Origin of the sequence: Vibrio sp. 1641 (assembly GCF_033339995.1) — a bacterium.
GTDB classification, from domain to species: Bacteria; Pseudomonadota; Gammaproteobacteria; order Enterobacterales; family Vibrionaceae; genus Vibrio; species Vibrio alginolyticus.
The window spans coordinates 401,085-442,812 of record NZ_JAWOVP010000001.1 but is presented as its reverse complement, the minus strand read 5'-3'; the positions used below and the strand labels follow the sequence as shown (position 1 = coordinate 442,812).

The window sequence follows — 41,728 nt, the reverse complement described above, 5'->3', positions numbered from 1 at the left end:
CAACAGCAACAGCAACAGCAACAGCAACAGCAACAGCAACAGCAACAGCAACAGCAACAGCAACAGCAACAGCAACAGCAACAAAAGTCTCAAAACGAAGGGAAAGAAGCGCAAGGACAACAGTCACAAAATCAGCAAGATTCTGAAAATAAAGAAGAAAAACAAAAAACGGAACAACATCAACCGCAACGAGATGACAAGCAAGTGAAGGATCAAGGTGAACCAATACAGGCTAAAGCGCATCCCGAAAAAATGCATCAGGATGATCCTGAGTTCCGTCGACTAGAAGCAGTAGAAAGTGCTCGCGACCCAAGCTTTTTGATCCGTGCGCAAATGCAACTTCAAGCGCAACAAAAACAACCTCCACAACAATCTCAAAAGGAGTGGTAAGCCTGTGATGAACAAAGGCGTAAAACTGGTCTTTATTTTTGTGGCCAGCCTAATATCCAGTTTCTCGGTGATGGCACAGACACTTCAAGCTAGTGTGAATAAAACACAAGTAGCCAAGAATGAAGTGATTAACCTCAGAATCATTTCAGATACTGAGCTCAGCTCAGACTCAATCGACTTCAATGTTCTAGAGAAAGACTTCTTCTTGGGTCAACCTCGTTATGGCCGCTCTAGCAATAACATTAACGGAAGAAAATCAGTGCGTACCGAGTGGAGTATCTCAATTGCACCAATGAAAGAAGGTGTTCTGACTATTCCAAGTTTTTCCGCTGATGGCATGAAAACGGAGCCGATCAAACTACATGTCAACGCGAGCCAAACAGACCCCAATCTTGATGATCTATTTAGCTTTAATATTACGGTCGACAACAGTACGCTCTACCCTCAGCAATCTGCAACATTACGTATACAACTTCTAATTAAAGCGGACACTCGACGCCTAGATAACCCGCAAATAGTACCTCCGCAGATTGAAGGCATGAAGCTTGAGGCACTGGGTGGCTTACAACAAAGACAGAAGATCTTAAATGGGTTAGAAGTAGCGGTCATAGAGCAGTCGTTTCGCTTAACGGCCAATCAACCAGGCACTTATACCTTGATAGGTCCTAAACTGACCGGTTCTTATATTTATGGCGACAGCTTGACGGGCTCAACCAAAATAATGCCTATCAACACCAAAGCGGAACGCATGCCAATCACGGTCAAACCGATTCCGAGCGAATTTAAAGGTGAATGGCTTCCTGCTTCAGCGTTAGAAATGACACAGAGCTGGCAAGACGATCAAGGTAATCTACTGTCGACTAACGCGATCAACACAGTAAAACAAGGCTCTTCACTCACTCGAACCATTCAAGTTAAGGCTCGCGGTACACAAGCCGAATATCTGCCACGAGTCAATATTAGTTACCCGAGTTCACTGCGCGTGTATCCCGAACAACCTAAGTTCGATAGCGCGAGAGATAGCACCGTTACCATGACGGTGAAGCAAGTCATTATTCCTACAGAGGCCGGGAAATATACCTTACCAGGATACGACTTGAACTGGTGGGACAGTCAAAATGATGAAGCGAAGAAAACAACGTTACCAGAGCTAACATTAGACGTAGAGAAAAATGACACTGGGCTAATCACGTTGCCGGAATCGCCTCTTTCAGCGCCTTTAGTGTCAGCCCCTAGTCCTGAATCAAGCGGCGGTGTAAACAGTCTCTGGCGAACGTTAACCTTTGTTTTCTCAGGGCTTTGGATAATGACATTAGGAATCGCAATTTGGGCATGGAAAAAGCGCCCAATAACAGCGAGTGGAACGGTTTCAAATACTGAACAACCACTTTGCATCGACGCGCTAAAAAAAGTCATCGAAGAGGGCGATGCTGCGAAAATTGAACGCTCTGTAAATGAGTATTTAACCACTCATCAAGACAGGCTAAACCCTGGCGACGTACAAGCAATTAAGCAAGAGCTTAATGCCATGAATCAAGCGTATTTTAGTACTAACCAACAACCTTGGAGCCCTGATTCGCTGCTAGCGAAAATTCAAAACCTTGGCAAAGCAAACGTAACAAAAACCGACCACCAGCTCGAAAAGCTATAAATAACTAGATAACAATGGCAGCTCTCATGAGCTGCCCATTCTCTTATCCGGCCAAATTTGCTTTAGCGGTTTTATCTAGAGCACCAACCGCCGCCCCCTTCCCTATCAAGTTGCTCTTATGAACATCACTCACTCAACAAACACTTGGGGCTCGTATTCGTATCGCCTTACACAATTTCGCCCATGGTTCTTCGCTTGATAGAGTGCCTTATCCGACAACTGATATAAATGGTCGAAATTAAAGTCTTTGCCTTTCGCTTTATAACAGGAGTAACCGACTGAAACGGTAAGTAACTCCCCTTCTGGGTTATGTCGATGCTTTATCCCCTCGCCCTCGATGCACTGACGAATGCACTCTGCTCTCAGTCGAACCTCCTCTTGCTCAGAACCAATCATGAGCAATGCAAACTCCTCACCTCCGATACGGCAAAAAACTTCATCTTCACCTTTGGTATGATGATCCAAGATATAGCCAATTCGCATCAATGCGATATCGCCTTCGAGATGACCATAGTGATTATTGAATAAGCCAAAATGGTCAATATCAATCAGGATCAGGCCAAACGACATGTCGTCTTCACACTCTAGGGCACAATATTTTTGCATCACATGTTCTAACATGCGGCGATTACCAAGACGCGTCAAAGGATCGAGCTTAGAAAGTACCTCAAGCTGTCGATTGGCTTCCTCCAACTCTTTTGTTCGGTTCTGAACCTCCAGCTCTAAGTTTTCGTTTAGTTCGCGAATCGCCTCTTGAGCTTGAGTACGTTGCAATACTTCAGCTAAGCTGGACGCGAACATACGAATCACTTCACGTAACTGAGAAGTTAAGGGCGCACGTGTCAGCAAATTATCAACAGCGATAAAGGCGATAGGACCACTGCTATTTGAAGTCAATACCGTCATCGCAGCCCAACCAAAGCCAACAATATTACAGTCATGATAAATAGGCACTGATTCTTCAAATGCGACTTCGTTTGGCATTGAGCGAGCCAGATTTATAAGAGAGAAATCTTGGGTTTCGCCAAAGAAGTAAGATTCATCCACCACATTACCTTGAATATCGGTACCCCACGTTCCTTGCATGTAAGAGCAATTTTCATCAGTTAAAAACACCGCCATTCGATCAATACCAAGATTTTTAATGGCGAAAGTGACGGCCGATTTGCATACTCCACTGACAGTAGTGCAACGTGATAACTCAACCATGCTTGAATGCAGCATGCGTACGTTTTGTTCTTGGCGCTTACGAATGTAAATTTGAGAGAAGAGTGAACCAAACGAGTCCAACATCTGTTTTTGATATGCCGTTATCGGCTTACGATGAATAAAGTTATCTAGCGCGAACCACCCAAACGGTTCATTGCCATCGCGTAAAATCAACATCGCATTCCAGCCCTGCCCGATGACCTTGCCTGCTGTGTATATTGGCGCGTCTTCTACAATAACTAAGTTGCTCTCGAGGCTAGATAACGCGGTGATATACTCCTCGCTAAGTTGGTGTAAATCATATTGTGTGTGAAATTCATCAATCGTAATTCCTGACTCATCCGTACCGTATGTACCACTGAAGCTACGCTTTTTCACATCGAGAAGCATCAGTGTAGAGCGATCAAACCCAAGTCGTTCACGTAACGCTTCGACGGCTTTGTAGTACAAGTCCTTTAAAGAATCAGGATTAGAGATTTCGAGTGCAACTTGCTGAACTAACTTCATATTTTCGATAAAGCGCTCGCGTTGGCTAATCTCATCAACATATTGCGCTTCACGAATATCTCTGTGCCTGATCTCTTTCGAGGCATTTTTTTCAGCACGAATACATTGCCAACGCGCCGCTGCGAGCTGCATTGCGTCGTAACTTTCTTCATAGATATTATGTGCTGTGCGAGCATGTACAGATTGAATCAGTAGGTAGGTACGTTTGATAGGCGTGTTGTCGAGCATCATGATGTAACTATCACCGCCTAAATCTCGGGTGTGATTCCAGTTACAAGTGTTGATCGCCAGAGGTATGATGCTTTCAGAGGTATCAAACTGACTTGCCCACTCCCAGAATGTCTCAGGATAGTTTTGGGTTGGGTAAAGCTCTCCGCGAGAGAAGCTCATTGAATGACGAGGGTTAATTGAAGGATCTTCAAAAATAGCGAGGGCTTGAGGGGAGAACAGACTCTCTAAATGATCAAAGATTGCCTCCGCTAGCAACCGATGGTCCCTCGTTGAAGACACTTTTCTTGTAAAACTTCTTAAACTCACCCTACCAACCTAATCTACTTTTTTATCCTCGATAAAAAACTACTTAGGCCATGATATGCAATCAATACGTTCAAATTTGAGCTGTTAAGTCATTCGCAAAATTATCAGACTTAGTGTTACATTCGAGAGCTCTTCAGCACTTTTAAAGCCATGTTTCACATAAGTTACATGCTTTATAAACTGGGGAGGAAAGTTGTACTTATTTACAAGATTTTTGTGTTGGTAGATGTTTTAAGCCTACGACTTAAAAAGAAAAAGGCCCCTCATCAAGAGGGGCAAAGTTACCATCGCTTATAGTTATTTAGTTATGCTTGTAAATACGGTGGATTAACCGAAATCACCATTTACGTAGCCTTGAGTACGGTCGTCTTGAGGGTTGCTAAAGATCACTTGCGTATCGTTGTGCTCAACCAGTTCACCCATTAGGAAAAACGCAGTGCGGTCAGAGATACGACGCGCCTGTTGCATTGAGTGAGTCACGATAACGATGGTGTAGTTCTTCTTTAGCTCTTCCATCAGTTCTTCGATTTTGTGTGTCGCAATTGGGTCAAGTGCCGACGTTGGCTCATCCATCAGAATCACATCCGGCTCCATCGCGATTGTACGTGCAATACATAAACGTTGCTGCTGACCACCAGAAAGACCGAATGCGTGTGATTTAAGGCGATCTTTCACCTCATCCCAAAGTGCAGCACCGCGCAGCGAACGCTCTACCACTTCATCAATTGTCTTTTTGTCTTTGATACCTTGAGCACGTAAGCCGTAAGCCACGTTCTCGTAAATGCTCATCGGGAATGGGTTTGGCTTTTGGAATACCATGCCGACTTTGATGCGAAGGTCAGCAACATCAATGTTGCCGTAAATATCTTCGCCGTCCATCGCCAATTTACCTGTAATTTTCACGCCTTCGATTAGATCATTCATTCGGTTCAAACAGCGTAGAAGCGTTGATTTTCCGCAACCTGACGGGCCGATAAGTGCAGTTACTTGGCGAACTGGAATTGGTAAGTTGATCGATTTCAGTGCTTGGTTGTCACCGTAGAATAGGTCTAGGTTTTCAATATCAAATTTGTTCATTGTCTTAATCTCTTAATTCTTGAATTCGTGTCTTTTAACGTGCGTTCTTAATTAGTGTTGTTAGTAAGTTGCGGTGTTAAAACGTCTAGCAATCAGTTTCGTTACCATGTTGATCAAGAGAACAACTACGATAAGCACTGTTGCCGTACCGTAAGCCTGATTCCATTCTTCAACGGTAAACAGTTCGGTAGTCAGTTTGTATAGATGAACGGTTAGCGTACGACCTGAATCTAATAAAGAATCCGGAATACGTGCAACCATACCTGCTGTCAGGAATACTGGAGCAGACTCACCAATGACACGACCAATACTTAGAATGACCGAGGTTAAGATACCTGGCATTGCGCTCGGAAGAATCAAACGCCAGATAGTGTAAATCTTAGAAGCACCGAGGCCATAAGAGCCTTCACGGTAAGTTTGTGGCACTGCCATCAGCGCTTCTTCCGTTGTACGGATGATCACTGGCAGGATTAGGATACTTAGCGTCAATGCACCCGACAGAATCGAGAAGCCAAGGCCAAGAATCGCCACGAAGAAAGTCATACCAAACAGGCCGAAAATGATCGACGGGATACCCGCCAATGACTCGGTACAGAATCGGATGATTTTCACCAAACGACTGCCCACTTTCGCGTATTCGGTCAAGTAGATTGCCGTCATGATACCGAGTGGCGCTGCCACTGCGATAGAAGCGATAACCATGTAAATGGTCGCCACAATCATTGGGAAGATACCGTGCTCTTCACCTGTGCGCGTATAGTTATCAGTAATGAAGTTCCAATCTACGTGTTGTAGACCGTTTGATAGGATGTACCAGATAATCCAGAACAAAAAACCTACCGTTAGTGCTGCCGAGATCCAGACAAATGCGTTAAAGACATTATCTTTGAACTGGCGTGCTTTTTTCAGTTTTGCGCGATCCATAATAGTCACCTTTAACGAGCGATTACTTCGCTTTTTCTCGGTTTAGGTACAGTAGTACAGCGTTCAACGACATGATGAAGACCAGAAGTACTACACCTGTAGCGTAAAGTGCGTTCGCGTGAACACCACTTGCGTAAGACATTTCAATGGCGATGTTTGCAGTTAGTGTACGAGCCGAATCAAGGATGCCTTCTGGCATTGCCGGCGCGTTACCCATAACCATGATAATCGCCATGGTCTCACCCAACGCACGACCGATACCCAGTATCACACCTGTCATGATGCCTGAGCGAGCCGCTGGAACGAGCAACTTAAAGATGGTGTAGATTTTCGATGCGCCCAGTGCCAAAGAACCTTCTTTATAAGTACGAGGGACAGCGCGGATAGACGTTTCAGATACCGTAATTACCGTTGGTAGAATCATCACACCAAGAACAATGATACCGGCAAGGATAGTATTACCTGCAGGTACATCAAATACCTTCTGAATCAATGGAACGATAATAACCAGACCGAAGAAACCGTAGACCACTGAAGGAATACCGGCTAGCAGCTCAACCGCTGGACGGATGATGTCTGCTAATCGCTTTGGTGCGATTTCAGCGATAAAAATGGCGGTCAGAACACCAATTGGAACCCCAACAATGACAGCACCGGCCGTCGATACGATAGATGCCACAATCATGGTGGCGACACCGTAAAGCGCAGGTGGTAACCAGTTTTGTCCTAAGACAATGCCCGATACGCCTGCTTCTTGGAATGCCGGAATACTCTCTCGAACGATGAAGTATGCAATAACGGCCAATGAAACAATGCCGATTACGGCACTCGTTAGGAACAAGCCGTGGAAGATGCGCTCTTTCCAGTCTACACGACGCTTCTCGCGTAGGCCTGACTTGCTGATAGCTCTAGCGTCAGTATTCATAAGCTTTTCACTATTTGTTGCGATGGTCATTTAAAAATCTCACGGTTCTGGGCAATGCCGTTGAACACAATGGATAGAAAAGGCTCAGCCCGAAACGTTGGGCTGAGCAAACTTTAGAGTCCCGATGGGATTAGTTAACTGAGATGTAACCTTTTTGGTCAACTAGCGCTTGCGCTTCGTCAGTTAGCATCCAGTCTAGGAATTTTTGCGTTTCTGTTGATGGCTTGCCTTCTTTGTAAAGAACAAGGAATGGACGCGCTACTTTGTAAGAACCGTTTTTAACGTTAGCTACCGTCGCATCAACGCCGTCGATTGCTAGCGCATTAACAGTGTTGTCTACAGTACCAAGAGAAATGTAGCCGATTGCGTATGGGTTAGATGCAACCATTGTTTTCAGTGCGCCGTTACCGTTTGCAACTTGAGCACGTTGAGAGATAGCTGATACCTTCTTACCAGAAATCTTCATTTTTAGAGACATGATGTCTTCAAATGCGCCACGAGTACCAGAAGCCGTGTCACGAGTAATGGCTACGATTGGCTTGTCTGCACCACCGACTTCTTTCCAGTTTGATACTTCGCCTTTGTAGATTGCAGTCACTTGCTCGGCTGTTAGACCTGGCAGTTTGTTTTGTGGGTTAACAACCACTGCGATACCATCACGAGCAACCACTTCTTCGATTAGTGTTGATTCTTTTTCAGAGTCTTTTAGATTACGAGAAGACATACCAAGGTCTGCTGAACCATTTTTCGCTGCTTTTACACCAGCTGAAGAACCAGGACCTTGAACTTCGATAAATACGTTAGGGTTCTTCTTCATGTACGTTTCAGAGAAAACTTCCATCAGTGGAGTTACGCTGCTAGAACCCACTGCAGAGATAGTTTCTTTAGCAGAAACAGGAGTCACTGCCATTGCGCCTAGAAGTGCGATTGCACCGATTACTGTCTTTTTCATCACAATTTCCTTAAGTGGCTTTATTGCCGTTGTGTTTCACTTGAACGGTGCTCACTTTAGAATTTGAATATGACAGTTGTGTTTCACTTAGTTGAACCCTCTATGACACGTTGTCATTTCTAACTATTAATTCCGCGACTTATCCCTCTCTCAATTTGAACGTAACGTTTTTATAACGTTGCCTCATGTTCAAGATGATAACCCCATCGATTTTGGTACATTTCATAACAATTAGGCATGAGTAACTCATTGATTTGGCAAATGTAACAATTAAAATCGAAATGCTTATTTATAAAAAAGATAATAATCAAACCGATAGAGGGTCAATCTCATGCGTCAATTTCTTAGTACGCTTTCTATTAAACTTCAGGTTTTTCTGCCTGTTCTATTCACAGTTATATTACTCATCATTGGACTGAGTGTCGGAATCGGTAAACTCGATCAAGCATTCAATAAGGTTTCGGCTTCCACCCATAAGCTAATCATTCACAAAGAGGAACTTAGCGGCATCGTAGACAACACTTACGCCATGCGCATCAAAGCCATTTATAGTCTATTTAGAGCCGAAGATGTTCAGTCTCTCAACCAAGAGCTTTCTAAGCGACAAAACAAAAACCGCGATTTTCTTAACTCCATCGACAATCTCCCTGGCGTTCAAAATGAAGTCAATGCTATGCGTAAGGCCATGAATCACTATGTTGATTTCACTCGCGTTACCATGACACCTCTGCTCACCACTAAACACTCTTCTGATTACACCACCTCTGATTTCAATCAAAAGTACGAATCTGCAATGGCTGAGTATCGATTAGCTGGCGAAGCGATGATCAACGCCATCGACAAACTATCTAAACAATTGAATCAAATCGTCACCGATGAAGTCGAAACGAATGGCGAACAACATTCAACCACGCTAACTTACAGCGCCGTCTCGCTTGCGGTGATCTTGAGTGCCGCTTCACTTATTAGTTGGGTACTCGCCAGCTACATCGTTGCGCCGATTCGTAACCTTCAAGTAACGATGCAGGAAGTCGCGAAGGGAAACCTACTAGTTAAGGCCGAAGCCATCGGGAAAAACGAAGTGTCTCAGTTGGCTCGGGATGTAAACCAGACCATAGAAAAACTGCGTGAAACTGTAAGTGCATTGGTTCGCATTAGTGAAGATGTGGCATCAGCATCAACCGAGTTAGCAACTGTTATGACTCAAAGCAGCGTCAACTCGGATCAAGAAAAGCAAGAAGTTGAGCAAGTAGCCTCGGCGATCAATCAGCTAGAGTCGACCGCAGCTGAAGTATCGACCAATGCACAAGAAGCCGATAGTGCATCAAATCAAGCACGTACGTTAACCTCACAAAGTATAAGCATGTTTGGGGAAAGTACTCGCGCAAGTGAAAAGATGGCGGAACAACTTAACGAAGCCGCTGCCGTCGTGACTTCGCTAAAAGAACAATCAGAACACATTGGTCGCGTGATCGAAGTGATTGAAGGTATTTCTGAGCAAACGAATCTACTTGCACTGAATGCAGCGATTGAAGCTGCACGAGCGGGCGAAAGTGGCAGAGGCTTTGCGGTAGTGGCCGATGAAGTACGTATGCTGGCAGCGCGAACTCAGGAGTCCACCAAAGAGATCCAAACCATTATAGAAGAGCTACAGCAACAATCTGGTCACGCAAATGAAAGTATGCATTCCAGCTTAGCCATGTTGTCAGACAACCAAGCTCTGACACAAGAAGTTAGCCAATCACTTGCTAATATCAGTAATGCTATCGCCGATCTGAACTCAATCAACACTCAAGTTGCGACCGCATCAGAAGAGCAGAAACAGGTCACGGCTGATATCAACAACAACTTAACGAACATCTATGAACTAGTGAGCCAGAACGTCACTGGGATCACTCAATCAGCCGCGGCAGCGCAAGAGTTGTCTGGTTTAGCAGAAAACCAAAAACATCAGCTTAAGCAGTTCCAAGTTTAAATACTCTGCTCAACACGATAAGTTCCAAAGGTTAGAAAAGAAAAAGCTCCGCACTGGCGGAGCTTAATAACATCTGGATTCGTGAAAATCCAACGGGGTGATTACTCCTCGTCAGTAACCAGCAGAACAGAGGAAATGTTCGTTGACTCTAGTGGGTTCCAGTTGTAAACCTCACCATTAAATGAATCAAACACCATAACGTTTGAGCCATCACCGTTTGGTGTGTTACTCCAGATGTAACCAGCATAGTCACCCACCTCTAGCGTGTAGCCACTTGCGAATGCAGTGCCGTTCATCGCAGGGCTATGGCAAGCACGTTCTGTCAACGCGACTAACTCCTTAATGTTTGGTATGCGCCAATTCTTTTTGCCAGCGAAGTCATATAAAGCATGATTACCTGATTCATTGCGGATTTGCTCAGCGGTTGATAGCGCTAACTGCCATGACATCTTAGTCGCAGCGCCATCACAAGCTTCGTTTGCCGTATTCCACGTTGAACCAACAGGGCAACGCATCCATGTTAGACCTGTTTTCAGGTCAGTTACGGTACCGCTCTCAGAATATGTATAACGCGTGTTAGGTGCCGTTTTAGCAAAGTCAGTAGAACACTCTTGTGCAGCCATTACAGTTTGAGAAGCCAAAGCAAGAGATAGTACAGTTATTAATTTCTTCATCTTATTGGCCCTTTACTGCTACTAGACGGATTGGGAATTGGAATGACGTGCCTGTGTCACGCTCTACTTTGTCAGAATAAATTTCAACAAAGCTTACGTGGCCACGGTCAGCGCCCTTCGCTGCAATCACTGCAAATTGAAGTGCACCTTCGTAGTTAGCAGGAGAGTAATTATTAAATGTGAAATCACTTAGCCAAATAGCACCTGAATTAACGTCTGGGCTGCCTTTACCCTGTTGAGGGAAGTAAGCTGTCGTCATACCATAGACATTGCCGTCGGCGTCTTTCTCTGTCTCACCTAAGTCTAGAACATCGTAGAACTCTTGGTATGTTGGTAGGCGCCAGTCACTAATGCCACATAGTGATTGCTTGTTTATATGTTCAACATATTGGCTTGTTGAACAGATGCCATCAGCAGCATCCACACAACCAACGACTTCAAGATCTTCGTAATACGGCTTAAATGTTTCAGACTCAAACGCAAATAGGCGATCTTTAAATTGAACCGAGCTCGCATCCGCACTCTTGTTTTCCCAAACAAGACCAGTACGCTCGTCCATAGTACAAGCCCACTCAGTCGCATCTGCAGCTAAAGCTGCACCTTGTGAATCTAGCTTAACGAACTTAAAGCCAGCGCCTGTCGACGTTTGCTTGTCCTCTTTGTCGAAGCCGTATTCTGCATCTTGACCAGGGTAAGACGCTTGAACCTCAGCAACGTCTGCTGCTCCTTCAGCAAAATAAAGAACGGCGCCCGTATCGTTACTACCAACCGTTTGTTCAGCAACCGCTACAATTTCTTCAGCAAATGCACTTACTTCCGCTTCAGACAGAAGATCAGAGGCCAATGATTTACCCTGGAAGCTAAGGCTTTGAGCAAGCAGCGCTACGCCTTGGGTCATTTGTTGTGGCTGCATTGCAGCTAATAGTGCAACCGTGTTTTGCTCTAGCTTATCTAGCTCGCTGGCTTCTGCGTTAGACATTACCGTTCCAGACAGAGAAACACCGGCATCGGCGAGTTGCGCTTTCACAATCTCTTCAGCTTGAGCAACGGTTTTACCGTCAATTACAAGACCCGCGAGCAACGTTGTTACACCATTGACCGTGTTACCCGTTGCTAAATTTTGACCCGGAGCCGCAAGACGCAACGTTTGGCTTGAACCTTGATCAACTTGAGCAAGAATGGTACTGGTTAGTACGTTTTTGTCGCTTGAAGTCAGGCTAAATTTACCGGCATTATCCGTTTTAGCACTCGGTTCAGTGGAATCACAAACGTAGTTTTGGTTTAAATCGATACATACTGGCGTATCAAGAAGTGTACCTGCAGAAACGATGGTGCCAGCTACATCATAGGTCGGTGCCGACGTGTCACCACCAGAACCTCCGCCACAGCCAGCAAGGGCTAGTGACATAGCAACGAAAGAATATTGAAACTTCATAGATTTTATCTTCTTTTGATTTTAATTAACGAGAGCGAATCACTCTCACCATTGAAAGCAGGAAAAGTCCTAACAAGGTCCAAGGCGAACCACTGCCACCTGAACCACCGCCACTGCTTTCTTTAGTGGTATCAGCACTACACTGATACTGAGCAAAGTGACTCACACCCCACTCTTTCAACACCCCAGAGTTCCCTGACACGCGGTCAGACACTTCGAGACGCCAAGTACCCCAACTCGGTTGCCCGACAAGTGCTTGTAACTCCTCGTCATACTGAGCGGTGAAGTAACCTTTAAATCCTTTGGTATTGCTTGATTGATGGCTAAGTAGCACGACCGATTTACCTTGTGGAGACACAAGCGTCACTTGCAGATCTTGCAGTGAGTCATGTTCGATGTTCAGGTAAACCGCAAACGAATCATCAATCGTGCGTGACTTGTCCGATAGCGTCTGAGAGAACAGTCTGTCGCCCTGTTCCGGCAAAGCGGAGTTCACTGGTTGAGGCTGGATATCGAGCTCTGGCGTACCATTAACCAGCATCACCTTTTCACTCCACTGGTGAGTCTTTAGGCCTTCAGAAAATTGATAATCCAATGAAATAGAGGAATCGAATTGCGTGCCACATGTTAGACCGCTTGGTAACGCCACCTTCATTGAGGTCGAGTCAGAAAGCGTTTCATCAAAGTCGAAAACAGATGCGTTGTTTAGCTGCCATTGCCCTTTGATGCTCGCTTCACGGCCAGTTTGGCTCAGGCTCAAACCAACGTCTTGACCTTGTGCGATGTATCGAGCGTCATAGCGAACACGAAGAGGCGCTTTAAGTAAGTTGTGTCTGTTGAAGCTGTCCGTCAGGAATTGGGCGTAGTCTTTATTTGGGAACAAGGTGTTTGCGGCAAACACGGTCGACTCCGCCAGATCATGCATTTTCACGCCACGACCAATGCCGTACATGCCTTCAAGAACAATGGCGTCAAACTCGCGGAACACCCTATCGGTATCATCACCGTATCGTTCAACCGATGCTTTAAGCGCTTGAAACAGCGGCGTTGACCATAGCTCGTCACCTAGTTCACCGCCCACACTAACGTGCGCTGGGTACTCTGAGCTCTCGAAGTAACGTGCTCTTTGGTTCCATAAGCTACGAGTTGTTTTGCGTGTTCCGAACACACCGTCCCAGTTGAACACCGTATCTAACTCGAATTCTTGACCACGACGCGAAGCATCCAAATATTGAATGCGGTAGCTCGCGCTGCCCGCCCAGTAATCAGCAAAACCCTCTGCGATAGCACCAGTGTGACCGTACGCCCAATCCGGTACGATTTGGTAATGAATGCCATGCCCAAGCTCGTGTATCACGACATCAGCATCGACTGCATCCGGAGAAACACCACCGACACCCAGCATGAGTGCTTTCGGACCGTAATAGTAAGTAGAGTTATCTTTTGATAAACCGCGAGCGTCAAAACGAAGCGGTTCGTCAAACAAGTCGTAAGTCAGGCTTGTCAGATATTGGATCGAGCTATCAAGATGATAAAAAGCCATCAACTGTGGGAACGCATTGTCACCAAACTCGGTGCTTTGCATCTCATCAACACTGTCAAATGCTTGAACCCCTTCTGCGCTGAGAAAGTCCAACGTATCGAGTACAGGCGCTTCACCAGGTGCTGGGGCTGCAAATAAACCCGTCGCATCCACTTGCTTTAATCTTGGGTTAGAGAGATAGAACTTACCTCCCGACTTTAAAACCTCAATCGACTTGGTTACGTACTCGATCGGCTGAGGGTAATCAGACAGTGCTGACCACGTCGATTCTGGTGCTGCTTGCTGTTGCATGGTGCGAAGATCTGGGTTGAATAAAGAAACCTCAACATCAACCAGACTTCCAGAGCTCAAAGCCGGTGGCTCTTGTGCTTGCAGTTGGCGAGGCGATTCCAATTCCATTGCAACCGTTGGTTTACCGTTGCGAATGATCGTATCGTCAAGGCTCTTAAACACTCGCACAACGTGATGATTTTTATCGGTTGTTACTACGAGGGCACGCTGTGCTTGATATTCACCGTTAACCCAAACATCAAAATTGTAATGCTTGCCAAGCTGAGACTGGGTTTTGTAACGGAACTTAAACTCGCCCGCTTCTGAGTAGTGGCTGTCTAGATAAGTTTTCGCTTGCGCTTCATTGGTCACCACAGAATCCGTTGAGGGATAATCCCACTCTGCAGCCAGCGCCGCAGGGGTACATGCAATAAGCAGTGAAAACGCCAATGGTTTTAGCTTCATGATTTCGTCCTAGAATTCGTATTTTGCAGTCAGCGTGAAGTAGCGCCCTGGCTCAGTTGAGTAACGCTTACTTTCCTCAACGATACCCGCTACGTCTTGGTATCGGATGTATTCTTTGTCGAATAGGTTGATGATGTTTGCGCTAACACGAAGGTCTTTGGAAACGTGGTAAGTTGCGCCAATATCAAACGTATTCCACGCACTTGTCTGCGCGCAATCTGTCGCTAGACCAAGCGTGGTCTGGCATTTAGGAACGCGATCCATTGCCGCGGCCCAGTTCCAAGCCACGTAAGCATTGAAGTCTTGGTTGGCGTATTTCAGTTGAGCGTTACCTTCGAATGGCGTAATGCTTCGAACGTATTCACCTTCCGCGTCTTTGCCATCTACGTAACCAAACTTGGTGCTGATGTTCCATCGCTTAGTGATCGCGTAACCCGCAGAAAGCTCTGCACCATACGTCTCGACACCATCGAGGTTTTGGTATTGTTTAATGTAATTACCATTGCTTGAGTCAAAGCCCGTGGTCACAACGTCGATGAAGTTTTCAAACTTGTTGTAGAACAAAGACGCATAGACATACGCACGACCGTTATCGAACTTGTTACCGATTTCAAATGAGTCGGAAGTTTCAGCTTCTAGATCCATGTTTGGTGCAATGACAAACGGCGTGAGCGGCACAAAGTCGTGGCTTACGAAGCCATACGCTTTATCGTATTCCGGAGCACGGTAACCATGGTTATAAGATACATAAGCAATGTTGTTGGCAAATACCTCACGAGAAACCGACAAACTTGGAGATACCTCTGAGCTATCCATGTCTTTTAATGGGAAGCCGCCCACTTCACCCGCACCGTCTGGCGTGAGACGGTGCGCATCAAAGCGTAGGCCACCTGTGATGGTCCATTTATCCAGTTCCACCATGTCTCGAACATACAAGCCAATGTTATAAGCACGAGCAGGAGCGAAAGGTTGTTTGGTCGAAGGCGTTACCCCGTTCCAATCAATCTTGGAATCGCTATCTGTGCGCTCGTAATAGTCTGTAGAAAGCTCAACACCGTAAGCCAATTGGTGCTCAGCATTTGCTGCATAAATCGTATTGGTGAAATCGCCACGGAAGCCAATTGTTTCGTCAATGAAGGTTTTGTGTTCCAGCTCGCGACGCTTGGTGATCAAACCATTGTGATCCACTTGGCGCATTAAACGGTTGGTGTCTTCCACCACTTCGGTGTGACGCCAGTAAACTTTGGTATCCAACTCTTCGAACCAAGTTGGATTAATCGGAGTCACCTCTGCACCAATATAAGCGCTGTACTCTTCCGTGGTTTCATCCTCAGCAAAGTCTTCAATATGCCAAATTCCATCAGGTTGAATGGACGGTGAACCCTCCAAACGCTCTTGATTCTGGGTGTAGAGTTCCGCTTTGGCTTTCAACATCACCTCTTCATTGAAAAAGTGGTTGATCGTATAAGCACCGCTGTAACCATCGAGGTCGCGGTTATACAAATCTTCATCAAAGTTACGTGTCTCTTGTCCTTGCCAGTATGAAACGTTAAACAAACTCTCTGTATCACCGGAACGGAAAGCTAGATTACTCGTGCCTTTGTACTTGTTGCTGATATCGGTGTAAGTACCGGAAACATCGGTGTAGAAGTCTTTGTCTTTTAAGAAATCACCCGGCTGGCTGGATTCTAAAATCACCACACCGCCGATCGCGCCAGAGCCATGCACCGAAGAACTTGCCCCTTTAATGATTTGCAGCGATTCAAAATTGGATAAATCAAAAGTATCTCGCCCAACGGCATCATTAATGTCATTCGCACCGAAGCCATCCGCAGAACGAATGCCATCACGAACGATCATAATGCGGTTACCCGTCATACCACGGATGGTAATGTTTTGCGGACGTCCTGCACCGCCCGTCACGCTTACACCAGGTTCGTTACGCAGCACGTCATATAGCTCGGTCTCGCCTCTTTCTTCGATTTGCTCGTTTGTGATAACCGCGACACTACCTGCCACTTTTGACAATGGCTGATCGATTTTATTGGCGGTTACCACCACCTCTTCCATTGAGAAAACCTTAGATTCGGCGTGCACTTGACTGGCAGCAAGTACCGAAAGTACTGCCGCTGACACTGGGGTAAGCTTCATTTACTGCTCCGCTTTAGATGTTTTAATGAGTGATAGTAGAAATGCGTATTCTTTTGCTTGTTGTTCTTGCGCTTGTCGCGGGTCCATTTGGTGGCCCGAATTAAAATTAGTTTGCAACAAGTACGGCCCGTTGCGCTCACTTAACGCTGAAACTTTAGCGAGATACTTAGCGCCTTCCCAATATGGCACGCGCTGATCGATTAAACCGACTTGAACAAACATGGGTGGGTAAGCGTCTTTATGGATATTGAGAATCGGATCGTACGCCTTCATTAACGCCAATTGTTCAGGTTTGGTTGGGTTACCCCATTCGCCATACTGCTGTGTGGTAAGCGGAAGTGAGGTATCCGACATACTTGCAACCACATCAACAAAAGGCACTTTAAGTACGACACCTGAAAACAATTTAGGATCTTGATTAACCGCTCCGGCCACCAACGTGCCACCAGCACTAGAACCGATGGCGAAAACCTCTCTATTGCCACGTTCGAATGTTTGCAGCGCCTTCGCGGCCGCGACAAAATCACCAATAGAATTGGCTTTTCGCACACCACGGCCTTGCTCGTGCCATTCATCGCCAAAGTACCCACCGCCACGGACATGGGCGATAGCGTAAATCACACCTTGGTCGAGTAAACTGATAACCTGAGGCATAAAGTACGGTTTCATCGTAAAACCATACGCGCCGTAACCGTAAATCATCACAGGAGATTGTGGGTGCAATTTGTCTTTGCGATACGCCAAAGAGACCGGGACAGAAACGCCGTCGTGCTTAATAAAAATACGTTGGGATACATAACGCTGACTATCAAAGTCTTGGTAAGCATCTTGAGAGTACAAGGATTTATTCAGCGTTTTTACATCGAACTCTTCCCACTGAGGAGGCGTAGTCATCGACATGCTTCGGATACGAATCTTGTTTGATTCAAAATCGCCCAACGTGCTTAGCCAAGCGACATGACCATCGTGTTCCAATGGCAGTATCACTTTTTCCTGACCTTGGTAAGAATACACCGTCAAAGTCGACACATTGTTTGGCTTGCTAAGTGCCACAACTCCTGCATCATAAAGGTAGAACTGTTCAAGCGGCTCACGAGGATTGGTAAAGCGTTGCCATGTTGCGCCAAGCGGTGCGAGTTCGGCTTGGTAAAGGGCGAACTTTCCTTCCAGGTTGCTTTTAAGATAAATGTAACCTTTCGCCACATCCGCGTAATATTCAACACCCACTTCAGGCTTTCGCAATGAATCTGAGACAGTGCCCGTTTCTAGATCGACAAGCTTCTGCTCTGTTGTTGACTCGTTGTTGCTTTGCAGCACAGCATAACGGCTATCTGCCGCACGATAGAAAGAAAGTAACCAATCTGACTTGGGTTCATTCCACAGGACTGTTTTTGCCAAAGATTCAGTGGAGATACTTAAGATCTGATGAGGTCGCTGAGTGCGCTTTTCCTTTGCAACGAGGAATGCCACTTTTCCGTTAGGTGATAACAATACGCCACTATCGACGTGCGTCGCCAGTTCCGTAGATTGGCCGGAGAGTAAATCAACAACCACGGCGCGATATTGTTCGCTGCCGTCGATATCTTCCGTGAAAAGTAATGTGTCACCATTCACTTGCCATTGACCAAGTTGGTAGTACTGATGCGCAGATTGTCGTTCATCGAAATCGAACACCACGTTTTCTGGTGCATGTTGACTCGCACGGGATAACAGTAAGTAACGACCATCGCGACGCGTTAGCGTCCACTCTCTTCCACTCATGATCGACCATGGCTTATCACCTTTGTCTGCCACCATGGTACCCCACTGTGTGAGTAGGTTTTTTGTCAACGTCTGATAACTTTTTTGGTGCTGTTCAGTTTTGTGGTTTTGTTCTGTTAGGTAGGTAAGAACTCGTTCATCTTTACGAGCATCATCTCGAAGCCAGTTGAAATCATCAGCAGCAAAGCCAGAACTAGAGGTAATTATGAGCCCTAAAAAAACATGAGTAAATTTCATATAGAGAGCGAATTCATTTATAGGATTAATACAATGGCGCGTATTCTGCCCTTAAATAAAAATGAGATCAATTATCATTTTCATAATCATGTGAGGTTTTTATCTAGTGTGTGAGGAAAAACGTTTGCTTTGACCGAGGTAATAAAACTTAATAACTTCCTAAATTAGCGTTCTATGCTGTTTATATACAACCAGACAAATATAAAAACTGACAAACGAGTGAGTATGGAAAGAGGCTATTTCACCTAGCGACAGACATAAAAAATCCGAGTGCGAACACTCGGATTTTTAAGAACTAAAATCAATGGGAAACTACAGCAGCTTTTACTCTTCAGAGCTCGGTGCCGCTGGTTTTTTCTTAGGGATGAAGACATCATCACCCACAGATACGTTTTTGTAGAAGCTCTTGTCACGCTTAGCTGGTTTTTTCGCTGATTTTTTCGCTTGAGGGCGAGCTTTCTTTGCGGTCGCTTTCTTATTGCGGAAATCTGGTTTAGGTGGCTTAAGACCTTTAAACTTACCTTTCAAATCTTCGAACACTGAAAACTCAAGATCTTGTTGTAGGTATGCTTCTACACGTTTAAAGCTATCCCAGTCTTTTGGACCAACAAGAGAGATTGCATCCCCTTTGTTTCCAGCACGACCAGTACGACCAACTCGGTGTACGTATTCTTCGGTATGCTTTGGCATATCGAAGTTGATGACGTGTGTCACAGTTGCAATATCCAAACCGCGGGAAGCAACATCAGTCGTTACAAGGATCTTAAATACTGCGCGCTCAAACTGACTCATAATGGTGTTACGTTGAGTCTGGTTCAAGTTACCACTCAGTGCTACAGCCTTCAGTTTCTTTTCGTTTAGCTTTTCTGTTAGTCGCTCAGTATCATCACGCGTTGCCGTAAAGATAATAACTTGACGATATTCAGCCTCAGAAAGAACACGATCTAAAATCGCCTCTTTATGATCCAGATGATCACACAAGTAAAATTTTTGCGTAATATCTTTATGTTCTTCGTTAGAAACGCCGATAGCAATACGCTTTGGCGCATTGAGCATTTCAGCCGCGATTTCATTGACGTCTGCATGATCTAATGTCGCAGAGAACATCAACGTTTGACGGCGACGATGCTTGGCTGCTTTATGAATGCGACGAAGCTCTGGTGCAAAGCCCAAATCCAACATACGGTCTGCTTCGTCAAGAATCAGCGTTTCCAAACCATCCAGATAAAGCGAACGATGATCTAAGTGATCAGCCAAACGTCCTGGTGTCGCCACGATAAATTTCGGGTAACGACGCAGAGCTTTTACCTGATCGTTAAAGTTCTCACCACCCAAAATCAGTGCTGCTTCATAAGATAGGCCAGCTAGCATAGAACGAAGCTCACCATATACTTGTTTCGCTAACTCACGAGTAGGAGCAAGGATAACCGCGCGAGGGTCTTTCGCAGAAAACGATTTTGTCTTTAAAGACTTATGAAGCATTGGCAATACAAACGCCAAAGTCTTGCCCGAACCCGTTTTCGAAGATGCCAATAGATCCTTGCCTGCAATCGCAACAGGAATCGCCTGCTGCTGAATGTCAGTCGCTTTTTTAAAATCGTAGTGTTTTAGGTTCTTCAACAATCGGTTGTCTAGGCCTAGATCTTTAAATTGCAAAGTATTCTCCAATAAATCAGTCAGCGTCTGAGCGCTCTGTAGTGTCGTTTCCGCTCTAACGCAGCAAAAAAATAAAGCTCGGTATAATACCGCAAATCATAGGAGTATAGATAGAGATCACACAAACTAATTCCCTGTGGTGACGGTAAAACATCATTTGTGGCTCAGTTCAGAGTAAACCCTAGCCTTTTTGATGTGCATCTGAACGTGAAGTTCAGTGAAAGGCCTTTCAGATATGTCTTCTATTCTTCAACAAAACGACGTAAATAGCAGTTATTTGGGCCAATAAACTTTCATTTGTGTCAATATCGTCTAAATTATTGATATCAGGAACGTGGCAAATACACCTGCTATGAAAACTGTTGTGAGAGCGAGGGAGAAGATAGACTATTCACCTTTGTTAAGCTCAGGTAAAAGTTGACGTCAGGTACTCCATGAAATTCTTGGGTTTTTTTGACTTTTGCTACATCATGTACTGATAAAATGTAACCACATTTAACCTCGCTACTGTATAAAATAATAGTTGGTGGCGAGACTTTCACTATAAGCAAGGAGTTCTTATATGAACAAAACGTTGATCGCAGCTGCAGCAACTTCAGTACTTCTACTAGCCGGTTGTGCTTCTTCTGATGACGCAGCAACAGCAAATGCAGCAAAATTAGACGAACTAAGCAACCAAGTTAGCCAACTAAGTCAAGACGTACAAGCTCTTCAATCTGACGTTCAAAAATCAGGCGCAGCAGCAATGGCTGCTCAAGAAGAAGCTGAGCGTGCTAACGAGCGTATCGATAACATCGCTCAGTCTTACACTAAGTAAGATTTGATACCGCGTCTTAACGCCCGTTAAGGCGCGGTTATTTCGACAGGAACCCCATTCTGTGCAGCGATTGCTGCTTTAGCCTTTACGTTTTTCATACCGAATTCATCTAGCCACCACTTTAACTCTTTCGGCACTTTGAGTTCATCTTTCTCGCCATTACTACGAGTCAAAGGCTCATGTGCTTCTAAGAACACACTTCTGTCAGGTTCAAGTGTCATTTTGATAGGCTGATTAATGATGTTAACGTCTTCGCCGTTACGCACCTTGTCAAATAACCACTCAATGTCACTTGGGTCCATACGAATACAACCCGCGCTGACTCGCATACCAATCCCAAAGTCCTTGTTGGTACCATGAATTAGGTATTCGCCATTCCCGTAAGCTAAACGCAATGCAAACATACCAAGTGGATTATCAGGCCCCGCAGGAACAACGGCTGGTAGATCAATGCCCTTTGCTTTGTACTCGGCACGAATAGAGGCTGGAGGAGTCCATGTAGGGTTCGGTCGTTTTTGGCTGATACGCGTTGTCATTACTGGGGTATCGCGCCCTATTCGGCCAATTCCGACAGGAAATACATGGACAATATCCTCTCCTTTCGGAAAGTAATACAAGCGCAGCTCGGCTAGATTAATAACGATACCTTTATAAGGTACGTCTGGGAGGATTAGCTGTGTCGGAATAGTAAGAACATGCCCCTCTTCTGGTAAGAAGGGATCCACGCCTTTGTTTGCGGCCATTAAACCTAGCATACCCACATCGTAGAACTTAGCGATATTTGCCATGGTTTCGCCTTCTTGAACGACGTGGTTTTCAAGGCGACCAATTAAACGGCTTCCATCCTCTGGTAATTCGTACATCTTAGCGAATGATAGACCACTCACTAAAGATAACGACACAGATAGCAGGGTACGTTTTGCGAAACTCATTGATCGCTTTTTGCTAAGCATTTCACTCTATTCCTTGGCACTTTTAAAGAGCTGTAAGGTTATCTCTCTTTCTGTCTTGTGATCAACCATCGGCTTGTGATATTCCAGTAAAGAAAAGCCCTCCCAAGTCCAAGGTTTATGGATGTATTTGTTCGGTACACTTTTGATTTCTGGTACCCAGTGGCGCACAAATTCACCATTAGCATCGAACTTTTCGCCTTGGCTTATCGGGTTAAAAATACGAAAGTATGGCTGCCCGTCACAGCCCGTAGAAGCAGACCATTGCCAGCCACCATTGTTCGCTGCAAAATCGCCGTCCACCAGCTTACTCATGAAGTACGCTTCTCCCCATCGCCAATCAATATGTAAGTCCTTGGTAAGAAAGCTCGCGACAATCATACGTAATCGATTGTGCATCCAACCTGTTTGATTGAGCTGACGCATTGCTGCATCAACGATTGGGTATCCTGTTGTTCCTGTCTTCCATCGCTCAAAGGCTTTCTCATCATAGGACCACTGGATTTTATCCTCCCAATCGATAAATCCTTTGCCTTTGACGAGTTTTGGTTCGAAAACCAATAGGTGCTGATAAAACTCACGCCAAATGATCTCACTTAACCAAGTTGCTTTCCCTTCTGTAAGGTCATTTTGTTGATTTTCAGCATACAAACGAGCAATACACTGCCTTGGTGATAGCGCGCCAATCGCAAGGTATGGAGACAGTTGGCTAGTGCCATCAATAGCTGGAAAGTCTCGCTCGCTTTGATACGCGTCACTGCGCTCCCGTGCAAATTCCCTAAGCTGCTTCAAAATATCATTAGTCGAAGCCAGCCAGTCTTCACTGGATTCTCGAGGATAGCTAAATGTGAAGCTTGAATTAAATCGAGCCGACTCTAATTGTTCGAGTACCTTTTTATTGAGTGGCGCTTGCTCGTGAGGTTTTACTACCGTCGGCATATGGAACTGCGTTAACCAAGCACGCTTGAATGGCGTAAACACCTTAAAATATTCGCCTTGCTTATTAAGAACCGTCGTTGGCGCGTGCACACATTTGTCATGAAACAGTTCAAATTCGATATCGTGAGAAGCTAACGCTTCACTTACTTGTGTATCGAGCTCTCGTTCGTTCACCTCATAGTGAATGTTTGCCATGACAGACGTGGCTTCAAGTGTTTCCGCCCACCCACTAATCACATCTGTACAATCGGAAAACGACGGTACCTCTTTGTACAAAAAGGGAATATTAAGGCTTTCAAGCTCCTCGTTAAGACAAGCTAAGCGACGAGCAATGAGGTCTGCCTGCATCGGCGCCATGTGATGCTCCCGCCACTGCTCTGGCGTCGCGATAAAGCAAGCGACGACAGGCTGACCTGAATCCAATGCCGCTTTGAGTGCCGTGTGGTCTAACGTACGTAAGTCACGTCGAAACCATACTAAAATCATGGTAGCTCCTATCTTTTGTCTACTAAGTTAGGTGTAATTTCTCTATCACTTCAGAGCACCCCATCCGATCACCTAACTGTGCGTGAAGCATTTTGATGGACGCTACTTGTTTAGCAGCTAGCGCTTTGTTGGAGAAAAGGTAGATAAACGAACCATTTTCAACGACCTCGTGATCTAGTAGACCAGAAACATCATCAACCTTATCGATCAAAGTCGTGTGATACCCTTGTTCGCAAAGCTTCGCTGCTTGAATCCAACTCTCAGACTCTCTGTTTTGTTCAAAGCTAATGAGCAGACACTTTCCTTTGGAAGCGGCTTTGTTTTCAGAATCGATAACAAGGGCAAGTCGAGTGATCAAACAAGTCTGAAATAACCCTACTTGTAAAGATCGCAGCGATCCTTTCACCATGCCTAGCGCATCAAATACTGGGCTAATAAACTGATCAATAACGAGTTTTAGTGGATACTCTTTAAGAACAGAGGCAAGTAAACTCTCTGCTTTTCCTCGATTCAGGGTAGACAGCGCAAGCAGCATGTTTTCAACTTCTTCGAGTGTGCGAACCTCGTTTTTGACTTCGACATCGGCGCTTTTTCCTAGCAGCCCCTTCACTTTACCAATCGAAATCCCCTTCGCGAGCCAGCTCTGGACTTCGCGAATCGTATCGAGATCTTGCTGGCGATAAAGTCTGTGTCCTTTTTCAGTTCGCTGAGGTTGGATCAAGTTGTATCTTCGTTGCCAAGCTCTCAGCGTAACTGGTTTTACACCCGTGATTTCTGCGACATCTCGGATCGCGTATAGTTTTTCTTCTGAACTACAAACCATAGCGTAATCTCATCTCCTGCGGATACGGTTCTAAAAACTTCTGTTTTGCTAAATACTCGTCTGGGTAAGTATTTAAGTAATGCTTAATCAATGTAAGTGGTGCTAGCAGAGGCAGCATTCCGATACGGTAGTCGTGAATCACTGTCGCTAACTCTTCTTTTTCTTCTTTAGTTAGTGAGCGTTTGAAGTACCCTTGTAAATGCATCAACACATTTGTGTTGTTTTTGCGGCTAGCCCGATTCGTTAACGCCTTCATAAGTCCTAAACGATACTCTTGGTAAAAGTCTTCAATTTCATAATTAGCGACATCAGCGACTAAGCGGCCAAGGGAGCGGTATGACTCTGGGTGGTGTGCCATTAACGTCAGTTTGTAGCGCGAATGAAAGTCGATGATTTTGCCACGAGTAGGCTCACCATCCATCGAGCCGTAAAAGTCATTTAGACAAAATACTCGAGTAATAAAATTTTCTTTCAATACAGGGTCGTTAAGTCTGCCATCCTCTTCAACAGGCAACCAAGGCATTTTTTGCATCAATGTTTGTGTATACAAGCCAACACCTTCTTTCGCAGCACTGTTCTTGCTGTAAACCTTGACTCGCTCCATGCCACAAGTTGGTGACTTGGCACAAACGATGTAACCACAAAGCTGCTCGCTTTGAAGTTCATCTACTTTATTGGCCGAGTAAGTGAGCATATTGTCGGTATGATCATTTTCTGGATTTTTGGTTTCAACCAATGCAACACGCTCTTCATTAGAAACAAGACGAATTGTTGGACGGGGTACTGGCATACCTACGCCGACTTCAGGGCATACCGAAACAAAGTCAAAATACGGGCTGAGCTCTTTAGTCACAAAGTTGCTCACCTTATGACCAGAGTCAAAACGCACTCGTTCACCCAAAACACACGAACTGATACCTACTTTGATTGAAGATTCCATGATGACGCATCCCTATACAAAAAGTTTTGTTGTATAACTTATAGCAAGCCTTTCCAGATTGTACAAGAAAATAAGTTGTACAATTTAATCGTTTTACTTCACTCGAAAGTATTTCGATCAACCAGCTGTCAGAAAAAAGTTTGGCCCAAAAACAAAGAATTTGTGCGCGCAATCGACAAACTGCTCAAAAGCAAATCGATTGCTCTTTTGATTTCAACAGATTTAGTTATCAATAGGGGTTGCAGTTTCTAAATGCGTGGTTTTTGTGACTAAGCTCTCAAGGGGCCACTGTACGTCCCGATATTATTGCCTCAACGAAAACGAACAAGTTCAACAGAATTGGTAATAGCGTTCTATAATAGAGGCGTTTTATCAAAACAAAACTTTGGAGAGCACTTATGGCAACCCCACACATTAACGCACAACCAGGTGATTTCGCTGAAACAGTTCTAATGCCAGGCGACCCGTTGCGCGCTAAATACATCGCTGAAACGTTCCTAGAAGATGTGAAACAAGTTTGTGACGTTCGCAACATGTTCGGCTTTACTGGCACTTACAAAGGCAAAAAAGTTTCTGTAATGGGCCACGGCATGGGTATCCCGTCTTGCTGTATCTACGTACACGAGCTAATCGCTGAATACGGCGTGAAAAACGTTATCCGTGTGGGTAGCTGTGGTGCAGTACGTGACGACGTGAAACTAATGGACGTTGTTATCGGTATGGGTGCTTCTACAGACTCTAAAGTTAACCGTATCCGTTTCAACAACCACGATTTCGCAGCAATCGCTGATTACGGTCTTCTAGAAGAAGCAGTTAACCAAGCGCGCGCTCAGGAAGTGCCTGTAAAAGTAGGTAACGTATTCTCTGCTGACCTGTTCTACACACCAGAAGCAGACATCTTCGAGAAGATGGAAAAACTAGGCATCCTAGGTGTAGACATGGAAGCGGCTGGTATCTACGGCGTAGCAGCTGACCTAGGCGCGAAAGCACTGACTATCCTGACAGTTTCTGACCACATCATCCGTGGTGAAAAACTAAGCTCAGAAGAGCGTCAGAAGTCGTTCAACGACATGATGAAAGTTGCACTAGAAACTGCAATCAACATCTAAGAACAAATAGTAAGTAATAATTTGCAGCCAGAGTTATGCTGGCTGCCCGAATTATCCCGAGGGGGCGATTGTGTCTAACGGCGAACTGCCAAAAGACGCAGATGGGTTACAACTCAACTTTTGTAAAACATTGGCGTGTGACAACTTTGGATTGAGTGATGCAAAGCGTTACGTTCTGCAACATGCGAACCCTAAGCGTCCGGCGATGGTATGCCGTGAATGTGGAGCTTTCCCCCCCTTACTTAATAATCGCGATGTCGTGAACGAACTTCATCGCCTGCGGCACGTCCACAGTGACGGGTTGCCTGCTTGCCGTAATGATGATTGCGACAACTTTGGACTCTCTGTCCACACTCACAAACACCTCTATCACGCTTTCGGTTACAGTGGCGATCGCCAACGTTACCGCTGTAAAGTGTGTCAAAGTACCTTTGTCGACAAGTGGTCTGGTGCCAACAAGAAGCTTCAATTTCAAGAGAACTTGATGGGTTTATTGTTTACGGGATATTCCGTACGAGAAATCTGCCGTAAGCTTAGTATTAACCCAAAAACCTTTTACGATCATGTTGACCACATAGCTAGCCGCTGCCGCCGCAAGCTGGCAACCATTGATGCGCGCTGGGTAAACCACGCAACGCATTATGAATTGGCCTCAAACTATATTGCATTGCAACCGAACAGCAATAATGGTGTGTATTGGATTGTTTCTGGCGAAGCGCATTCTGGCTATATTCTTTGCCAGCACGTCAATTATTCCGCTGATGAAGAGCCAATCGCAACGCTCGATCATAATCCTTACGATGAGGTGTCTCGTTTTGTTTCCCAGGAGTATGTAGCGGAAGCAAGTGAGCCGCTTGCGGAACCTTCTTATCACCTCAGAGAGCGAATTGACCAAAAATACCAAACAATTTTGGCTCGCGGTAACGTAGAAGACCCTCTTGGTAATCTATCTGTATTTCATTACCCTTCAAAAGGGGCATTAGTCCGTCCGCCATACACCTCGTATGCACACTATTTGCACGTACTTGATATGTGCTGCCCAAACAAACGTGTATCTCTATACATGCCTCAAGATCCCCTACTACGTTCAGCTGCACTGAGCGTTTGTTTACCTCGTATTAAAGAGAAAAGTGTCGACTTGATGTACGTAGAAGAGGACGCTAGTTGGGACATGAGCACTCCCTTTGGCAAAGTCGATATCGCCTATATGAGTTGGTGGCGCGATCGTTGGGCAATCTCTAGTCAAAACGAAAACCACAAAGGCATTTGCTACCTCGCTGGCGATCAAAATGAGCCGGAAAAATGGTTTAACGTTGCGACAACTCGTCATGTGAAGTTTTATCAAAACCGCTTTCAGATTCTTTTCGAAAGCTTCATTAACGAGCCACGTCGCAAATTACGACCTGCTGGTATTTTACCTCTTTTAGATATATTCAGAGCTTGGCATAATTTGTGCTATCAGGATAAACAAGGTCTTACCGCTGCACAAAGGTTAGAAGTCTCTGATGCACCTTTGACAATCAAACAGCTCCTATCGTAGCTATTCTATTGGTAATTTAGATGTAGTAATTAGGGGTTGTAACGGTATACATTACGGCCCCTGATCGTTTACCAAAACGTTATCCGCATCGCTTTGGTAAAGAAACATGCATCTAACCACTTAATATTAGGTGTGATTTCCAGTTCGATAGTCATGGATGTGAACGTTGGATAAAAACCAAATTCAGCTAGAAGATGATCTCACTAAGCTTAAAGGCCAAATAAAATCGGCCCCTAAACATACCTTTAATATTGCGCAGCAATATCGTATCCGCGCGGAACAAATTTTATTTGTGGACGGAGAGATCAAAGCCTTACTCATCATGGCGCAATGCTGTTGGTGCCTAATGGATTACCGACAAGGCTTAAAACTCGTCAAAGACGCTTACAGCAAACAAACACAGCGTGAAACCGACGATCATCTCCCGGAAATTCTCCATCTTTTTGCACTCCAATATTGGGGCCAAGCAAAGTATTATTCCGCGCAACAATATTGGATTAATGCGCTCGAACAATCTGCTCTTGTTGATGATGTTGAAATTCAAATCGAATCTCTAATTGGGCTTGGTAATGTATGGCGCATCACTAATGAACACCAACTTGCCGCTTCAACTCATGAGTTAGCCGTTAAAGTGGCAAACAATGTTCGTATTGCTTGGTTAGAAGGCAAAGCGCGCATCCTATTAGCTTGGGACTATTACTTACTAAATAAGTTTGTCGAGATGCTTACGGTACTAGATGGAGCAACCGAAGTATTAAAAGATCATGATGACAGTACGTGGCAAGCCGAGATCTGGGACTTTAAAGGGTTAGCACTGCTTGGACTAGAACGCCTTGATGCGGCCGAAGAAGCCACCCAAAAAGCCCACCAGCTTGCCATTGAGCATGACCTCGTTTGGATGAAAGCACACTCTTTTATTAGCCGAGCAAGACTTGAGCTTTTGCGCCAAAATACAGACAGCGCTGCCAAGTTGCTACTTGCAGCAGAAGAATCTGCACTCAGTTTCGACCACGGTGAGCTACTCAGCCAAATTTGCTTCCAACAATCACGAGTCGCTGAAGAACAAGGTGACTTTGAGTCTGCGTTTAACGCGTTCAAGAAATACCGTAAGCACGCACTCAAAATGCTCAAAGAACAAACTCATCGAATCAGCATGGATAAAGCAAGAGGCTCTAAACGCCAACTAGAGCAGCGAGCACGTAAGCTGATCAATCATATTCGCTCTCAACACGAATACGACCCTGAAAAACAGTTCTCTAATGTCGTTTCTGAGACCTACTGGTGGGAACAGTTAGTTTTGTTTAAAACGGAGCTCAAACGCTCTAACCACGCCATCATTATGATTCAGCATTCAAACCCCGAAGTTCTCGATGTTTGTACCGAGCTCGTTCATGCATTGACAACCTCCAGCGACCTCATCTCGAGAATTTCCAGTAACAGGCTAGCAATGTTAATTGCAGAAAAAGGTCAAGCAGCAGAAGAGGTCTACCGCACTGTCCAAGCGATGTTAGACATCTATCCATGGAAGCGACGCGGAATCAAAGGCCCTAAACCGATACTGTATTTGCAAGATATCCTGACCTTCCCATTCACGTTAGAACAGCTCGAAGAAAGTTATATTGAGGTAATGAAGAATGGAACAACTGCTTAGCAAGGTGACTGACGCAGGTATCGATCCTTCTTCCGTTTCAGGTGAAGAAGCGATTACGCTATGGGAACACATAGGGTTACATATTGCGTCAACAAACCGAGAGAAAGCGCATTGCTATATCATTAGCGCCGAGTATCGAAGAGAGATCAAACAGCTCAACGACAGCATTAGTGAATTGAAACAAGCGCTTGAGTTGCTTGTTTTACCAGAGGATGTAGAAGATATTCTTTCTGTGAAAGCAAGCTTGAGTGAGCGTTTAGTTGAAGTAGGTGACTACAATGCGGCATTAACCGAGTATGTTGCTTCAACCAATATCGCCGTCGAGTACGGCTATATTGATGAGTACGTATTGGCCATTATTGGAATGGGTAATTTGTGCGATGCCTATGGGGATCACCAACGTGCATTACGTTATTATCAAAAAATAGATGCTATCGATCACGCTATTGGCAGTCGATCCCTACGCCTTCGTTACAAGCTGTACATGCTTGCATGTTATATCAGCTTAAACCGTACCGCAGACGCCAAAGAACTATTGAGTGAATGTGAAGAACTGAGCATTCTCGTCAGTGATAAAAACCTCGCCGCACAAATTCACCTCTACCGAGCCAAATTACATCGTCTGCAAGAAGACTACCCCAATGCGTTGCTGGCTATTTCGAATGTTCAGTATACAACGGGTAGTGCCACGACATACTGGTTATCCACGATGGTCAAAATTGAGACTGCGTATTGTCTAAACGGTGTAGGGCACACTTCTTTAGCTAATTTAACGTTGGACTCCATCAGTAAAAGGATTCAAAAGCAGCTATCTCCTATCGTTACTCAGCATTTTTATAACGCGATGAGTCAAGTTTACGCCTCTCAAGGGTTGTATCAAGAAGCATTAAATTGTGAAAAAAAAGCGCATAGAATCGAATCTGATCTTGTAAAACATATTCCGATCGGTGAGTTAGGGTCTGCTCAACTACGCCGACTTTCACGCTTTGAGTTACAACTCAAACTCATTTTGTCAGAGCTAGAAAACAAAGAACTAAAAGAAACCACCAAGCAGCATAAAAATACTGTTGCTCAGCTACAGCAGGACGTCTTTACCGATCCACTTACGTCTTTACACAACCGACGCTGGTTAGAAGTTAAACTAAAAGATCTACTTCTGCACGATACTGCATTTGCATTGATGGTCATCGATATCGATCACTTCAAATCCATCAATGACGAACTAAGCCACTTGGTTGGCGACAAAGCGATCAAAAGTGTGTCACAGGAACTGGCGTCCTACTTCAGATTTAAAGGCGCATCGTGCGTACGATTTGGTGGTGAAGAGTTCCTCGTGATCCTTGAGAATACCCAACTGGAACGAGCAGAAATGCATGCCGAGAATTATCGTGAACGGATTTATCAATATGGTTGGGACGATATTCTTGGTGAACGGGGGCTGACCGTATCCATAGGGATTACCTTGCATCGAGAAGGCGAGAATACTCAGCGAACTTTTTATCGTGCAGACAAAGCTCTTTATCGCGCCAAAGCCAATGGCAGAAACCAAGTCTGTACCGAACTTTAAACCATGCCCCGGTTGACATCTGGGGCTTTAGTATACTTTTTACTTATCCTTCCTATATCACTTCACTGCTTGTTTAAATAAGTACTCAGCAACACCTTAACTGTCAATAAACATCAGTGGATACTTACATCGCATAAACATAATTCCTACATAAAAACCGCTTGATTCATCTGTAGTTAAGACAAATACTTAAATTGTTAATTTACGTAGATTTTCCATTTCGCAATACGCACAGGTAGGTAAGATGTTTCTAGACTATTTTGCACTTGGGTTACTCATCTTCGTTGCTTTAGTGATCTTTTACGGAATCATTGTCATCCATGATATTCCATATGAAATCGCCAAAGAGAGAGAGCACCCGCACCAAGACGCAATTCACTACGCTGGCTGGGTCAGCCTTTTCACTTTGCATGCGCTGTGGCCATTTTTATGGATATGGGCAACATTATGGCGCAAGGAACGCGGCTGGGGTTTTAAACAACTAGAACAAGAAACACACGACATTCATCACCGCCTTGAAGAACTCATCGATGAAGTCAACGAACTCAAAAACGAAGTATCGATGTTGAAACAACAAAAGATTCAGCAAAAGCCTTTGCCTGAACAAAGTAAAGAGGACGAATAATGGACTTATTGCTGATTCTGACTTACGCCGCTCTTTGTATTGCCATTTTTAAAATTTTCAATATTCCTCTAAACAAATGGACCGTTCCAACCGCCGTACTTGGCGGCGTAGTGTTAGTGGGCACACTCGTGCTGCTTATGAACTACAACCACCCATTTACTCAATTAGGTAACCAAGTGTTCCCGACTACGCCTATCGTCTCTGGCGTGCGTGGCCGCGTGGTGGAAGTGCCAGTCCAGGCCAACCAACCGCTCAAAACGGGCGATATTCTTTTCAAAATCGATCCTGTGCCTTTTGAAGCAGAAGTTGCTCGCCTTGAAGCGAAAGTCAAAGAAGCAAGCCAAGGTGCCCTGGGTTTAGAGTCTGATCTAAGAGAAGCAGAAGCTGCTGTATTGAAAGCGCAAGCGGACAGAGATAAAGCACAAAGGGAATTTAGCCGATATCAAAGGGGCTTTGATCGTGGCGCGTTTACTGAACAAGATTTGGATACTCGACGCCAAGCGTATAAAGCGGCAGAAGCCATGTTAGACGTTGCGATTTTGCAACAAGAACAAGCGCAAATCGCTCTGGACTCTGAAATCGGAGGCGAAAATACCCAAGTCGCGCAACTTCTTGCCGAGCTGCGTAAAGCAGAGTTTAACTTAGAGCAAACCGTCGTTCGTGCGCCAACCGATGGTTACGTTACGCAATTGGCTTTACGTCCTGGAGTGATGGCTGTGCCGTTACCGCTTGCCCCAGCAATGACCTTCGTCCATACAGAAGACATTACGTACACCGCGGCATTCAGACAGAACTCATTACAACGCTTGAAGCCAGGCTTTGAAGCAGAATTTATGTTCCGCGCTATCCCGGGCAAAGTGTTCCGTGGCGAAGTCATTGACGTGATTCCAGCCATTGGTGAAAGCCAAATTCAAGCGCGAGGCGCTCTGCTTGGGACTGATGCCTTGCGCACGAGCGGACGTGTTTTTGCGAAGCTGAAAATTACCGACGACTTGAGTGGATACCACCTACCAATGGGTACTGCGGTTGAAGTTGCAGTTTATTCAGACAGCTTTACTCACGTATCAGTGATGCGCAAAGTGCTTATTCGTATGAAGAGCTGGCAGAACTATTTATACCTCGACCATTAATGAACATATAGCGCATTCATTTATTGGTAAAAATAACATCAAACCGTGTAATCAGGGGCTGACGATCAGCCCCTGATTCATTCTAGCCATCCAGATAGATAGCATTCCCACTTTTATTAATATTCTGTATAATGCGCGCCTTATTTTTAATGCTTGCTAAAACCAAAGCCAGTCAAAGGGATGCGTGAATCAAATCACACATTTCCTGAAGAAAAATAGAGCAAACAATAAGCAGCTTGGTTGTTTTGAATATATGTTACACAATCAAATAACTAACGCTTTCCAACAATATAAATGAACGTTCTTTAAAATCGACTATTGAACTGAGGTTATCTATGAATCTTTCCGCTAAAACTGTTGTGGTTATTGCAATCGGTGCTGCTCTTTACGGTATCGGCGGCTTACCTATGTTTGGCATCCCTGTGTTTGCAAACACAACGCTAAAACCAGCAATGGCAGTATTAGCATTGTTCTCAGTACTATTTGGACCACTTGTTGGCTTCTTGGTTGGTTTTATTGGTCACTGGGTTACTGACCTATTTGCAGGTTGGGGCGTATGGCTCACTTGGGTACTTGGTTCAGGTATTGTTGGTTTGATTATCGGTCTATTCCCTTCTCTAACGCGCTACCGTTTGGAGAAAGGTGATTTCAATATGAAAGACTTCGCGTTATTCGTAGTACTTGCGCTATTAGGCAACGTATTTGGTTACGGTTGCTCTGCATTCCTCGACACGATTTTATACGCAGAACCGTTCACTAAAGTGTTTACCCAGCTTTCTATTATCGCGATCGGTAACACCATTCTTATTGCTATTGTTGGCTTCTTCATTCTTAAGTCTGTCGCTAAACGTAACAAGCAAAGCCGTAACTTAACAGAGGCTTAATGTCGAATGACAATCGAATTTTCTAACTTCTCTTTTAGATATGAGTCGCTGGACAAACCGACGCTAAAAAATATCAATCTAAGGATAGAGAAAGGAGAGAAAATCGTCATTATCGGTCCAAGTGGTAGTGGTAAATCTACCCTTGGGCAATGTCTTAACGGACTGATCCCACACGCAATCAAAGGGGAAACCAGTGGAACATTGACCATCAATGGTCAAGACACCGCCCCTTTCGACATGCACCAATACACTGAGCAAGTTGGCACCGTACTGCAAGATACGGACAGCCAATTTGTCGGTTTGAGCATTGGCGAAGACATTGCATTTGCGCTGGAGAACCAGCTAACTTCAAATATCGACATGTACCCATTGGTCAAAGCCACGGCCAAAATGGTCGACTTGGAACAGATGCTAGAACGCTCACCCCACGATTTATCTGGCGGGCAGAAACAGCGTGTTTCTTTGGCGGGCATTCTCGTCGATGATGTCGATATCCTTTTGTTTGATGAACCACTAGCTGCGCTTGACCCTAAAACGGGTAAAAAAACCATCGAGATCATCGATGATCTACACCGCGAAACGGGCAAAACCATCGTAATCATTGAGCATCGTCTTGAAGACGTTCTGCATTGCTCAGTTGACCGTATTATCTTGATGGAAAGCGGCAAAATCATTGCCGATACAACGCCAGATGAAATTTTAGCGTCGCCTCTGCTAGAAGATTACGGCATCCGTGAACCGCTTTATATTTCAGCACTGAAAGAAGCAGGCTGCGCGATTGAGGGCGATGCAAAACCTTCTAGCTTAACTACCTTACCGTTGGAGCAATATAAACCGGCAGTACAAGCATGGTTTGATGGTTCAACAGCACAACCACCTAAAACGCCAGCCGAGACTTTGTTTGAAGTCCGTGGCCTCACCTATTCTTACGACGGTGAGAAAAACGCGTTAGAAGACGTGAGTTTTGACATCAAGCGTGGCGAGTTTGTCTCTGTACTTGGCAAAAATGGCTCGGGTAAATCGACCATCACCAAACTGATTATGGGCGTTATTGAAGCGGATAGCGGCTCAATGAGCTTGAATGGTCAAGATCTAAACGAACTGACCATCTTCGAGCGCAGCCAGAAAGTGGGCGTGGTGATGCAAAACCCGAATCACATGATTTCCCATCACATGATTTTCGACGAAGTGGCCTTCGGCCTCCGTAATCGTGGCGTTGAAGAGAAACAAATCGAAGCTAAAGTACTTGAAGTCCTTGAGCTGTGCTGTTTGAGCAAATACCGTCACTGGCCAATCGAAGCATTGAGCTACGGCCAGAAAAAGCGCGTAACCATTGCGTCAATTTTGGTATTGGAACCAGAGCTTCTGATCCTTGATGAACCGACGGCAGGTCAGGACTATCGAAACTACACGTCTATGCTGAGTTTCATCGAAAAGCTCAATCGCGAGTTGGGCGTAACCGTGATGATCATCTCTCATGACATGCATTTAGTGCTGGAATACACCACGCGCTCTATCGTGATTGCAGACAGTAAATTAGTCGCGGATGCACCAATGACGCAGGTATTCAGCAGTCCAGAGCTACTAGACCAAGCAAACCTCACCACAACAAGTCTGTTTGAGTTGGCTACAAAAGTTGGCCTCGAAGACACCAATGGCTTTATGCAGCACTTTATCAATGTAGAAAAAGCGCACCGCCAACAAAAAAGCGACGACGTAAACCAACTAGAGAAAGCGGTGGCATGAAAGACAATAAGATGAAGTTTGGTATCAACTACATCGATACCCAATCACCACTTCATAAGTTGAATGGCATTACTAAGTTCTTGCTTTTCATTGCTTGGGTAACGGTGGTGTTGACCACATTTGACTTGCGAATCATCGCGCTGTTGATCGTGCTTGGTTTAGGCTTACTGAAAATGACCAAAGTGCCCTTTCATGTCTACAAACCGCTGTTATTCGGTACAGGCACGGTATTACTGATCAATGCCCTGTTTATGTTCGCGTTAGCACCGCAACAAGGTACTGAATTCATGGGCTCATCAACGGTTTTACTCTCGTTACCCGGTAATTACTCGCTCACTCAAGAGACGTTGTTTTACCTAGTAACAGTGACGTTGAAATACTTCAGCATGTTTCCAATCGCGTTGGTGTTTGTATTTACCACTCACCCGACGGAGTTTTCAGCCAGCTTGAACCGCTTGGGTGTACCTTACAAAATCGCCTATGCCGTAAGCTTAACGCTGCGCTACTTGCCGGAAGTGAAAAAGGACTTTGTTAACATCATGCACGCGCAACAAGCACGCGGAGTAGAACTGAGCAAGAAGGCTCCGTTGTTCACTCGTATGAAGAACGTCGCGAAGATTCTTGGACCTCTGATTTTCTCTAGTTTAGACAGAGCCGATCAAATCTCAAACGCGATGACGCTACGTGGTTTTGGCCGCCACTCCTCTCGCACTTGGTACAGCTTAAAACCACTGACCAAAGCCGATATGATCTGCATGGCTGGGATTGCGGTGATAGTGATTGCTGCGATCAGCAAGCGTGTGATGGACACACAACTGTTCTGGTATCCGTTTTAAATTCTGAAGCTTCAAACTGAACATAACGTGGTTAGTGTTGTGACCACGTTATCTTCCGTCTTTCCCCTCGATAACTCGCCTGCTGGCTTCTTGCTTGCAAGTATTCAAAAGAAGCGGTAATTTCAGCGGCTCGCTGATGTGCCAGAAAGTTGCTTATTCAAACGACCAACATGAACTAAACTCATCAGTTTTATCAGGGGCTTAATGATCAACTGCGCACTGCCTACAATGAAAAGCCAAGTACCACTTTCAATCAACGAATCATTCAAAAAGAAAAAGCTACCAATTAAAAACCAAATAGCAATGAGTAGGTCGTTTGCAGCACCTAACGCCTCATAGCGGCGCTGAATAACGATGTGACGGCTTCCTAGATCTAAATCCAACTCTCTGCCATGTATCTGCACTGTATAGCTCCCCTCTTATTGTTTCGCGTCAGTTATGCCAAAGTTATTTCGAAATACTTAGTTCTAAACCCTAACGGACGTGGCATGCATTGACAACCATTGGGGGGGGATTATCTATTTGCAATCAAAAGAAAAGGGCGCATAAGCACCCTTTTCAGCGAGTCTAATTACAGGTATTCACTTCAATGGCTAGATAGTGAGCACCAACTTAACTCCACTTCAACAAGCGAGTTTCGTTGCCTTCTTCCGGCTTCGCTGGAATATTGAGTGACAACAGCAAGCTCACTGCTGCCATACCAGCGCCGATGTAAAATACGCTCGCAGGTGAAACAAGCCAGATGACACCAAACGTAACAGGTATTACAACCGCCGCAATATGGTTAATCGTAAACGCAACGCCTGCGGTCGACGCCATATCGGCAGGATCGGCAATTTTCTGGAAGTAGGTTTTAATCGCAAGCGCTAACGCGAAAAATAGATGATCGACAACATACAATGCTGCCGCCCACTCTGCCGTTTGCACCAAACCGTACCCGACGAACACGAAGATCAAACCGACGTATTCAAACATCAACGCTTTCCGCTCACCAACAACGCCGATAAAACGGCCTATTCGCTTCGCAAACAAGAAGTTAAAGACATAGTTAATCAGGAACAGCAACGTAATATCTGCGGCGGAGTAACCAAACTTCTCTACCATCAAGAAACCAGCGAACACCGTAAAAATTTGACGGCGTGCTCCACTCATAAACGTAAGCGCATAGTATAGCCAGTAACGTTTACGCAGGATGAGCTTCTTGTTCTGAGGTACTTTTGTCTTAAATTGTGGGAAGGCAAATGCCATCACCAAAATGAGCACAAAACCTAAACCACCAGCCATTAAATAGACCGTTTTAAAATCAAGTTTGAGCTGTTCGAGCGAAACCCAAATGGTGCCGTAGGTAAACAGAGAAGCCAAAGCTCCAACAGAAATAAACTTACCCAGCATTTCTGGCGCTTCTTCTTTAGATAGCCATTGTAAAGACAAAGACTGCTTGAGTGTTTCAAAGTAATGGAAGCCGGTGGACATTAACAAGGTTGTAAAAAGTAGACCGTACAAAGTGGGAAAATAACCTGTTAATGCCGTACCAAGCGTAAGCATCGCCAAAGAGACGAGCATAAAGCGTTGCTCTCGGATAAACAGCAATACAAACACGGCGGTAAAGGCCAAAAAACCCGGAATTTCACGCACACTTTGCAATAGGCCTATGTCTGCACCATCAAAGTTTGCTTTCTCGATAACAAAGTTGTTCAACAACGCCATCCAGGTAGAAAAAGCAATGGGCACGATAATGGAAATTAACAGGAGGAAATTTTGCGGCGTTCTCCAGCCGTGCGATGAGGTAGTCATGATGTTTCCTTTAAATATGAAGGCATCATCATAGCTTTAAATGTAACAAATTCGCAATATCATTATTATTTTAAGCCCAGAGCAAGCAGATATGGCTGAGGAATATTGTTATGAAGATAAACATCGCGCTTAACTCCTTGGCTAAGCGCGATGTTCAAGTATCAAGAGAAATAAAGCATGAGTAAATGTGCTCAGTGGCTTAATCAATGACTTTTACTGATAGGCGATTTTTAAATTCAAACACATGTTCTGGACATACATCCAAACAACGACCACAGCTAATGCAGTTTTGATCCATAACTCGACGATCTCCCTCTTTCAAAGGCTGCCGAAGCACTTCTGGTTCTGGGCAAACGTAAAAGCAATCCATGCATTTGGTGCAATCTTCGCGCCGAACAGCAGTAACGCGCAACAGGCTTTTTCGGCCTATCACGCCATAGGTAGCCCCCAGTGGACATAAGTGCCCACACCACCCATGCTCAACCAAGAGTAAATCCAACATAAACACTAGGGCGATTAGCACCCAACCTGCGCCCATACCAAACACCAACCCGCGATGCAGTGCCGCAACTGGATCTAACCATGTCCAAAGAATCGCGCCAGATAGCGCACTGCCCAACATCAAAACAGGGATCAGCCAATAACGAATCATGGGAGACCAACGATAGCTCACTTTAATGTTGAACTTTCGACGCAACCACGCCGCCAAGTCTGTTACGATGTTCAACGGGCACACCCAAGCACAAAATGCGCGCGGCGCCAAAATCGCGTAAAACACCACGACAATCACTACGCCTAACAACGCATTAAACTCCGGAACATGCCCTGTCGCCAAAGCTTGAAGCACAATTAACGGGTCACTTAACGGCACGTTATCGAGCAACATACTTGATGACAGATTACCAGTTAGAATTCCCAGCGTCGGCCCAGCCATAAACAGCGCAATGATGGTGAACTGACATAGCCGACGTAAAATCAAAAACCGATGCACGCGCCACCAACCAAGCTTTTCAAGCGCTTCTTTGCCAGCATTTTGAGCTAAATTCTTTGCCATTACTTACCTCCTTTTAGCGATTCAAGCGCACCTTCCGGCACAGGCGTCTCACTAGGGAGGATATTTTCGAGTGGTTTGTCGAGCTCTTTCCAACCAAAATTGTAGTGGCTGCCCACTTTACCTTTCGCCAAATCCGTCGGGACGACTTTAATAGCAGCGACATCCAACACGCACGCTTGTTCACACTTACCACATCCGGTACACACTTCGGAATTCACTGTAGGGATAAGTTTGGCGTGATAGCCAGTTCGATCGTTGTGAACCATCTCTAACGTGATGGCTTCATCAATCAGCGGACAAACGCGATAACAAACGTCGCATCGTAACCCTTGCCAGTTAAGGCAAGTTTCATGGTCAATAAGAACCGCTGTACCCATTCGAGCATCATCAATATCGGTTAGTTTCGGATCCAGCGCCCCACTCGGACAAGCGACAACACAAGGAATGTCTTCGCACATTTCGCAGGGAATATCGCGTGCAGTAAAGTAAGGTGAGCCAGTCGCGACGGGTGAAAGTAATGTCGCAAGTTTCAGGGTATCGTAAGGACATGCCTGAACACACAAGCCACATCGAATACAAGCTGATTCGAAATCGCCTTCCGGCAATGCACCAGGCGGACGAATAGGCACACCTTTGGTTTCTCGAGCTTGGCTTTGTAGCGATTGTAAGCCCAATACACACGCAGCTGCGCCAACACCAGCCGCAGTTCGAGCTGTATCACGCAAAAATCGGCGCCGACTTTGCGATATTTTAGACTGAGAGGATTTCATGCTATTTCCTCAACAAAACTCCCTTATCAAGTTAAGCATAAATAGCCCTAAACGTGTCGTTTCCCTATACCTCATAGGAGGTAACTCCATCCTCTATTGATTCAAGTCAACTGACGCACAGTGCCGTCGTCACAGTTTGACTAAATGCGTTTATTTACTGCGACATGAAATTCACCACGATACTCTGCAGTACGCGCCATTCTCAGTACAATAATTCAACACCTTTGCAATCTACTCGTTCAATTCGATGACAAATCACTACTAAAAATTCAAAAAAACACATCATAACAAGCTAATTTAAAAGGCATTTATCCATTAAACATAAAAAAACACTATCCAAATAAGAAAACTGTGGTTAGATTAAAAATTAAAACTAAAAAGCGAAGGAGAGAGGCATGGAAATTATCGTACGTCCAACGACCGTCGAAGACGCAGCGGCACTCGTAGAAATCTATTCACAACCAAAAGCACAACGTGAAACCCTGCAACTCCCAAAGCCTTCGCTCGCGATGTGGGTGGAAAGGTTGTCAAACATACCTGATGGTGTTTATAGCTATGTCGCTGAAATTGATGGTAAAGTCGTCGGAAATATTGGCTTTCACCACTCTCTACGTCCAAGAACGATGCACACGGCATCGTTTGGCATCGGAGTACATGATAGTTTCCATGGACTCGGTATTGGTAGCAAATTGATAGAAACAGTCACTGAACTAGCAGATAACTGGTTAAATGTGAGAAGAATTCAGATAGAGGTCAATGCCGATAACGACGCCGCCATTGGGCTTTATAAAAAGCATGGATTTCAAATTGAGGGTGAAGCGATTGACGGTTCCTTCCGTGATGGTGAATTCATCAATACCTATTACATGGCGCGCATCAGACCAGGCCAAAGATAAAACAAAGCCTCCTACTAATTGGAGGCTTTTCTTTTTAAACTTCGACTCACTTTCGTAAGTAAGCCAACGCTCTGCGAGTCAATGCTTCTGTGTAGGGATTGATCTTCCAGTGGTCGGGACTCCAACCTTTCACAAATCGCTGAAAGTCTGCCCAAGCCACAGCAAACAAAGGACGCCATTCACGCTCGACTTCATTAGGGTCAAGATTCGGTTGATAGACCATTAGCGCGTGTTGCAACTGAGCAAAATACGTATCCAAAACCCAAACTTCCATCTCTGCACAACGTTCTGGCTTAACGGCGCTACTCATAAACAGTGCCACATCTTTCATGGCACACCCGCATCCAATGTATTGAAAGTCAACCGCAGCAACGCTTGATTCTTCTTCATCAAAACAGAAGTTCGCCAATTTGGCATCACCGTGTATTAGTGTTTTAAACTTAGCTTGCGAAAGCGTTTGATCAATCAATTGAGCCGCATTTTGTAGCTCAGTGTCTTGCAATGCTTTAAGCTCGTCGGGTCTGGTTGCTAAGTGCCAGTATGTTCCGGTATGCCACAACTTATCCGAACGAACATCGATGTATCGCGCATGAAAGTTCGCCAACCAAGTGAGGCAGGCTTGTATATGCTCTAGCTGTGCATCTGTGATGACTTTTGGAAAGCCCACCTCGGCGAGATCTTCCATCACAATGAGCCATTCATTCTCCGATTGGAACGTTTTTAGACCTTGTGGTACTCGGCAGCGAGTATCCACCCCTCCGGAAAAATACTCATACCAATTCACTTCCACCTGATAAGAGTGCAACTTTCTTTGATGAGAACGGTCCGTATT

33 protein-coding genes and 1 pseudogene (1 of these 34 running past the window's edge) are annotated in these 41,728 nt (G+C 45.0%); 14 read left to right on the top strand and 20 right to left on the bottom strand.

Features of this window, described 5'->3' with window-relative positions; genetic code table 11:
* Positions 1-390 (top strand): annotated as a pseudogene (locus R7Z47_RS01985) (hypothetical protein); the annotation flags it as partial.
* A gap of 4 nt (positions 391-394) precedes the next feature.
* Positions 395-2,041, top strand: a complete 1,647-nt coding sequence (locus tag R7Z47_RS01980) for a BatD family protein (RefSeq protein WP_262606608.1) — start codon at positions 395-397, stop codon at positions 2,039-2,041.
* 129 nt (positions 2,042-2,170) lie between these two features.
* Here R7Z47_RS01980 and R7Z47_RS01975 read toward each other — a convergent pair whose 3' ends face one another.
* The 5 genes from R7Z47_RS01975 to R7Z47_RS01955 all read right to left on the bottom strand — a co-directional run bounded on the left by R7Z47_RS01975 (position 2,171) and on the right by R7Z47_RS01955 (position 8,172).
* Positions 2,171-4,294, bottom strand: coding sequence for a GGDEF domain-containing protein (locus tag R7Z47_RS01975; protein ID WP_262606609.1), 2,124 nt, complete (start codon positions 4,292-4,294; stop codon positions 2,171-2,173).
* Positions 4,295-4,621: 327 nt separating this feature from the next.
* On the bottom strand, positions 4,622-5,371 hold the full coding sequence (gene pstB / locus R7Z47_RS01970) for a phosphate ABC transporter ATP-binding protein PstB (protein WP_005375156.1): 750 nt from the start codon (positions 5,369-5,371) through the stop codon (positions 4,622-4,624).
* Positions 5,372-5,431: 60 nt separating this feature from the next.
* On the bottom strand, positions 5,432-6,295 hold the full coding sequence (pstA, locus tag R7Z47_RS01965) for a phosphate ABC transporter permease PstA (protein WP_005383923.1): 864 nt from the start codon (positions 6,293-6,295) through the stop codon (positions 5,432-5,434).
* A 22-nt stretch (positions 6,296-6,317) separates the two neighbouring features.
* Positions 6,318-7,250 carry a phosphate ABC transporter permease subunit PstC gene (gene pstC / locus R7Z47_RS01960; protein ID WP_005375154.1) on the bottom strand — a complete coding sequence of 311 codons (933 nt, stop codon included), beginning with the start codon at positions 7,248-7,250 and terminating at the stop codon, positions 6,318-6,320.
* A gap of 100 nt (positions 7,251-7,350) precedes the next feature.
* Positions 7,351-8,172 (bottom strand): phosphate ABC transporter substrate-binding protein, encoded by an 822-nt coding sequence (locus R7Z47_RS01955; RefSeq protein ID WP_005375153.1) that lies wholly within the window; start codon positions 8,170-8,172, stop codon positions 7,351-7,353.
* Positions 8,173-8,503: 331 nt separating this feature from the next.
* On the opposite strand from R7Z47_RS01955, the gene R7Z47_RS01950 reads away from it, so the two are divergent.
* On the top strand, positions 8,504-10,147 hold the full coding sequence (locus tag R7Z47_RS01950; RefSeq protein ID WP_171345505.1) for a methyl-accepting chemotaxis protein: 1,644 nt from the start codon (positions 8,504-8,506) through the stop codon (positions 10,145-10,147).
* Between the two features lie 101 nt (positions 10,148-10,248).
* Here the strand turns inward: R7Z47_RS01950 and R7Z47_RS01945 are convergent, their stop codons facing one another.
* The 6 genes from R7Z47_RS01945 to R7Z47_RS01920 form a co-directional block, all read right to left on the bottom strand.
* Complete coding sequence (locus R7Z47_RS01945) at positions 10,249-10,821, bottom strand: DUF1566 domain-containing protein (RefSeq protein WP_017820503.1); 573 nt, start codon at positions 10,819-10,821, stop codon at positions 10,249-10,251.
* Between the two features lies 1 nt (position 10,822).
* A complete protein-coding gene (locus tag R7Z47_RS01940) occupies positions 10,823-12,256 on the bottom strand; it encodes a DUF1566 domain-containing protein (protein ID WP_262606610.1) in 1,434 nt (477 codons plus the stop codon).
* A gap of 25 nt (positions 12,257-12,281) precedes the next feature.
* Positions 12,282-14,534, bottom strand: coding sequence for a proprotein convertase P-domain-containing protein (locus R7Z47_RS01935; RefSeq protein ID WP_262606611.1), 2,253 nt, complete (start codon positions 14,532-14,534; stop codon positions 12,282-12,284).
* Between the two features lie 9 nt (positions 14,535-14,543).
* Entirely contained in the window at positions 14,544-16,685 is a 2,142-nt protein-coding gene (locus tag R7Z47_RS01930) for a TonB-dependent hemoglobin/transferrin/lactoferrin family receptor (RefSeq protein ID WP_262606612.1), read from the bottom strand.
* Entirely contained in the window at positions 16,686-18,683 is a 1,998-nt protein-coding gene (locus tag R7Z47_RS01925; RefSeq protein ID WP_258666601.1) for a prolyl oligopeptidase family serine peptidase, read from the bottom strand.
* A gap of 324 nt (positions 18,684-19,007) precedes the next feature.
* Positions 19,008-20,351 (bottom strand): DEAD/DEAH box helicase, encoded by a 1,344-nt coding sequence (locus R7Z47_RS01920; protein WP_005383932.1) that lies wholly within the window; start codon positions 20,349-20,351, stop codon positions 19,008-19,010.
* A 550-nt stretch (positions 20,352-20,901) separates the two neighbouring features.
* Between R7Z47_RS01920 and R7Z47_RS01915 the strand changes: the two genes are divergently transcribed.
* Positions 20,902-21,156, top strand: coding sequence for an Lpp/OprI family alanine-zipper lipoprotein (locus tag R7Z47_RS01915; RefSeq protein ID WP_005375145.1), 255 nt, complete (start codon positions 20,902-20,904; stop codon positions 21,154-21,156).
* Positions 21,157-21,182: 26 nt separating this feature from the next.
* Here the strand turns inward: R7Z47_RS01915 and R7Z47_RS01910 are convergent, their stop codons facing one another.
* From R7Z47_RS01910 to R7Z47_RS01895, 4 genes are read right to left on the bottom strand one after another with little or no spacing between them, the layout of a single operon-like run.
* Positions 21,183-22,109 carry a L,D-transpeptidase family protein gene (locus R7Z47_RS01910; protein ID WP_206953473.1) on the bottom strand — a complete coding sequence of 309 codons (927 nt, stop codon included), beginning with the start codon at positions 22,107-22,109 and terminating at the stop codon, positions 21,183-21,185.
* Positions 22,110-22,115: 6 nt separating this feature from the next.
* Positions 22,116-23,531, bottom strand: coding sequence for a deoxyribodipyrimidine photo-lyase (gene phrB / locus R7Z47_RS01905; protein WP_005383934.1), 1,416 nt, complete (start codon positions 23,529-23,531; stop codon positions 22,116-22,118).
* Positions 23,532-23,553: 22 nt separating this feature from the next.
* Complete coding sequence (locus R7Z47_RS01900) at positions 23,554-24,354, bottom strand: MerR family transcriptional regulator (RefSeq protein ID WP_262606613.1); 801 nt, start codon at positions 24,352-24,354, stop codon at positions 23,554-23,556.
* The gene (locus tag R7Z47_RS01895; protein ID WP_053350049.1) at positions 24,344-25,294 is read right to left on the bottom strand and encodes a YbgA family protein; all 951 of its coding nucleotides are present in this window, start codon (positions 25,292-25,294) and stop codon (positions 24,344-24,346) included. The genes R7Z47_RS01900 and R7Z47_RS01895 overlap by 11 nt, the downstream gene beginning before the upstream one ends.
* 398 nt (positions 25,295-25,692) lie before the next feature.
* Here R7Z47_RS01895 and deoD point away from each other — a divergent pair, with 398 nt between their 5' ends.
* From deoD to R7Z47_RS01850, 9 genes are all read left to right on the top strand, one after another.
* Positions 25,693-26,403: a purine-nucleoside phosphorylase gene (deoD, locus tag R7Z47_RS01890; protein WP_005375140.1), complete on the top strand. Its 711-nt coding sequence runs from the start codon at positions 25,693-25,695 to the stop codon at positions 26,401-26,403.
* A gap of 70 nt (positions 26,404-26,473) precedes the next feature.
* On the top strand, positions 26,474-27,943 hold the full coding sequence (locus tag R7Z47_RS01885; protein ID WP_005375138.1) for a hypothetical protein: 1,470 nt from the start codon (positions 26,474-26,476) through the stop codon (positions 27,941-27,943).
* 166 nt (positions 27,944-28,109) lie between these two features.
* The gene (locus R7Z47_RS01880) at positions 28,110-29,594 is read left to right on the top strand and encodes a hypothetical protein (protein ID WP_262606614.1); all 1,485 of its coding nucleotides are present in this window, start codon (positions 28,110-28,112) and stop codon (positions 29,592-29,594) included.
* Positions 29,578-31,161 carry a GGDEF domain-containing protein gene (locus tag R7Z47_RS01875; RefSeq protein ID WP_053307917.1) on the top strand — a complete coding sequence of 528 codons (1,584 nt, stop codon included), beginning with the start codon at positions 29,578-29,580 and terminating at the stop codon, positions 31,159-31,161. The genes R7Z47_RS01880 and R7Z47_RS01875 overlap by 17 nt, the downstream gene beginning before the upstream one ends.
* Positions 31,162-31,405: 244 nt before the next feature.
* Positions 31,406-31,786, top strand: a complete 381-nt coding sequence (locus R7Z47_RS01870; protein WP_005375135.1) for a DUF3302 domain-containing protein — start codon at positions 31,406-31,408, stop codon at positions 31,784-31,786.
* Positions 31,786-32,916 carry an HlyD family secretion protein gene (locus R7Z47_RS01865; RefSeq protein WP_005375134.1) on the top strand — a complete coding sequence of 377 codons (1,131 nt, stop codon included), beginning with the start codon at positions 31,786-31,788 and terminating at the stop codon, positions 32,914-32,916. Before R7Z47_RS01870 ends, R7Z47_RS01865 begins: the two co-directional genes overlap by 1 nt.
* Positions 32,917-33,251: 335 nt before the next feature.
* Positions 33,252-33,800, top strand: a complete 549-nt coding sequence (locus tag R7Z47_RS01860) for an ECF-type riboflavin transporter substrate-binding protein (RefSeq protein WP_005375133.1) — start codon at positions 33,252-33,254, stop codon at positions 33,798-33,800.
* A gap of 6 nt (positions 33,801-33,806) precedes the next feature.
* Positions 33,807-35,546, top strand: a complete 1,740-nt coding sequence (locus R7Z47_RS01855) for an ABC transporter ATP-binding protein (RefSeq protein ID WP_262606615.1) — start codon at positions 33,807-33,809, stop codon at positions 35,544-35,546.
* Positions 35,543-36,382: an energy-coupling factor transporter transmembrane component T family protein gene (locus R7Z47_RS01850; protein WP_138939430.1), complete on the top strand. Its 840-nt coding sequence runs from the start codon at positions 35,543-35,545 to the stop codon at positions 36,380-36,382. Before R7Z47_RS01855 ends, R7Z47_RS01850 begins: the two co-directional genes overlap by 4 nt.
* Before the next feature lie 122 nt (positions 36,383-36,504).
* Here the strand turns inward: R7Z47_RS01850 and R7Z47_RS01845 are convergent, their stop codons facing one another.
* From R7Z47_RS01845 to napG, 4 genes are all read right to left on the bottom strand, one after another.
* A complete protein-coding gene (locus R7Z47_RS01845; protein ID WP_025768568.1) occupies positions 36,505-36,786 on the bottom strand; it encodes a YrhK family protein in 282 nt (93 codons plus the stop codon).
* Positions 36,787-36,994: 208 nt separating this feature from the next.
* Entirely contained in the window at positions 36,995-38,176 is a 1,182-nt protein-coding gene (locus R7Z47_RS01840; protein ID WP_262606616.1) for an MFS transporter, read from the bottom strand.
* Between the two features lie 199 nt (positions 38,177-38,375).
* On the bottom strand, positions 38,376-39,230 hold the full coding sequence (gene napH / locus R7Z47_RS01835; RefSeq protein ID WP_213972891.1) for a quinol dehydrogenase ferredoxin subunit NapH: 855 nt from the start codon (positions 39,228-39,230) through the stop codon (positions 38,376-38,378).
* Positions 39,230-40,000, bottom strand: a complete 771-nt coding sequence (napG, locus tag R7Z47_RS01830) for a ferredoxin-type protein NapG (protein ID WP_064376387.1) — start codon at positions 39,998-40,000, stop codon at positions 39,230-39,232. Before napG ends, napH begins: the two co-directional genes overlap by 1 nt.
* Positions 40,001-40,395: 395 nt before the next feature.
* On the opposite strand from napG, the gene R7Z47_RS01825 reads away from it, so the two are divergent.
* A complete protein-coding gene (locus R7Z47_RS01825) occupies positions 40,396-40,896 on the top strand; it encodes a GNAT family N-acetyltransferase (RefSeq protein ID WP_017820512.1) in 501 nt (166 codons plus the stop codon).
* 46 nt (positions 40,897-40,942) lie between these two features.
* On the opposite strand, the gene R7Z47_RS01820 is transcribed toward R7Z47_RS01825, so the two are convergent.
* Positions 40,943-41,728, bottom strand: the 3' portion of a protein-coding gene (locus tag R7Z47_RS01820; protein ID WP_154204428.1) for a phosphotransferase. The gene runs 192 nt beyond the window's last position; 786 of the gene's 978 nt are visible here — the last part of the coding sequence; the start codon falls outside the window, past its right edge — the gene reads right to left on this strand; it ends in the stop codon at positions 40,943-40,945.

What these genes read in the sequence shown, in the direction of transcription:
- pstB (WP_005375156.1), bottom strand. Translation starts at nt 5,371, where the DNA reads ATGAACAAATTTGATATTGAAAACCTAGACCTATTCTACGGTGACAAC.
- pstA (WP_005383923.1), bottom strand. Translation starts at nt 6,295, where the DNA reads ATGGATCGCGCAAAACTGAAAAAAGCACGCCAGTTCAAAGATAATGTC.
- pstC (WP_005375154.1), bottom strand. Translation starts at nt 7,250, where the DNA reads ATGACCATCGCAACAAATAGTGAAAAGCTTATGAATACTGACGCTAGA.
- R7Z47_RS01955 (WP_005375153.1), bottom strand. Translation starts at nt 8,172, where the DNA reads ATGAAAAAGACAGTAATCGGTGCAATCGCACTTCTAGGCGCAATGGCA.
- R7Z47_RS01950 (WP_171345505.1), top strand. Translation starts at nt 8,504, where the DNA reads ATGCGTCAATTTCTTAGTACGCTTTCTATTAAACTTCAGGTTTTTCTG.
- R7Z47_RS01945 (WP_017820503.1), bottom strand. Translation starts at nt 10,821, where the DNA reads ATGAAGAAATTAATAACTGTACTATCTCTTGCTTTGGCTTCTCAAACT.
- R7Z47_RS01940 (WP_262606610.1), bottom strand. Translation starts at nt 12,256, where the DNA reads ATGAAGTTTCAATATTCTTTCGTTGCTATGTCACTAGCCCTTGCTGGC.
- R7Z47_RS01935 (WP_262606611.1), bottom strand. Translation starts at nt 14,534, where the DNA reads ATGAAGCTAAAACCATTGGCGTTTTCACTGCTTATTGCATGTACCCCT.
- R7Z47_RS01930 (WP_262606612.1), bottom strand. Translation starts at nt 16,685, where the DNA reads ATGAAGCTTACCCCAGTGTCAGCGGCAGTACTTTCGGTACTTGCTGCC.
- R7Z47_RS01925 (WP_258666601.1), bottom strand. Translation starts at nt 18,683, where the DNA reads ATGAAATTTACTCATGTTTTTTTAGGGCTCATAATTACCTCTAGTTCT.
- R7Z47_RS01915 (WP_005375145.1), top strand. Translation starts at nt 20,902, where the DNA reads ATGAACAAAACGTTGATCGCAGCTGCAGCAACTTCAGTACTTCTACTA.
- R7Z47_RS01910 (WP_206953473.1), bottom strand. Translation starts at nt 22,109, where the DNA reads ATGCTTAGCAAAAAGCGATCAATGAGTTTCGCAAAACGTACCCTGCTA.
- phrB (WP_005383934.1), bottom strand. Translation starts at nt 23,531, where the DNA reads ATGATTTTAGTATGGTTTCGACGTGACTTACGTACGTTAGACCACACG.
- R7Z47_RS01900 (WP_262606613.1), bottom strand. Translation starts at nt 24,354, where the DNA reads ATGGTTTGTAGTTCAGAAGAAAAACTATACGCGATCCGAGATGTCGCA.
- R7Z47_RS01895 (WP_053350049.1), bottom strand. Translation starts at nt 25,294, where the DNA reads ATGGAATCTTCAATCAAAGTAGGTATCAGTTCGTGTGTTTTGGGTGAA.
- deoD (WP_005375140.1), top strand. Translation starts at nt 25,693, where the DNA reads ATGGCAACCCCACACATTAACGCACAACCAGGTGATTTCGCTGAAACA.
- R7Z47_RS01875 (WP_053307917.1), top strand. Translation starts at nt 29,578, where the DNA reads ATGGAACAACTGCTTAGCAAGGTGACTGACGCAGGTATCGATCCTTCT.
- R7Z47_RS01870 (WP_005375135.1), top strand. Translation starts at nt 31,406, where the DNA reads ATGTTTCTAGACTATTTTGCACTTGGGTTACTCATCTTCGTTGCTTTA.
- R7Z47_RS01865 (WP_005375134.1), top strand. Translation starts at nt 31,786, where the DNA reads ATGGACTTATTGCTGATTCTGACTTACGCCGCTCTTTGTATTGCCATT.
- R7Z47_RS01860 (WP_005375133.1), top strand. Translation starts at nt 33,252, where the DNA reads ATGAATCTTTCCGCTAAAACTGTTGTGGTTATTGCAATCGGTGCTGCT.
- R7Z47_RS01855 (WP_262606615.1), top strand. Translation starts at nt 33,807, where the DNA reads ATGACAATCGAATTTTCTAACTTCTCTTTTAGATATGAGTCGCTGGAC.
- R7Z47_RS01850 (WP_138939430.1), top strand. Translation starts at nt 35,543, where the DNA reads ATGAAAGACAATAAGATGAAGTTTGGTATCAACTACATCGATACCCAA.
- R7Z47_RS01840 (WP_262606616.1), bottom strand. Translation starts at nt 38,176, where the DNA reads ATGACTACCTCATCGCACGGCTGGAGAACGCCGCAAAATTTCCTCCTG.
- napH (WP_213972891.1), bottom strand. Translation starts at nt 39,230, where the DNA reads ATGGCAAAGAATTTAGCTCAAAATGCTGGCAAAGAAGCGCTTGAAAAG.
- napG (WP_064376387.1), bottom strand. Translation starts at nt 40,000, where the DNA reads ATGAAATCCTCTCAGTCTAAAATATCGCAAAGTCGGCGCCGATTTTTG.
- R7Z47_RS01825 (WP_017820512.1), top strand. Translation starts at nt 40,396, where the DNA reads ATGGAAATTATCGTACGTCCAACGACCGTCGAAGACGCAGCGGCACTC.